Below are 43,937 nucleotides of genomic sequence, written 5' to 3' on the forward strand. Positions count from 1 at the left end.
GCGTCAAAAATTTCACTGCGTATTGTCTAAAAAATAGCCACTGCCAGTACCACATTTGAATGTTCAACAGACCCTAATATCATTAGACCATACGAATGGCACCATCAAGACGAATGACTTCACCATTTAGGTAGGCATTGTCAATAATATGGGTGACCAGTTTGGCAAATTCATTAGGATCACCCAAACGTTTAGGATAAGGCACGCCAGACTCTAATTGCTCACGCGCCTTTTCGGGAATCGAATCCATCATTGGTGTGGCAAAAATACCGGGTGCAATAGTCATCACTCGAATGCCGTGACGTGCCAGCTCACGAGCCAGTGGCAACATCATACCGACGACACCAGCTTTGGACGATGCATAACTCGCCTGCCCCATTTGCCCGTCAAAGGCCGCAATAGACGCAGTATTAATAATAATACCTTGATCTATATTCTTTTCTACGTTATTGGCATTAGCCACTCTCTTGGCAATACTAGACGCGACTAAGCGCGCTACGTTAAATGAACCGACCAGATTAATATTAACCCCGCGGCTAAAAGCCTCAAGATCTGCTGGATTGTTTTCACGATCTAGCAGCTTTTGTACGACAGCGATACCTGCGCAATTGATCGAGCCGTGGAGAGCGCCGAACGCTTCTTCTGCAACGGCAACAGCCGCTTGCACCTCCTCACCACTGGTGACATCACAACGTACAAAACGTGCGTTATCTCCCAGCTCGTTGACCAATGCTTGCCCAGCTGATTCATTCAAGTCAGCAATAATAACGTTGCCACCTTGAGCGACTAACGCACGAACCACTGCTTCACCCAATCCTGATGCACCACCTGTGACCAAAAAGCTGTTTTTTTGAATTTGCATGAATGTTCCTTAACTATTTATTATTTGATATTTTCATTGTTAATCAGCTTATGTTAAATAGCCTCATCATAAAGAATCTCTATTTTAACGAAATGCTATCTAGGGCGTGTCATCATTTAGATTGTGAGGCTTAAACTGAGGAAAATTGCAGCCAAACAAGGAAGAAATTGCCGTAAATATGAACATATTGACAAGATTTCTGACGATGTTTGGCTAAATTTAGCCATTTTAAGACCACTAAATGTATTCATGTGCTAATTGATGACGCGCCCTAATACTATATATTGCAAAACGTCCTTATCCGGCAGATAGACTGCGCAGCAAAAAGCGTTGAATCTTACCACTTGGGGTTTTTGGTAGTTCGCTCACGAACTCGACCTCACGCGGATAAGCATGAGTCGATAGACGCTTGCGTACCAAATCTTTAATTTGCTGAGCGATTTCTTCAGAGCCTTCGATGCCATCTTTTAACACCACATAAGACTTGATTGTATGTCCACGCACTTCATCTGGCACGCCAACTGCTGCTGACTCTGCAACCGCTTCATGCTCTAATACGGTATTTTCGACATCGGTAGGCCCTACACGATAACCTGCGGTGATAATGATGTCATCATCACGTCCTGAGAACCAATAGCTACCGTCATTATGACGCTCAACCACATCGCCTGTTAAGTAATAATCATCTGCAAAGGCTTGCTTCTCATTCCAGCTGTACCCTTGAAAATAAAACGCGGGTGACTGACTGACCACAACGGCTAGCTGCCCTTGCTCACCATCCGGCAGTACATTCATATCATCATCTAATACGACGAGCGTATGCCCTGGCAGTGCCATACCCATAGAGCCAACTGGACACTCATGCGCCAGTGCATGATGAGCGCAGCACGTCATGCCTGTCTCTGTTTGCCCATATTGGTCTTTCACTTGACACGTCAGATAGGTTTCTACCCAGCTGACGACTTCGGTATTGAGCGTTTCCCCTGCTGAGTTGGCACAGCGTAGAGATAACTTGGCATTGGTATCCTTATGAGCGTCTTCATCAACATTGTCGAAAATGCCACTAGATTTCATCATTCGGAAGGCGGTTGGTGAAGAGGCCAAATTGTTGATCTGATGGCGCACCATAAAATCACGTGTATTGGCAGCATCAAAGCCCGCTTCATTAAAATACGTAGTAACGCCAAGTAATAGAGGACCTGTGATTGCGTAGTATAGACCATACGCCCAACCGGGATCAGCCATGTTCCAATAATGATCGTCTTCACGTAGGTCAATGGCATAACGCATATACAAGTAAAAGGCAGGTAATGCAGCCAATGGTACACTCACGCCTTTTGACTTGCCAACCGTGCCTGAGGTAAACATCTGCAAAAATGGCGCATCGGTATCGAGCATCACGGGTTCGATTGTTTGCGACTGTGCTTCCATAGACTGGCTATAATGATCGTCACCCCATGTCTGAGCATCCTCTATACTGCCGACCAATACCATTTTGGTTTGCTCAGCCAAATCTTCAAACTTGCTGCGGTTATCTAGATTGGTAAATACAACCTTGGTGTCGGCCTTGTCCATCCGATATTTGATCGAATCATAGCCAAAAGCGGTAAATAGTGGCTGGTATACAGCCCCGATGCGCCATGTTGCCAATACGACAGTGAGCAGCTCAGGCGTACGCGGTAGCATAGTCGCTACCTTATCACCCGCTTTTACGCCATACGACTGTAGTAAGTTAGCAATTTGAGCGCTCGCTTTATCAAGCTCACCAAAGCTCATGCGCGTTATGTTGCCCGCAGTATCTTCGTGTACTAGCGCGGCATTGTCAGCTCGGCCATCACGTACATGACGACCACAGCAAGCCATATAGGCATTTAAACGATCATCTACATGCTCGCCAAAGATTTCTGACAGCAGTGTATTCATGTCGAAGTTATTATAATAATCGGTATAATTTTTTGGCGTAACTGAAGCGTCTATATCAGCGATCGTAGCGGTTTGGGAGGCGGTGTTCATAAGCTAATCCTTTAGCAATAGCAGGTAACGGGTAAAATGGTGTTTATGATTGTAAAACGGCCACATCCTATAGACCGTTTAATATGTTCGTATTTATCATGCTCTATTAGTAACGCATTTTTGCATTTATTTCAATACATAACGTATCATTTTTATTTCATGCAGATAAAAATTATCTATAACTCATTATTATTAATGAGTTATAGATAAGCAGAGAAAACTACGATAGTCATGTATGACAGCCATTCTTGAGCCATTGATTAAAACATCAGTACTGGAGTATCAGCACTTAAACATAAATTCCTAAACGCCTATATTTAAAAGGGTACACTTAAACGTCAGCGCTCAAGAATCCTAGTAAGGCTTTCTCTTCACAACTTTGATATTTTTTCGTCCGTCCACGGCGGGCTTGTTTGTAAGGCTCAAAAAACTGCCCTGCCAAAAAACGCTCAATGACAATGGGATGAATATATGAGGCACGACATACGGTCGGTGTATTACCCAGCTCTGCTGCCACGCTTTTTACCATATCAGTGACCAGCTTTTGACGCTCAGCGCTTTCTGGCGCACTGGCAAGTATGCTAGCGCCTGCTATCGTTTGTAGCTCGTCATGTAGATAGCTTGCTGCGAGCACACTTGCCATCCATGTGCGAAAATCCTTTGCACTATATAGTTTGCTCTCGCAGTCCATACCGCTAGTATGCATTCGCAAATAATCATTGATATCGGCACTGTCGACGACTTGCTTATGTCCATCGTCATCTAAGTATTTGAATATCTGATAACCCGGCAACTCAGAACATGCCTGCACAATATCTATCAAACGCTCGTCTTGCAGCTCAATATGATGCTCCTTTGCGCTTTTTCCGACAAAATCAAATGCCAGTCCAGTGTCTGTTTCGCTCACGTGTTTGCTACGTAATGTGCTTAGCCCATAGCTTTTATTTTGCTTGGCATAGCGACTATTACCGATACGAATCAAGGTGGTCTCAAGTAGCTTAACCACTGCGGCGAGCACATTGGTACGAGACAATGATTCTGCCTCTAAGTCTTTTTCGACCTGTGCTCGTAGATTGGGTAGCGCCTCTGCGAAGCCTATCATCGCATCGAATTTGGCTTGATCACGAATGTTATTCCATGACGGATGATACAAATACTGCTTACGGGATTTTTCATCTCGTCCTGTCGATTGTAGATGGCCTTTTTCATCTTGGCAGATCCAAACCTCTGACCACATTGGCGGTATCACCAACGCATCAAATCGCTGGCGCAACGCTTTATCTTTGACCGTTTCGCCCGTTGCATCACGGTAAGTAAAACCACGACCCCAACGTCTACGCGCATAACCTGGCTCATCGTCACTCACATAACGCAGGTTAGCGCGGCTGGCAAGATACTCATAATCATGGCGCACATCTCTTATCATTGTCTGCTCGCCTGCCTTAGTCATAGAGTCCTACACCTTTGAAAAGTAATTGTTTTAGCATAATTAACTGCGATTATTTTTGCTGTTTATTTGACACAGACAAAGTGTAATGCTGTGTAAAAACTGCACCATAAAATGCTTATCAATTATGATTTACTGAGTTATAATTAAACATATGTCTATCAATAAAACCGAGTAAAAACCTATGGAAAATCCTTCTATAAAAATCATGCCATTATCTAATGCAGATTACGACCTTTGGTTAGTGTTGTGGCAACGCTATCTAACATTTTATGAAACCAATTTGCCAATGAGCACGACTGATACAACATGGCGCAATTTGCTAGATAGCAATGTAGATATTTATGGATTTGGAGCATGGCAGGCTGATACGCTGGTAGGTATTACCCATGTGGTGCTGCACCCCAATACTTGGAATAGTACCGAATGTTGCTACTTGGAGGACTTGTACGTTAATGAATCTGTACGTGGGCAAGGCGTAGGACGCGCATTGATTGAACAGGTCTATGACTTTGCCAATAAAAAAGACTGCAACCGTGTCTATTGGACCACTCAAGAAGGCAACATCGCAGCGCGTAAACTCTATGACGCAATCGCCACCCAAACGGATATGGTGCAATACCGTAAAAACTTATAACCTTGATTAGGACGTGTCTTCAATTCACTCGATAGTCACCTAAATGGGCTAAAGATAACTAAATCTCTCTCAAAAAATACTCACAAAAAAACGCCAAGCATAAAATACTTGGCGTTGATTGTTCTGATAAGACTAAAACTTAGAGACTATTATTTACCATACACACATAAATAAGCGGTTTCGACTTCTACTTTAACATTGAACTTTTTATCGGCTTCAACGGTAAATTGCTCACCAGCATTAAAGGTTTGCCACTCGTCACTCTCTGGTAGCTTGACAGTTAGTGCACCGCTGACCACACTCATGGTCTCAAATTCGCTGGTGCCAAACTCATACTCACCAATGGACATGACGCCTACAGTCGCAGGCTTAGTCGATGTCTGAAAAGCAATAGAAGTTACTTTATCATCAAAATAATTATTAACGCTTGGCATAATTTTTCCTTAAGTAAATTTTGATTAATATTTTAAAACGCTCTTTATAGTCCCGCTTTTAGACTTGCTTCAATAAACTGATCAAGGTCGCCGTCTAGTACCGCACCGGTGTTAAAGGTTTCGACGCCAGTACGCAAATCTTTAATACGCGAGTCATCGAGCACATAAGAGCGGATTTGACTGCCCCAACCGACGTCGGACTTGCCATCTTCGACCGCTTGCTGGGATTCCATACGCTTTTGCATCTCTAGCTCATAGAGCTTAGCACGTAGCATTTTCATCGCGGTGGCTTTGTTACCATGTTGACTACGCTCGTTCTGACAAGTCACTACCACGCCACTTGGCTCGTGGGTAATACGCACCGCAGAATCTGTCGTGTTCACATGCTGACCACCTGCGCCCGATGAACGATAAGTATCGATACGCAAATCCGCTGGATTGATGTCAATTTCGATATTATCATCAATTTCAGGTGAGACAAAAACGGCAGCAAATGAAGTATGACGACCATTGTTACTATCAAATGGTGACTTACGTACCAAGCGATGGACGCCAATTTCGGTACGTAACCAACCAAAGGCATAGTCACCTTTAATCTCAATCGTTGCTGACTTAATACCAGCGACGCTACCTGATGATACTTCTATAACGTCAACCTTGAAGCCATGCGCTTCCGCCCAGCGCGTATACATACGCAGCAGCATCTCTGCCCAATCTTGCGCTTCGGTACCGCCACTGCCTGACTGGATATCTAGGTAGCAGTTATTCGGATCCATCTCACCGCTGAACATCCGGCGGAACTCTAAATCAGCAACGCGTTTTTCAGCATTATCCAGCTCGCTTTGCACGTCAGCAAGCAACGACTCATCTTCTGCTTCTACCGCCAGCTCTAGCATAGCGGATGCATCTTCTAATGTGGTCTCAAGCGAAACGACGACATCGATGACTCCATCAAGATGACTTTTTTCTTTATTAATTTTGGTCGCACGCTCTGGATCGTTCCAAATATCGGGGTTTTCTAATTCTAAATTGACCTCTTCTAAGCGTTCTTGCTTACCATCGAAGTCAAAGATACCTCCGCAAATCCTGCCCACGCTCTGATAAATCTTTAATTTGTTCTTGATACGGATTGATTTCCATAAATATTCCTGTTTTTTAAATAAGTGTCTAACGAATCTGCCGCTATTTTAAATGAGATTGATGCTAAATGGTTCGTTAATTCTCATTGCCTCTACGTTAACGCGCTTTAGGTTGCCTAAATTGACCAGTCTTCCACTGCCCAGCGATGCGCTAACGCATGTGCATGCAGGGCATCATCAGGTGACACACAAATCGCCACATCTGCCCATTCGAGCAACGGAATGTCGTTTTTGGAGTCTGAGTAGGCATAGGTTTTATCAAAGGTAACTCCAGCTAACTGCTGCTTATTCACCCATTTGTCTAGATGATATATCTTACCTTCTTTAAAATTGGGCTTGTCCGCTAACTTACCTGTATAGCGATTGTCTTTTATCTCGAGCGGTGTTGATAACACATTGGCAGCTTCAATACCGAAACGTTTGGCAATGGCAGAGACCACAAAATCATTGGTCGCAGAGATAATGACCACATTGTGCCCTTGCTCAACGTGCTGACACAGTACTTCCATCGCTTTTGGGCGAATATGCGGCTCGATTTCGCTTTTGATATAGTCTTCACGCAGCTCATGCAACCGTGCCAATGGCAATGTGGTCAAAAATTGCGCGACAAATTCATTGTATTCTGTGGCATCTAGCGTACCTTCGATATACTGTTCGTAAAATGCTTGGTTAGCCGTGCGATATTGCGCCTCATCTACCAGCCCATTATTGACGATATACTCACCCCATAGATAGTCGCTGTCGACATCGAGTAGTGTGTGATCTAAATCAAATAGTGCCAGTTGTTTTTGTGGCTTTGGTTGGTTTTGTGCTGGATTTTCCTGCATGGTGAGACCTTATCGTTGTTTGCTAAAAAAATACCAAGAACTGAAGAAAAAATATAAGTAGTTTAGGACACGCCCTAATAAGACCGTCAATTAAATCACGGCTCAAATCGAACCAGAACCATCTTATCCCGTTAATCCGGCATCGCTATTTCAGTCAGACCTTCCTTATAAGTCTCACAGAGTTGAGCATAGTGGTGTGCTGACATTTTTAGCATGGCGGCTTGTTCATCGGTCAGCGTCTTGACGACTTTTGCAGGCGCGCCCATCACCAGTGAATTGTCTGGAATAATCTGACCTTCAGTAATCAAAGCTTTGGCCCCAATGAGACAGTTTTTGCCAATTTTGGCATTATTAAGTATCACAGCACCAATGCCAATCAAACTGTTATCACCGATCTCGCAACCATGTAGCATGGCTAGGTGACCAACAGTGACATAATCACCAATGTTGGCTGCGATACCTAAATCAGTATGAATAACGCTGTTTTCTTGCACATTGCTATAATCACCAATATGAATGTGACCAACGTCGCCGCGTATCACCGCACCAAACCACACACTGGCTTTATGCCCTAAATATACATCACCGATCACTTGTGCTGAGTCTGCCACCCAACCGTTGAATGGCACTGCAAACTTAGGGGTTTTGTCTAAATATTGATAAATCATAACGATTCCTTGTCATCTTCATTATAGTTATAAAAATTGGGTTTATCGCTGCGCTGTCCATTGTGGCAAAGCCCACTGCTAAAATCCAGCGCTATTAATGGACGCTTGATTTCGAATTTGATAAAAGAAGAAATAATTTATGGCTACTTAGGCTATTTTCTGATTTATTGTTATTGCCTATATAATGACTATTAATCCAAGGAATCGGCTAGCCATAGCACCCTATTTTGTATATAATACGCAAAATCTGTGCCTAAGCGAGCGGACATGATGCAAGTTACCTATTCACTATCTAGTGGGTTTTGTAGTTTTCATCAATAATGTCTTCTCGCTTTTTTGTGGAAAAATTTTGTATATCGCCCTTTTATTACCTTTATATGGCAATAGTCAGATACCGTAAATAAAGGGATACGGAGCAATATTTCGACCAGCAAAACATGATGGCACTCACCAATAATAGCGGAGGCAACCCTTGAATTCATCGGCAGAAATACAAGCAATTTTGGCATTAGCAGACGGTACGATTTTTCGTGGTATCAGTATCGGCAGTCTCGGTCATCGTGTCGGTGAGGTGGTTTTTAATACAGCCATGACAGGGTATCAAGAAATCCTAACTGACCCAAGTTATGCGCGTCAGCTAGTCACCCTCACCTATCCGCACATTGGCAATACTGGTACTAATAGCGAGGACACAGAGTCTGGCAATGGTCACAAAGTTTGGGCAGATGGTCTTATTATCCGTGATGCCACCATGGTTACTTCAAATTTTCGTAACTCAGAGTCATTAAGCGACTATTTGCAGAGTCATAATACCGTCGCTATCGCTGAAATTGATACGCGTCAATTGACTCGCCTACTACGTGATAAAGGCGCTCAAAACGGCTGTATCATGACCGCCTCTAACGGCGAGACTATCAGCACAGATGACGAGCAGCAAGCCATTAAACTGGCGCAAGCGTTTGCTGGTATCGAAGGCATGGACTTGGCAAAAGAATGCTGCACTAAAGAGAACTTCGAATGGACAGCGGGTTCATGGGACTTATCAGATACCCTACTTAACCGTGATGCTGTTGGCAGCCATGATAGTGGTACAGGTGGTTTCTTTAAGCAATTAAACACGCACGTTGAGCACAAATTCAATGTGGTCGCTTATGACTTTGGCACCAAAACCAATATCCTACGTATGCTGGTTGATCGCGGCTGCCATGTAACGGTCGTACCAGCACAAACGCCTATCGCAGACGTGCTAGCAATGAATCCAGACGGTATCTTCTTATCAAACGGTCCTGGTGACCCTGCTGCTTGTGATTATGCCATCGATGCGGTGCGTCATATTATTGAACAAACTAACATTCCAACGTTTGGCATCTGCTTAGGTCATCAGCTGGTTGGACTTGCCAGCGGTGCAAACACCATCAAGATGAAAACAGGTCATCATGGCGCTAACCATCCAGTACAAGACTTGGCAACTGGCACGGTTATGATTACCAGTCAAAACCATGGTTTTGCGGTTGATGAAGACACGCTACCAGACAACGTTAAATCTACCCATCGCTCATTATTCGATGGTACCAACCAAGGGATTGAGCTGACCAACAAGCCAGTCTTTAGTTTCCAAGGTCACCCAGAAGCCAGCCCTGGTCCGCATGACTGCGCGCCATTGTTTGATAAATTTGCAGATATGATGGCAACTGCTAAAGCTTAAGCCATTACTGAAAAAAAGATAAGCAAGCTGCCTGAAGGCTTGGATCATTAATAGTGGTTCAAGCGGCAGCATATAAAACCATTATGTACACCTCCATTAAAACATCACTTAAACGAAGGTAGCCCTAATTATGCCAAAACGTACCGACATAAAAAGCATTCTTATCATTGGCGCAGGCCCTATCGTCATCGGCCAAGCATGTGAGTTTGACTACTCAGGCGCGCAGGCGTGTAAAGCACTAAAAGAAGAAGGTTACCGCGTCATCTTGGTCAACTCAAACCCTGCGACCATCATGACTGACCCTACCATGGCGGATGCCACCTATATCGAGCCGATCACGTGGCAAACGGTTGAGCAAATCATCGCCAAAGAACGTCCTGATGCTATTTTGCCAACCATGGGCGGACAGACCGCTCTAAACTGTGCACTAGAGTTGGACAAGCATGGCGTATTGACCAAGTACAACTGCGAGTTGATTGGCGCGACCAAAGACTCGATCGAGATGGCAGAAGATCGCAACTTATTTGATAAAGCCATGAAACGTATCGGCCTTGAGTGTCCACGCGCTGAAACTGCCGAAACCATGGAAGAAGCCTTTGCGACTCAAGAAAAAATGGGCTATCCGTGTATCATTCGTCCATCATTCACCATGGGTGGCTCAGGTGGTGGTATCGCTTATAACCGCGATGAGTTCATCGAGATTTGCGAGCGCGGTTTTGACTTATCACCAAACCATCAGCTACTTATCGATGAGTCACTAATCGGTTGGAAAGAATACGAGATGGAAGTGGTTCGTGACAAAAACGACAACTGCATCATCATCTGTGCGATTGAGAACTTTGATCCAATGGGTGTGCACACAGGCGACTCTATCACAGTTGCACCAGCACAAACCTTGACAGACAAAGAATACCAAATCATGCGTAATGCTTCTTTGGCAGTGCTACGTGAGATCGGTGTTGAGACAGGCGGCTCAAACGTACAGTTCGGTATCAACCCTGATACGGGCCGCATGGTCGTCATCGAGATGAACCCACGTGTATCACGCTCGTCTGCCCTAGCCTCAAAAGCCACTGGCTTCCCGATTGCAAAAATCGCGGCCAAATTAGCCGTTGGTTATACGCTAGATGAATTGCAAAACGACATTACTGGTGGCAAAACGCCAGCCAGCTTTGAGCCTGCGCTTGATTATGTCGTCACCAAAATCCCACGTTTTAACTTTGAGAAGTTCCCGCAAGCCGATAGTGTTTTATCAACGCAGATGAAGTCGGTTGGTGAAGTCATGGCGATTGGTCGTAACTTCCAAGAATCGATGCAAAAAGCGTTACGCGGTATGGAAACTGGCAATGATGGTTTTGATGAGCAAATTGACTTTGCCGCTATCAAAGACGGTAGCCTTAGTACTGACAAAGCTCGTAGCGAGATTCATAATCGCTTAACCATTCCAACGCCTGAACGCATTTATTACATTGCGGATGCTTTCCGTATCGGTATGAGCGTCGATGAGGTCTTTAACTTAACCAAAATCGACCCATGGTTCTTGGTACAAATCGAAGACATCGTGAAAACCGAAGCGCAAGTTAAAGCGTTAGGCTTTGGTGGCTTAAATGAGAAAAACCTACGCAGCTTTAAACGTAAAGGCTTGTCAGATTTGCGTCTGGCTAAATTGCTTGGTATCTCACAAAAGCAGCTACGCAAAAAGCGTTGGGATTTAAACGTCTATCCAGTCTATAAGCGCGTCGATACCTGCGCGGCAGAGTTTGCCACCAGCACCGCTTATATGTACTCAACGTACGATAGTGAATGTGAAGCCAATCCAACCAATAACAAGAAAATTATGGTCATCGGTGGCGGTCCTAACCGTATCGGTCAAGGCATCGAGTTTGACTATTGCTGTGTACACGCAGCCCTTGCCATGCGCGAAGACGGCTACGAGACCATCATGGTCAACTGTAACCCTGAAACGGTTTCAACCGATTATGACACCTCTGACCGTCTCTACTTTGAGCCAATCACATTAGAGGACGTGCTAGAAATCGTCCGTATCGAAAACCCTGATGGCGTGATCGTACAGTTTGGTGGTCAAACACCTTTGAAACTTGCTCGTGCTCTTGAAGCTGCTGGCGTCAAAATTATTGGTACGAGCCCTGATGCGATTGACCGCGCAGAAGATCGCGAACGCTTCCAACATATGATTCAGCAACTGAATCTTATTCAACCAACCAATGCCTTGGCGACGAGCTTAGAAGATGGTTTGGTCAAGGCAAAAGACGTTGGCTATCCATTGGTTGTACGCCCATCGTATGTCCTAGGTGGTCGCGCGATGGAAATCGTCTATAACGAAGATGAGCTCAGACATTACTTGCGTACTGCGGTACAAGCATCAAACGAAGCCCCTGTATTGCTCGATCGCTTTTTGGATGATGCTATCGAAGTCGATGTTGACTGTGTGAGCGACGGCACCGATGTGGTGATTGGCGGTATCATGCAGCATATCGAACAAGCGGGCGTTCACTCTGGTGACTCAGCCTGTTCATTGCCGCCTTACTCGTTATCTAAAGAGTTATGCGATGTCATGCGCGCGCAAACGGTTGCCATGGCAAAAGAGCTTGGTGTCATCGGTCTGATGAACGTACAGTTTGCGGTAAAAGGTGAAACGGTTTATATCTTAGAAGTAAACCCACGTGCTGCCCGTACCGTACCGTTTGTCTCTAAATGTATCGGTACGTCGTTAGCACAGATTGCTGCTCGCTGTATGGCTGGCACCTCATTAAAAGACCAAGGATTTACCACTGAGATTGTTCCGGCATTCTTTGCGGTCAAAGAAGCGGTATTCCCGTTTGCTAAATTCCCTGGTGTTGATCCAATCTTGAGCCCTGAGATGAAATCAACCGGTGAAGTCATGGGTGTGGGCAAAACCTTTGGCGAAGCATTCTACAAAGCGGTCATCGGTAGTAATGAGCGTTTGCCAGGCTTGCCGACTGAAGGCGAAACCAAAACCGTCTTTATCTCGGTGCGTGATAGCGACAAATCGCAAATCGCCCCTATCGCTCGTCAGCTCGCAGGCTTTGGTTTTAACATCGTCTCAACCACGGGTACGCAAAAGATATTGAGCGACGCTGGTATTGAGTGCAAGCAAATTAACAAAGTCACTGAAGGCCGCCCGCATATCGTTGACGCCTTGAAAAATGGCAAGATCGACCTTATCATCAACACGACTGAAGGTAAGCAGGCACAAGAGGATTCGTTCTCTATTCGCCGTAGCGCGCTACAAGGCAAAGTATTCTATGTCACCACCTTGGGTGCGGCAGATGCAGTTTGTAAATCTTATGCGATTGACTTGCCATTTGAAGTTTACAAACTGCAAGATTTGCATGAGCAAGCAAAGACTATTGACGTGGCTGAATAATTTCAGTAGATTAAGCATAACCGTTAGGCTTACTCAATCGCTTATTCGAGACTGATTAATCGTTTTAACATGACAACAGTGCTTAAAGACGATACCTTTGACATGGTAGAACCAAAAAGCAACATGATAGACCCAAAAGCATAGTGGCTAAACTGCGACTATGCTTTTTATTACGTAAGCTTAAGTGCGTATGGTATTGAAATTAATGACTTATAATTGACAGATAATGTATTTGTCAAACACGCTCAACATCACCCTTTTATATTTTATACCCATTGCAATGATCCCAACACCATCTCACTATTCACTAGGAGTAGGAGGTGGTGTGGTGTTATTGGTTTAAGGAAAAAACATGCAACGTTATCCCATGACTCCGCAAGGACACGCGGCTTTAGAAGCCGAATTGAAACAGTTAAAAAGCATCGACCGTCCACGCATCACCGCTTCTATTGCTGAAGCACGTGAACACGGCGATCTCAAAGAAAATGCTGAATATCACGCCGCTCGCGAGCAGCAAGGATTTTGTGAAGCCCGCATTCGTGATATCGAAGCCAAGCTTGGCGGTGCTCAAGTCATCGACCCAGCGACGTTAACGCAAGAAGGTCGTGTGGTGTTCGGTGTGACCGTGGTCATTGAAAACATGGACACCGAAGAAGAAAAGCAATACAAAATCGTTGGTGATGATGAAGCCGACTTTAAAGCGGGCAAGATTTCGGTCAACTCACCGATTGCTCGTGGTCTGATCGGTAAGTTTGAAGGCGATGAAGTGCGTATCGAAACGCCAAAAGGTGTGGTCGAGTACGAATTGATGAAAGTTATCTACGACTAGCGCGTGTCCTCATTTTAAAAATAAGGATAAAAGTCTATTGCTACCTTTATTAACCGTCACTTTTAGACAGCAGCTCTTTTTATAACGACTGAGATAACCACTGAAATAATTATTCAAATAATCACCAACTGAATAGATCCATCGACTCGCCAAAACGATACGACTCATACAATGCTGGTTACACAATGCCGCTTTTCTAGTCTATTTGTTTTAGCGCATAATTGTTTGAGTTTGCAGTGTGGCACATTTTTGCTGCACTTTTTCTGAAAATAATGATGGATTGATAGTTAATATTGGCTATCGTCAGTACTGATACCCTCGTTATTTGGCATACTTTATGGTGTCATTTAACGGGGGTTTTTTATTTAGATGTGATTTATTGTTGTCTGTAGTTGATTCAATTTAAAAGTCGTACACGGCAGCCGAGTGTCGAGGTATATTTAATGCTTCGAGCGAGGTGAACGCAGTCATACTTTTATAGTGAAGTGACTATACTTACTGTTATTTTTGAGGAGTCTATTATGACCATGAAATCTTGTACACCAACAGCAATAACCCCTACTGTATCGGCACTATTAGCAGGTATAGTACTTGCTGCATCTTCAGCGCATGCCGCACCTGAAATCGCTATTAGCTCATCTGCTGGCGGTAGCACCACTGTGGTTGAGCAATACTCTGATGGCAAAACAGCCACTATCACTGCGACACCGAACGGTATCACGATGCAGGATGGCATGCCTTATGCGGTGACTCAAGTAACGACTGTACCACGCTATGTGGTTCGCCAAGGTGTTAGTAATGGTATGAACAATACGGTCATTACTCAGGGCAGCACAACCGTCACTAGCGTACCTGTGACCAATCGAGCGACCAATACCGTCTCCAATGTCGACGTTATCACTACGCCCATCAGTACCGTGACCCAAGTATTACCTGTTGCAACTGCTACTCAATTGCCTGTTCTTAATGCACCAGCGACGACAGTTATCACCAATCAACCGTTAAGTAATCAAATAACAATGACTACTTTAGACACTTTACAGCTGACACCAACGTTTAGTACACCAGATGTCGTCAATGCAAATACCAAAGTCATGAAGATATTAAAAAATAAAGATGGTCGTGAAATGGCCGTGCCTGCCAATCATATCGCCCCCGGTGACGTCATCGAATACCACACTACTTATACCAACACCACCGCGCAGCCAGTCAATGACATCAATGCGATGGTGTCATTACCAAATGGCGTGCAGCTGGTGTCATTAAACAGCCCACTACCAACGCTTGCGACAACGGGTGGCGACAGCTATCAAACCATTCAACAAGTGGGCAATACTGTCGTTGTGCAAGAAAATTACTCTGGACTAAAATGGAACTTGGTCAACCTTAGCCCAAAAGCCGCACAGACTGTCGTTATACGTGCGAAGGTTCAGTAAATACAGTAATAGAACTTCATAAATTCTAAAATTTCATGAGGTCTTGTGAACTAGTCATCTAGTCCACAAGACCTTTTTTATGCGTGTACATTTTTCTTTAACAACCAGTCTTTTGCTATACTGCCTTAAATCAAAACAAATATCTGGTAATTATTTGCATGTATAAAATTACTCCTCTCTATTCATTGGCTTGTATCATTTGCAGCTGTATTGTAAGCGCTAAATCTTGGGCTGAAGCTACCGAACCAAAATTTGACACTAGCTTTTATATGTCGAAAATTTGTACTGCATATATGAGTAAAGACGATCATGAATATTGCGATGATGGTTATATCCTTAAAAGCGAAACCTTTGAAGACGGTCAAGTAAAAGAAACGATGCTTATGGATGGAATGGGTGGCTACGGTTGGAATCATACTTCACTTAAAAAAATCGATAAAGATACTTATCATGTTTATGTTGGCTGCGGCAATCCGTGCGGTGCTAATATGCTATTTGGTCGTGGCGGTGAGGAACAATACTTTGATTTGTATTTTGATATCGATGCAAAAAGCAGATGTACTGTTGAATATGATAATGACAAGAACCTATGGGTTGCCCGTCATTTTTTCTCCGATAAAGAAGTAGCTTTACCTTCAACTCATGGCAATAGTGAATCTGCGATTTATCCCAAGTACGATGTTGAGTTTGATAAAAAAGGACGTCTGATTGTTAAAAAAAACTTCTCAGAGGAAGTGGTTCAAACGTTGCCTAACCCCTGCTCCTCTAATTAAAAACCTCATGGATAGCACGACAACAGTTGTCGTATTAAATCTATATTTCTCTAATAATTACAGTGACTTACCTTTAGATTTGGTAAAATAATCTTTCATTACTGCATTGGTAAATAGCGCTTATGGCAACCATCAATTACGAACGACTGCAAGGTAAGCTTAATATCTTAGCGGATGCTGCTAAGTATGATGTCTCTTGCTCATCCTCCGCTGGTACACGTAAAAACCAAGGCGGTGGTCTTGGTGATGCCTCAGCAACGGGTATTTGTCACAGCTACACCGAAGATGGGCGCTGCGTCAGCCTGCTAAAAATCCTCTTAACCAATCACTGTATTTATGACTGCGCTTATTGCACTTCGCGTAAAAGCAATGACACCCCACGCGCTGCCTTTAGTGTCGAAGAGGTCGTTGATTTAACCATGCAGTTTTATCGCCGTAACTATATCGAAGGGTTGTTTCTTAGCTCAGGCATCTTTAAAAGCGGCGATTATACGATGGAGCGCTTGGTCGAGGTCGCCAAGATATTGCGTACCCGTGAGCGTTTTAACGGCTATATCCATCTAAAAACCATTCCGGGCGCGTCAAAAGAGCTGTTGTTAGAAGCAGGGCTTTATGCCGATCGCTTAAGCGTTAATATCGAAATTCCGACCAAATCGGGCTTAGCTTTACTCGCTCCAGAGAAGTCGCATGATGAATTAAAAGCACCGATGGAGACGGTCAAAGAAGAAATTATTACCATCCGCGAGAGCCGTAAAACGCATAAAAAAGCACCGAAATTTGTGCCCGCAGGTCAAACCAGTCAAATGATTGTTGGTGCGAGTAATGAAACCGATTTGCAGGTGATTCAGCTATCGAGTCATTTTTATAAGCAATATGATCTCAAGCGTGTTTACTATTCCGGCTATGTGCCGATGTTATCTGACAGTCGCTTGCCAGCGATTGGAACGCCAGTACCGATGGTGCGAGAGAATCGTCTTTATCAGGCCGACTGGCTGATGCGTTTCTATGGTTTTGGCGCGCATGAAATCGTCGAACCAGACTCGCCATTTTTGGATTTAGATTGCGATCCAAAATTGGCTTGGGCAATCCGCCATCGTGAGCATTTTCCGGTTAATATTCAAACCGCGACTTATGAGATGATTGTGCGCATCCCAGGTATTGGTACCAAAACGGCTAAAAAGATAGTGAAAGCACGCAAGTTTAATCAGTTGACGCTATATCATTTAAAAAAGATGGGCGCGGCGGTCAACCGTGCCAAATACTTTATTGCCACCACCGGTAAAAATGAACACCTCGCCCATTTAACCCGTGATAACTTCCGTCAATATGTACTGGCACAAACGCAAACTAAGTATAAAGATCAACGCAGTGGTCAGTTGGCGCTGTTTTAATAAGTACGGTTTTGATTGCCACTATTTTAAATAGGAACATAAATGTCACAACTGATGCAAAGCCCTGACTATATTGTCGGTCACTTAACGCCAAGTATTGTGCTTTATGAGCCAAGTTTTGAGGGTTGGCTCAGTGCCGTTTTTTATGTCTATGCCAATCGGTTACAAGAAGATGAATCCCTACAGTTAATTGCTCAAGATTCTTATGTGCCCTCATTGATCTCTGAAGCGAGCAGTGTTGCTACAGATGAAGACCATGCTGAACGCGTATTAACCAAGCTACATAAGCTATTGGGGCGTTCAGGTATGCGAAATATTCTGTGGGGATTTTTATCAGAAAAAGACAATATCGGTACGATATTGTTTCAGGTGATTAAATACGCCATTGACTATCCTAGCCGCCATATTATGGAAGACCTCGGTAACCTGAGTGTCTTAGAGTTAGTACAAACGGTCAAATCTGTCGGTCGTGAGAAGCATCGCATGGAAGCGTTTGTGCGTTTTGAGCATACGACCGATGATATTTATTTTGCCCGTGTTGAGCCTGACTTTAATGTGTTGCCCCTCATCGGAGAGCATTTTCGTCAGCGTTATCAAGATCAACACTGGGCTATTTACGATCTGACTCGTAACTATGGCATCTATTATGATAAAAGTAATAGTACGCCCAAACGCCCCGCTGCCCTGCAAACGATCACTGACCTTGATGACGCGGTACTGCGCAATCCTGCCAGCATCCATAGTCCTGACGAGCAGCGCTATCAAAAATTTTGGCAAGGTTACTTTACCAACGTCAATATCAAAGAGCGCAAAAATCCTAAGTTGCATAAACAGTATCTACCGCAGCGCTATTGGAAATACTTGAGTGAAAAGCAAGTACTGCCCAATGCTGAGCACCTGCACAAACGACGCTAACGGCTCTTATAGGCTTTTAATCCCAACATTTATACTTATATATTTTAAAAACCAGCTGTCTGTCATCATCTTTTTATCTTGATGGTTGAGTTTTTAGCGCTTTTAACTGACAATAGCAAATTGATATTACTAACCGGTGACCCACGCTATTATGAAAGTTATGCGCTTACTGTCGTCTTTGAAGCATGATGAATCCGAGCGCGGCATTTTTCATCTTGGGCGTGCATTGGTCAAAAATGAGCACACGTCTATCATTGTCTCAAGCGCTGATGAAGACAATGATTTGGTTAGGCGTCTCAAACGTGATGGCAATATATACCATCAGCTACACATGAATAAAAAATCTTGGCTGTCGTTGCTGCAAGTCTCATCGCTTAGACATCTGATTGAAAAGTACGAGCCTGATGTGATTCATGTACATTCGCGTACACCCGCATGGATATTACATTTGGCACTGCGCCGCGCACGAGTCAGGCGTTTACCAAAGTTGGTATCGACCATGTATGGTTTTTACCCTATTAATAAATACTCACAAGCGTTGCTCGATGTCGACACGATTATTACGGTGTCTGATAGTGTCACCAACTATCTAAAGAAGGGACTGCGCCGCGAAGATGTCGATCCTACGATCATTAAGCGCATCTACCGCGGTATCGACACCCGTCGCTATCCTTATCGGCACAATCCATCTGTCTATTGGCTACGGCACACTTTCGCTGAATATCCTGAGCTTGAGCATAAAAAGTGGCTGGTGTTTCCGACAGTGATTGGTAACGAGTACGGTCAAGAATGGCTCATCGATATATTGGGCAATCTGCAGGAGCAATTTCCTAATATTCATGCCATCATTATGGACGATGATTTTAGAGATGGTGATGTCGCGCATGAAGATTTTCGCCAACGTAGCAATACATTGGAGCTGGCTGAGCGCATTACTTATGTGGGTAGTAAGCGTAATGATATGCGGGAATGGCTATCGGCGGCCAACATCGTCATGGCGCTTGCAAATGAGCCTGAATCTATTGGTATTAATGCCCTACAAGCCATCCACTTAGGCACGCCCGTTATTGGCTGGGATCAGGCAGCATTTAGTGAAATTCTACAGCCACTCTACCCGCAAGGCTTGGTAAAAAAATACAATGCCAATGCCCTATGCAAAGCCGTTAGGAACCAGCTAGAAAGTGTAACGCGTCCAGAGATGACCAACAAATTTACCATGCGCGAGATGATCGAAGAAACGCTGGCGGTATATCAAGGTCTGTATGATGATGCACTTGCAGAAGAACAAGCGAAAGCTGATGCTATCGCAGTACGACGAATCCAAAAAAGTCTCAAAAAACCTGCTAAGCCTATTCTTAGTGTCGCCGTCAAAAACGTCGAACCCGTCAATAAAAATGCAACAGTCAAACTGAGCAAAGAAACGTCTAAAATAGTGGACACAGCAGAGATAGCCGAAGACCATCAAGAGCCATAGACGCCATGTATCATTCAATACGTGTAAAAGTGGACATGCACTTTTTGACAGTACATTTTAATTAAAAAAAGGCCACTTCAAAAATAGAAGCAGCCTTATCAAAACCAATAAAGTATATAAAATAGGTTTAATACGTCGTTGGTGTATGTGCGCTGACAATGCGGGTCACGCTATCGGTGGGATTAATAAAGGTATGCGGCTGAGTGGTATCAATCACGTAGCTGTCGCCCTGATTTAACAAATAAGTGCTTTCTTCGATACGGATAATAATCTTACCTTCGATCACCGTACCAATCTCTTCCCCTTCGTGAGCAATTTTTTCTTCGGTTGAGCTATTGGGTTGATAGGTTTCAATCAAAAATCCTAGGTTTCTTGTTGTACTGCAGTTATATACTTGTTTTAACGACACTCTGCTATTGGGTTCATTGAGCTCTAATAAATCCTTTGGCGTCACAATGACTCTAGCCCTAGGCTCCTTCCACTCGTCGCTAAAAAACGTGGTCAGATCAGAACCTAGTACTGTCAAGATAGCCTTTAGAGTATTGACCGCTGGACTGACCTTATTGCGTTCAATAGAGCTAATAGACGTGTTCGTCAATCCAGACATTTTGGCCAATTTACGTTGCGAGTAACCTTTCGCTAGACGCAGCTGGTTAATCTTTTTGCCAATGTCTTCCTTCAACGACTCATCTGCTTCAGAAGATGACGCCTTGTCAGAATCCATCAGTTCATCATCGCTATCGATATCATCTATTTCGATATCAACTATATCTTTGTCATCGATACTATTAACATCGCTCTCAATACTATCAATATCAGTGACGGCAGTTTCTGCCTTACTTTTAGTCGTGCTATTCAGTTTGTGGTTCTCTGGCATGGTGAATAAATTCCGTGAATAGAAATTTGGACAAGTTATCTTGCACATAATTTAACTCAGGATGCCATTGTACACCAATCATAAATGGATGTTGCAATAAGCTGATCGCTTCAACCAAGCCATCAGGCGCCGACGCCTCAACCAATAAACGCGCGCCTACTTTATTGATTGCTTGTTTATGTAGCGAGTTAACGTGCCATTTTTCACCAAAGGCGGCAAGCCTGCCATTTGGTTGAATAATCACGTAATGAACTGGCTGATACTGCACTTCAAGTGGCTGAGTATTGTCCTCTAAATGCGGCTCATAAAACCCATCGACTTCACGCCAGTCAGGATGCAGCGTGCCATTAAAATGAACGTTCATCTCTTGTAAACCTCGGCAAACTGCCAACAGAGGCATGTTTCTTTCATCTGCATAAGCCAACAATTTGAAACTCAGCTCATCACGGCCTAAGTCTTGTTTTGCCTCGACGTGCGTCGCGCCATAACGAGTTGGCGCGACATTGCTGTAACTGCCCGTCAATAAAATCCCGTCTACCATTGCGAGCAACGCATCAAAGTTTTCGCTATCGGCAGCTGTGTTCGGCAGCAGTATGGGATTGCCACCGTAGAAGTTTACTGCATCGATGTATTTTTGATATACCGCCTGTGCTGGCTGTCCATCAACCATCTTATGACAGGACACAATAGCAATAATAGGTCTGGAATTTTTCATATTATCTTCCTTAGTTATAATGAATAGACTTAATCCATCCATATTATTTATATCCCTTATTTAGCTAAAATTTAACATAATGACTCACAAAATGTAAACTATAAACTTCATTAATATCGATATTAGTACTAAAAATGCCTTTTTGGGTTATTTTAAGATAATTTTAAATAAAAATTGACAACTATAGTTTTCATCCATATATTGGAAGTCATTACCGATATTGCTAAACAGAGATTAACTTTTAGTTTTAATAATACTATTAAAAAAATTATCTCTAAGTGGCTAATACCATTGATAAAAAATGTCGGCTTTGGTGAAAACGCATCATATTCAGTTGACCATTTATCAAACGCTTATTTATTAAGTATTCGTTATAAATGTCACTAACAGTGCATTCAGACCTAATAGCAAAGATGTAGCAGCAACAAACCCAGCAATTCTAAAAATTCATAGGAAGAATAGACATGATGACAACCAATGGAATGGTCAAATCTGCACACAACACAGAATACGTCTATGTTGCAGCAGGTGATATCAATGGCTTGCTTCGTGGTAAGCGCATCCCTTTTGATCAAATGGAAAAAGCAGAAAACGGGGCAATCCGATTACCTCTGTCAATCTTGGGTGTCGATATATGGGGCGCGGATGTTATCGAGTCTTCCCAATGTAATGGCGATATCGATGCCATTGCCCGTCCAACTGGCCGTGCTGCCTATCCCCTTCTCAATACCAGTGCACCCTCATCGCTGCTACCCATTTGGTTATATACCGAAGACAATGAGCCTTATTACGGTGATGCCCGCCATGTTTTGGACTATATCAGCAAAAAATTCAAAGCATTGGGACTGACGCCAGTGATGGCAACCGAGCTAGAATTTTATTTGGTTGACTATACCGAGGGAGAGACACCTAAGCCCCCCATTCGCCCCAAAAGTGGATTAAGACTGAATAAAACCTCTATTTTAAGTATCAATGACTTACTGCAATTTGATGAATTCTTAGATGAAGTCTATGAGCAATGTAATAAACTCGATATTCCTGCTGATGCAGCACTGGCCGAAAATGGTTGTGGTCAATTTGAAATCAATTTATTACATGTGGACGACCCATTAAAAGCCGCTGACGATGCGATTTTATTTAAACAAGTGGTCAAAGCCGTGGCAGCTCGTCACAAGCTCACCGCTACCTTTATGGCAAAACCTTTTGGTCTACAGTCTGGTAATGGCTTTCATGTGCATTGCAGCTTATTAGACCAAGACGGCAATAATGTCTTCGATGATGGATCAGAGGAAGGCTCAGATATGTTGCGTCACGCGGTCGCTGGTCTGCTAAAGACCATGTCAGATTGCACTCTATTATTTGCCCCACATGTGAATTCTTATCGCCGCTTTACACCCGGTACGCTAGCGCCAAACAATGTGTCGTGGGGTTATGAAAACCGTACCGCAGCCGTGCGTATCCCTGGCGGTGACTCAAAAGCGCGCCGTATCGAGCACCGCGTATCCGGAGCCGATGCCAATCCTTATTTGGTCTGTAGCGCGGTACTGGCAGGCATGTTGTATGGCATCGAAAACAAGCTAGAAGCGCCTGAGCCCATTAATAGCATTACTTACGATGCAGCAGAACTTAAGACCTTGCCACTAGACTGGCTCTCGGCCATCCGTCAGTTTGAAAGCAGTGATATCATTGATTCGCTGTTCCCAAGCGAGATGATTGAGCTGTTGATCGCGGTCAAAAAGCAAGAAGCCAAACGCTTTGCTCAGCAAGTGACCAACCTTGAATACCTCACCTATTTACAGGATGTTTGATATGTCAAATAGCAGCTCGAATAGCAACCCAAGTAGCAACCCAAATAGCAAAATGGCAACGAACCAAAACCCACCTTCTAATAACACACGCAACATCCCGCATTATTCAGACAAAGGGCAATATCCTGATAGCTATTATGCGGCCAGTCGTAATCCAAAGCCTGATAGACCGACGCTAAAAAATGACATTCAAGTAGAAATATGTGTGGTGGGTGGCGGCTACAGTGGCCTATCCACTGCCCTGCATCTCATTGAAACCGACCACGAAGTCGTCGTCCTTGAAGGCGCGCAAATTGGTTGGGGCGCATCAGGTCGCAATGGTGGTCAAATTGTCAACGGTCTAAATGCTAGCCTGCAAAAGATCAAAAAATCTTATGGTCAAGAAAATGCAAACTTCGTCGGTCAGCTCGTGACTCGCGGTGGCAAAATCATTCGTCGTTTCATCAGCGATTACGATATCAGCTGCGACCTGAAAGAAAAGAATATCTTTGCAGCATTGAATAACGGTCAGCTAAAAGACTTACAAGAGACGCATGCTCTGTGGGAAAGCCATGGTATGCATGACCGAGAAATGCTAGACAAAAATGGCATTCAAGAGCATATAAAATCAGATGCTTATGTAGGCGGCGTCATCGATCACTCCGGTGGACACTTTCATCCACTAAACCTTGCATTGGGTGAAGCGGCAGCTATCGAACAAAATGGCGGCACGATTTATGAGAACACCTTGGTGGTGGATATTGAGTATGCGGACGATGCTATCAAAGTCATCACCGAGTTTGGCACCGTCACTTGTAAGCAAGCGGTGCTATGCGGCAATGCCTATCTCAATAAAGTTATCCCTAAACTGACTGACCGTGTCATGCCCGTATCGACTCAGATTATCGCCACCGAACCTTTGGGTGATTTAGCTGATCAGCTCCTCCCAACCGATGTTTGTGTCGAAGATGTTCGCTATATTCTTGATTACTATCGCCTCTCAGCAGATAAGCGCATGTTATTTGGCGGTGGTACAGTCTACGGTGGTCAAGACCCCGCCGACATCACAGCTAAAATCAGACCAAACATGACTAAGATTTTCCCAGAGTTACGTGATGTCAAAATCGACTATGCGTGGAGTGGGAACTTTGCGTTGTCTTTTTCCCGCGTACCACAAATGGGCAAACTACATGAGCGAGTATATTTCGCCCATGGTTATAGTGGTCATGGCGTGACAGGCTCGCATCTATTTGGACAAATATTAGCCGATGCCATCAATGGTAAAACCAAAGAGTTTGATGCTTTTGCACAAATTCCTTGGATTCCGTTCCCAGGTGGTCGAGCGCTGCGAGTCCCTTACTCGGTCATGGGCTCATGGTGGTATGCGCTAAAAGATACCACTGGCATGTAAACGCATGAAAGCCTTGAATGATAAACATTGAACAAAGTGTTTTTATTTTTAAAGCTGTCGTTACAGTGATCTATCATAGCAACGGATTGCTGTGATGGGGCGCGATAGAAAGTTGATTCCCTACTGTCTATCGCGCGTCAACCATAGAATAGAGCTTGTTTAAAAAAACAATGAGGTTTTACAGGGAGCGTAAATATGAACATGAAGCTCAATGATGCTGTCGAAGGACAGTATCATAATAAGCGAGTATTTCTCACCGTCATAGTAGCCGTCGTTATCTATCTGGCTTTTGCTTGGCTATCTACCAGCCGTGCCCCAGACCAATCTTGGGGTGCCTTATCTTTACTACCAACACTATTGGTATTAGTCACTGCTATTGTCTCTAGGCGACCATTTGAATCCATGATCGCAGGCTGTGTCGCTGGCCTTGTGATGCTTAACCCCTTTGACTTGGTTTCCCCCTTTGCAGACAACATGTCGATGGTGCTGGGTAATGAGACCATTATTTGGATTGTTCTCGTCTGTGGTCTGATGGGTGGTCTTATTCAACTGCTGGAGATTAGTGGGTGTCTAGATGGCTTTAGTGAATGGCTACAAAAAATTATTAAGTCGCGCCGTCAGTCATTATTGGCTACCTTTGCTTTGGGCGTCGTGGTTTTTATCGATGACTATTTGAATTGCTTAGCAGTATCTACCTCCGTCAAAAAACTCACTGACGTCTACAACGTTTCTCGTGAGAAGCTTGCTTATATCGTCGATTCAACCGCCGCACCGATGTGTATTATCGTGCCTATTTCTACTTGGGCAGTCTACTTTGCAGGTCTTTTAGAAGAAAACGGCGTGGCTGGCGATGGTGAAGGTATCGGGCTTTATATCAGCGCGATTCCTTATATGGCATATGCTTGGTTTGCACTTTTGATTGTATTCTTGGTGGCGTATGGCATTTTGGGTGACTGGGGTCCGATGAAAAAAGCCGAGGCACGTGCCAAAGCCGGTAATCCTGTTCCGGAAGCCTTTGTCGAAGAGCAACTGATCTCAAACGTCCAAGCCAAACGTAAGCTATCGTTCAAAGCCAATATCGCAAACTTTGCTTTCCCAATGATCTTACTGATTGTCTCTACGGTCTACTTCGAAGTCGATCTATTACGCGGTGCATTATTGACCTGTTTTGTGACCGTCGTTGTCTATTGGATGCAAGGCATTTTAAGTTTTGAGACCCAAGTTGAAGCCATTTTTAAAGGCTTTAAAGTCATGCTTTATCCGCTCTCAACCGTCATTGGTGGTTTTTTCTTAAAAGCCATCAATGATGAGCTTGGTATGACCTCATATGTGATTGAGGCTATCACGCCTTATATGACGATTATTATTTTCCCTGCCGTCATCTTTGCCGTCATGGCTTTCTTAACTTTTGCGACGTCGTCAAGCTGGGGTTTGTATGTCCTTGCTATGCCCATTGTCTTTCCAATATCGCTCGCTCTAGGCGTTAGCACACCTCTTATGATTGGCGCATTGTTATCTGCTTCTTCATTTGGTAGTCATGCTTGTTTCTTTAGTGATTCATCGCTACTTGCCGCGCAAGGTGCTGGCTGCTCCCCCATGCAGCACGCTTTTACCCAGTTCCCCTATGCCATGCTCGGTGCGGGATTATCCGTCGTCACCTTCTTAGGCTTGGGTTATATGATGGCTTAAGCCAACCTTAGCGCTATTATTTTAATCATTGATTAGCGGGCAGTGAGAGATGGTTCGTTAGTCAGTCAAAACAAGCCTTTTATATGGTACTCATTAATAAATACGATAAGGATTTAGATCATGCGAAATGTTACCGTTGCTACCACTCAAATGGCATGTGGTTGGGATATACAACAAAATATTGCCACTGCAACTGAGTTGGTCACTAAAGCCGCCAAAGCGGGTGCCAATATCATCTTGCTACAAGAGTTATTTGAGACGCCCTACTTCTGCCAAGTTCATGATTTTGATTATTTTAAGCTGGCAACCTCAGTTGAGGATAATGCGGCCATCAATCACTTCAAACAGTTGGCTAAAGAGCTGCAAGTGGTATTGCCGATTAGCTTTTATGAAAAATCAGGCAATACATTCTTTAATAGCATCATTGTGATTGATGCCGATGGCGAGATACTTGGCACTTATCGTAAAACGCACATACCAGATGGCATTCCTTATGCCGAAAAATTCTACTTTACCCCCGGCGACACAGGATTTAAGGTTTGGCAAACCAAGTATGCCAAAATTGGTGTCGGTATTTGCTGGGATCAATGGTTCCCTGAATGCGCCCGTAGCATGGCATTGATGGGTGCAGAAATACTGTTTTATCCGACTGCGATTGGTGATGAGCCAACATTGGACATCGACTCAAAAGGTCATTGGCAGCGCTGTATGCAAGGTCATGCTGCCGCTAACCTCATGCCAGTCGTAGCAGCCAATCGTATTGGCACTGAAACTATCAGCCAGAATGGCAACGATAGCGTCATGGCATTCTACGGTAGCTCATTTATTACCGACGGTCGTGGCGAGATTATACAAGAAGCATCTAAAGATAAAGAAGAGATACTTAGTACGACTTTTGACTTAGATCAACTGGCTATCGAACGTCAGCAATGGGGCGTTTTTCGTGATCGTCGTCCATCGATGTATGGCACGTTGCTGACTCATGGATAAGGTTTGTTAACAAGCAAGCTCACTCGCGCTATCGTCAAATAAGGTGCTCTATATGTCATTATTACCGAACCGATTAATCACTGGCTCAACACCACAACAAGACGGCTTTTACATGCCAGCAGAATTTGAGCCGATAGAAAAAATATGGATGGTATGGCCTTACCGTGCTGATAACTGGCGACAGCAAGCCATTCCTGCTCAGAAAGCTTATGCTGATGTTGCATTGGCAATTAACAGATTTTGTGAAGTTAGTGTACTGGTCAATCCTGATGATTATCAATCATGCCGTGACAGTCTACCTGCTGATATCGACGTCATATCGATGCCCAGCAATGATGCTTGGGCGCGTGATACTGTCCCAACATTTTTAGTCAATGAAGCAGGTGAGCTACGCGCTTGTGATTGGACATTTAATGCATGGGGCGGCGACTATGATGGACTATACTCGCCGTGGGATGACGATGATAAGCTGGCTGAACGCTTATGTGACCATCTAGATATCAAACGCTATCGAACGGATGACTTTGTCATGGAAGGCGGTGCATTTCATGTCGATGGTGAAGGCACTGTTCTGACTACACGCATGTGTTTGCTAAGCCCAGGGCGCAATCCACATCTGAACGAGCAGCAAATAGAGGACAAGCTAAAAGCTTATCTTAATGTGCAAAAAGTGCTGTGGATTGATGATGGTATTGATCCTGATGAGACCACTGGTCACATTGACGATATCGCTTGCTTTGCGCGCCCTGGTGAAGTGGTTTGCTTGTTTACTGACGACCCTAAGCATCCGTTTTATGAACCAACACAAAAAGCCTATGAGCAGCTCTCAAAGATGACTGATGCAAAAGGCAGACAACTAAAAGTCCATAAGCTTTGCTGTACCAAGAACTCTGTCACCTTGCCTGAACATTATGATATTGAACAATCTGATGATGCCAAGGCGCGTCATACTGGTGATGTTTGTATCGCTTCATATGCCAACTTTTTAATTTGTAATGACGCTGTCATCGTACCGCAATATGATGATATAAATGATGCACTCGCCATCGAGCAGCTTGAAAAAGTCTTTCCTCAACATCAGGTAGTGGGAGTACGAACGAAAGAGATTGTGTTTGGTGGCGGCAATATTCATTGCATTACGCAGCAGCAACCAAAATCATCAATTAAAAGCAGCAACTAAAAGTATTAACTAAAAGCAGCCGCATAAAAATATAGACCCAAATGGATTTTGAACCCAATAATATTTTAAAAAAGGACATAACTATGAGCGATTATCAAGTCAATAACCCAGCCACTGGTGAAGTAGAAGCCACTTACCCTACCGCCACTGAACAAGATATCCAAAACGCTATTGAGCAAGCAAATAATGCTTATCAAGACTGGCAAAAGACCTCGCTTAGCGAACGTAGTGCACTATTGAATAAAATAGCTGACATCTATATTGAGCGCCAAGATGAGCTAGCACGTATCGTTGCAAACGAAATGGGCAAGCCTCTCGCACAAGCAAAGGGTGAGCTCCAACTGGTTGCTCAAATTTATCGCTATTATGCAGATAACGGTGAGCAACTATTAGCACCAAATACGATTGATGTTGCAGACGGTTCAGCTTCAGTAGAAAAGCTCCCAGTTGGCGTTTTACTTGGCATCATGCCATGGAACTACCCGCATTATCAGGTAGCTCGTTTTGTGGCACCAAACGTGATGGCAGGTAACACCATTATCCTAAAACATGCGCCGCAGTGCCCTAACACCGCAGAAGTTATCGTTGATATTCTAAAAGACGCCGGCTTACCTAGTGGTGTGTATAACAATGTCTTCGCTACCAACGATCAAGCAGCGACTATTATTGAAGACACCAGAGTGCAAGGTGTTTCGTTGACAGGTTCTGAACGTGCAGGACAAGCGGTTGCAAAAGTAGCTGGTGGCGCCCTCAAAAAGGTCGTTTTAGAGCTTGGTGGCTCCGATGCCTTTATCGTTGCGGCGGATGCTGACATCGAGCAGGCCGTACAAGGTGCAATCGTAGGTCGTTTTGGTAACACTGGACAGGCTTGTAATGCTGCCAAGCGCTTAATCATCGTTGAAAGCGTGTACGACCAGTTTGTTAAAGGCTTTACCGACGCCGTACGTGGCATGACCCTAGCTGATCCACAAAATGAAGATACTTTCATTGGCCCGATGTCTTCGAAGGCGGCAGCAAACAATTTGCAAGAGCAGTTAGACAGTGCTGTCAAAGCCGGCGCAACGGTATTAGTCGAGGGTGGCATCGTTAAAGACAAGCCAGGTGCTTGGTTTGCCCCTGCGGTATTGGCAGATGTTGATGACTCAATGGATGTCTATCGTCAGGAGCTATTCGGTCCTGTCGCCGTTATCTACAAAGCGAATGACATTGCGCATGCTATCAAAATTGCCAATGACGTACCATTTGGTCTAGGTGCTTCCATTCAAACTCAGGACGCAGCATTGGCAGCAGAGATTGCTGAGCAATTAGATGTCGGTATGGTGACTATCAACGCGCCTTCTGGTAGTGAGGCCAATACCCCATTCGGCGGCGTTAAACGCTCTGGATTTGGTCGCGAGCTTGGTACCCTTGGTATCACTGAATTTTTAAACTATAAGTTGATTCGTGATAAATCGTAATCGATAGCGTTTTTCTTAGATAAACAAAAAGCCTAACATTTAATGTTAGGCTTTTTGTTGAATGATCATTGATGAAAAAATATCTTATCGAAAATCTTAGCGCTTAGGTGGGTTATCTTTTAACCACAATTGATTGACGATTTTTAATTCACGCAGCTCTTCTGCCATAATCGACTCACTAATGCCTGGATATTTCACTCTTGCATAGCCATATAATGCAATACCTAAAACAGTCCAACCAAAGAAAATCCACCACTCAATAGCGGTTAGTGCCGATGGCATACCTGGCATATACAACATCAACATACCAATGCTAAGCGCAATCGTGACCATACCGACAAGCTTACCTGCGGGTATTTTGAATGGACGTACCATATCAGGCTCGCGGTAGCGTAGAACTAAGAATGATATCGCCACACAGGTATAAGCAATAACGATACCAAAACCACCTGCATCTACGATCCACACCAGCATTTTACGACCGAACAATGGCGCTAGTGTCGCCAAACCACCAATTAATAAAATTGCATTTGATGGCGTATTATATTTTGGATGCAGCTTGCTTAAGAAGGCTGGCAACATACGTGCTTTTGACATGGCATAAAGCAGACGACTACCACCGATCAAGAAAGCATTCCAGCTTGATAAGATACCCAGTACACCGCCAATAACCAACAAGATACCTGCCCATTTTCCTTGCCACGCATTGGTCATCGCATCAGCAGTAGCGAGGGTTGAGTTTTCTGCTTGTACCAGTGGCAAAGTCGTGCCCACACTCCAAGCGATACCCACATACCACATCACCGCAACAACGATAGAGAGAATCAAAAACTTGCCAATATTAGGACGAGTCAAATCAATCTCTTCCGCTGCTTGTGGAATGACATCAAAGCCCACAAACATAAAGGGTACCATCACGATAACAGCCATGACCCCTGCGGCACCGCCAATAAAGGCTGGCGCTTGTATAGAATTTGAACTCTCAGGATTGAATAAGACGGCACCGATGAACAGTAACGTACCAACGAATAAAATGCCCAATACCGCTGTTTTTTGGAACCATGCACTGACTTCCATACCACGAATATTGAGCCAAGTCACAATGATTGAACCCAACATCCCGACGCCCACCCAAGTAGCATAGACGTCCCAACCTGCAATCGTCCAGAGATAGCCTTGGTTATAATTGGGGATAAAATACTCTACGACTGTCGGCAAGGCAACCGCCTCAAAGGCGACCACTGAGAAATACCCGAATAGAATACTCCATGAGCAAATAAAGGACACATTTACCCCAAGCGCTCGATGGGTATAAGTATGCTCACCGCCCGTAATCGGCATGGAGGCCGCCAGCTCAGCATAAGTCACACCAATCAGTATCACTGCCAAACCACCGATAAAGAACGCCAGCATTGCGCCCCAGGTACCGGCAGATAAAATCCAGCCGCCAGCTAAAACCACCCAGCCCCAGCCAACCATAGCACCAAATGCTAAGGCGATAATATCTAGCGTCCCTAACGTTTTTTTCAATTCAGACATAACTTGCTCCTTGTCTGTGTGTCATCCGTGTTAACCCTTTACGGCCACACTATGTTTTGTTTAGTGGGATAGCACCCATCATAATTATCATATATACCTTTTGATCCAAGCTGTTACGTACTACTTGTTCGATATTCAAATAGTACAAACAGCAACGGCGTCTTGACTTGCAAGGCGCCGTTGTAAAAAATGTACTCAAAGCGAGTGCCATAGGGGCAATCTTGCTGTTCTATCAACTATTGGCTCAATACTTATTGAGCCGTTAATATACCGCCAATGATATCAAGGCCTTCTTGCAATACTTCATCTTCAACCGTCAATGGCACCATCACACGAATGGCATTACCATACATACCACAAGACGCTAGTAGCAAACCTTGCTCGAATGATTTTGCTTTCAGATTGTTTGCGGCTGCGGCATCAGGCTTGCCTTCGCTATCGATCAATTCAAATGCTAGCATTGCACCTTTATGACGAATATGACCGATGCTGCTTAAGTTTAAGTCCTTTAAGAAAGCTTCGATTTTGTCGCCAATCACCACACTACGCTCAAGCAAGTTTTCTTCTTCGATGACTTCCATGACCGCAAGCGCTGCTACACACGCCAATGGATTACCAGAATAAGTACCGCCCAAGCCGCCTACTTGCGGGGCATCCATGATATCAGCACGGCCGATAACCGCAGAGATAGGATAACCACCCGCCAAGCTCTTCGCAGCAGTCATCAAATCAGGCTCAACGCCTAATTGCTCAGTGGCAAACAAAGTACCCGTACGGGCAAAACCACACTGTACTTCATCAAAAATCAAGACGATGCCATGCTCGTCACAGATATCACGCAAAGATTTGGCAAATGATGGTGTCACTTGATGGAAACCACCCTCACCTTGTACTGGCTCGATAATCATCGCCGCCACTTCACTAGGATCGATATCCGCTTGAAAAATCATCTCAAGACTATGCAATGCTTGCGCTTCGGTGACGTTCAGCTCTTCTGCTGGAAACAACGCATGAAACACAGGACCTGGCATCGGGCCAAAGTTCTTTTTGTATGGCAAGACTTTACCAGTCAAGCTCATACACATCATGGTGCGACCATGCCAACCACCAACGAAAGAGATGATGCCTGGACGACGGGTTTTAGCACGAGCAATCTTGATACAGTTTTCAACCGCTTCTGCGCCAGTGGTTAAAAAGAAAGCTTTAGTATCACCACTGATAGGGGCTTTTTCGCACAGCTTTTCAGCCAAATCAACATAGCACTCATAGTTAATCATTTGTGCAGCAGTATGGGTAAATTTGTCGAGCTGCTCATGGACACGCTGGGTGATTTTTGGATGGCTGTGACCGGTGTTCAATACTGAAATACCGCCAACGAAATCGATATAACGATTGCCTTCCACGTCCCAAACTTCTGAGTTCTTTGCTCTTTCTGCAAAGATAGGAAAGGCAACACCCAACCCTGTTGGTAAAACAGCTTTGCGGCGCTCAAGTAATGATTGATTGGTAGTCGTCATAGAAATGTCCTTTTCTTTGTTCGTAACATAAGTGCCATTTAGGGATTGGCGGTTTGTAATAATGGGCAATTTAATAAATATTCGAGGGATATCAAATGGCACTTCTCTCAAAGCACCAAAGACATCCAAATGCTATTAGCTGATATCAGAGCACCAGTATTTGGTTGTGACATAGTCTTCGATGCCGTATTTTGAACCTTCGCGGCCAAATCCAGACTGCTTGACGCCGCCAAATGGGGCAACTTCGGTAGAAATCAAACCAGTATTGTGACCGATGATGCCGTACTCCAGACCTTCGGTAACGCGCCATGAGCGTGCATAGTCGCTACTGTAGAAATAAGCGGCCAAGCCATAGATGGTATCGTTAGCAGCACGAATGACTTCTGCTTCATCCTTGAACGTAAAAATGGTCGCAATCGGTCCAAAGATTTCTTCAGAGGCGATATCCATATCACTGCTAATATCTGTAATCACCGTTGGGTTATAAGTCAGTTCTGAAGCGGCGTTGACACTACCACCAGTGACCAGTTTTGCCCCTTTATCTAGCGCATCTTTGAGCAAGGCTTGTACTTTATCTAACGCTTTTTTGTTGATAAGAGGGCCGATATCGACGCCTTCTTCTAAACCGTTACCCACCTTCAACTCAGCGACTTTTTTGACAAAGACGTCTAAAAATTTATCTTTGATGCTGTCTTGCACGTATACGCGGTTGGCGCAGACACAGGTCTGACCAGCATTACGATATTTAGAAGCGATTAAGCCGGTAGCGGCTTTTTCTAGATCGGCATCATCAAAGACGATAAATGGCGCGTTGCCACCTAACTCTAACGATAGCTTTTTGATAGTCGGTGCACATTGTGCCATCAGCGTACGGCCTACTTCTGTAGAGCCTGTGAATGACAGTTTGTGAATGCGGGCATCACCCGTTAAGATCTCACCAATGACAGAAGATTTGCCAGTGACAACCTGAATGACGCCAGCTGGAATACCCGCTTGCTCAGCCAATACGCCTAGCGCCAATGCAGAATATGGTGTCTCAGTAGCAGGTTTGACGATAATCGTACAGCCTGCTGCTAGTGCAGGAGCAACTTTGCGCGTGATCATCGCCGCTGGGAAGTTCCAAGGCGTGATAGCGGCACAAACACCGACTGGCTGCTTAAGGACGACGTGACGTAGCTGTGTGCTATTGGCAGGAATCACATCACCATAGACGCGCTTGCCTTCTTCGGCAAACCAGCGGATAAAGCTGTTGGCATAACCCACTTCGCCGCGTGACTCAGTAAGCGGCTTGCCTTGCTCAGCGGTCATGATGATGGCCAAATCTTCTTTATTGGCATCGATCAGATCAGCCCACTTTTGCAATAACTCTGCACGCTCTTTGGCTGTTTTTGCGGCCCAATCCGCTTGGACGTCATGAGCATAAGCAACGGCTTCGTTGACATCTTCTGCGGTGAGGCTTGGTACGGTACCGATGAGGTCGCCGTTAAAAGGATTGTTTACATCAAGCACAGCGTCATCACTAGCAGCATGCCAGCCGTCTTTAATGAAGCAAGATTGTTTGAGTAAATCTGGATTTGATAGGGTTAGCGTATTTTTTGGCATCGTAACACTCCATGTTGGTCGTGATTTGCACATTTATTATGAGTAAGCTATTGAACAATGTGGCAATTCAAAATGGCAACTAAAAACGATGCCATTTTAAAAAAACGGCAGCACCATCCATTGTTGAATAGCTTATTACAAGAGAATAAAATCAAAACGGTCAGTCAGTAATAATTATTGCTCATCTGTAATTTGTTCAATATACTGAACGTTAATTCTATATATGAGACATCATTATAAGAATGATGCACCACTCTTTGCAACCTTTATTAAGATTATTTTGAATATTATCTTCACTATTTCTATTTTTACTTTCTGATAGGCAACTTATGAGCACAACAGCCGTTCCAGCATTGGACAAAACTTTTCAAATCTTAGATTTAATTACGGCAAGTCAACAGCCCTTGACTGCCGCTCATATCGCCAAGCAATTAAAACTGCCGCGTAGCTCAACCCACAATATATTGCAAAGCTTATTGGGCAAACATGTCATCTATAAAGATAGTGACAGCCGCTTTCACTTAGGCTCCTATTTGATGTATTGGGCTGGCAAGTATGAGCAGCAGCAAGGTGTCATACAGTTATTTAAAGACCTCATCGTCCAACACCCTGTCTTGCTACAACATACTGTAACCTTGTCTAAATTGGACTTGGGCGAAGTTGTTTTTTTAGCCTGTCACGAAACGCCTGCCCCGCTTGGTTTTACTTTCCGTGCTGGTGTGCGCGTACCGGCAGTATTTTCAGCGACTGGTAAAGCGCTGTTGTCTACGCTCTCAATGCAAACCATCGAGTCCTTGTACGAAGGTATCTTTCCTCAGCCACTCACACCAAATGGTGTCGATAACTTTGTAAGCTTATCTGCTGAGCTAAGCGCCATTCATGACAGTCGTATTTCACTCGATGACGGGCAATTACGCGAAGGTATGTACTGTTTGGGTACTTATATTCGCAATGCTTCAGGCAATGCCGTTGCAGGTATGGCGGTTAGCTTTTTGCAGGCAGAATACGAGTCTAAGTATGCTGAGGTGAGTACCGTGCTGATTGAATTGGCTGAACAAATTGAACAGCGTTTGGGTTTTAAGGCGGAGAATTTGGCTTAGCTTTTTGAGCAAAAAATCAAAAAGCTTACTTAGTATTTAGTCGATGCCATTTAAATTGAGGATATGCCCTAAACAATCCCATCCGCTTTAAGCTTGGCTATCATCTCACTGTCGTAGCCTAAATCAGCAAGCGTGCTATCGGTATGCTCGCTCAATTGTGGTGGTGGCATACGATAGCTGACAGGTGATGCGGACAATTTAATAGGATTGCCAAGTGCGCGCACAGGACTGCCTTGCGCGGTGAAATCAACTATCATCTCACGTGCCAGTGCTTGCGGCATGGCCAAGGCTTCAGCCACGTTATGAATCGCCCCGCACGGAATGCCTGCTTGATCTAATACCTCTAACCAATAGTTGCGTGGTTGCTCAGCAAACTTATTAACCAGCTCATCACATAGAAGCTCACGATTGGCAACGCGTTGTGGATTGGTCGCAAAACGGCTGTCGGTATGCCAATTAACTTCTAATACCTCACACAACTTGGCAAACTGGCTGTCATTACCACACGCTAAGATAAAATGTGCTTCACCCTGACCAGCAAACACTTGATAAGGCACGATATTAGGATGTTGGTTGCCCAGTCTTGGTGGCACTTTACCTGAAGCCAAATGGTTCATACCCACATTAGCTAACATCGCTAGCGCACTGTCAAGCAGTGCTACATCAACGTGTTGACCAAGTCCAGTATTTTGACGTGCTAGCAGTGCTGCTTGAATGCCAATCGTCAGCTGCAAGCCTGCAAACAAATCGACGACTGCCACACCAACCTTATGCGGTTCGCCATCACTCGGACCTGTAATGCTCATTAGCCCTGACAACCCTTGGACAATATAGTCGTAACCTGGGCGTTTGGCATCTGGTCCTGTCTGCCCAAAACCCGTCAATGACGCATAAATCAGACGTGGATGGTCTTGTTTGAGACTGTCATAATCCAAGCCGTATTTTTTAAGACCACCGACTTTAAAATTCTCGACCAAAATATCACTGTCAGCGATGAGCTGTTTGATAATGGTCTGCCCTGCTGGCGTGGTGATATCTACCGTCAGTGATTTTTTATTGCGGTTAATAGTGGCGTAGTAAGCGGACGTATCATCGCTGAATGTTGGCGGTGCCCAATGGCGCGTTTCATCACCGATATGAGGACGCTCAACTTTAATGACTTCGGCACCAAGATCAGCAAGCACTTGGGTACAAGAAGGCCCCGCCAACACTCTCGATAAATCGAGCACTTTGATACCATGCAATGCGCCCTCTGGCATATTAGCCATATCAGTCATAATAATCCCTTATTGTGTCGTGTGTTCTTTGATTTTTTGATCATAAAATTGTTCTTCATCATTTAGTTGCTTAACGCTTAAATCATGAAGAACAACTGAAAAACGTACGCTACTGCTTATATATGCTTCGTAAAAAGCAAAACAATAACGTACGTCACAGAATACGGTTGTACCAAAAACTATTAGTTAAAAGCGCTTAAAAGAATGCTTGAATGCCCGTCTGCGCACGACCTAGGATAAGCGCATGGATGTCATGCGTGCCCTCATAAGTGTTGACAGCTTCCAAGTTCATCACATGACGAATGATATGGAACTCATCAGAGATACCATTACCGCCATGCATATCACGAGCGATACGAGCAATATCAAGTGCCTTGCCGCAGTTATTACGCTTAATGAGCGAAATCATCTCAGGTGCAGCGTTGTCTTCATCCATCAAACGACCAACACGTAATGCCGCTTGTAGACCTAAGGTAATTTCTGTCTGCATATTAGCCAGCTTTAGCTGTACCAGCTGCGTTGCTGCCAATGGACGACCAAACTGCTTACGATCTAGCGTGTATTGACGAGCCGCTTTCCAGCAGAATTCAGCCGCACCCATCGAACCCCAAGCGATACCATAACGGGCTTTATTCAAGCAGCCAAATGGCCCTTTTAGACCACGGATATCTGGGAAAGCATTGGCTTCAGGAACGAACACTTTGTCCATGACAATCTCGCCCGTGACTGAGGCACGTAATGAGAATTTGCCTTCAATTTTGGGTGCAGATAATCCTTTCATACCTTTGTCTAAAACAAAACCGCGAATCTCGCCTGCATCATCTTTTGCCCAAACGACAAATACATCGGCGATAGGACTGTTGGTAATCCACATTTTATTGCCCGTCAACTCGTAACCACCATCGACTGCGCGCGCACGCGTCGACATCGATGACGGATCAGAACCCGAATCTGGCTCAGTCAGACCGAAGCAACCGACATATTCGCCTGAAGCAAGCTTAGGCAAATAACGCTCTCTTTGTTCTTCGGTGCCATATGCCCAAATAGGATGCATAACCAAGCTTGACTGTACGCTCATCGCAGAGCGGTATCCGGAGTCAACTGCTTCCACTTCCTTGGCAATCAGACCATAGGCAACACTGGATAAACCAGCACAGCCGTAACCTTCGATAGTCACGCCAAGTAAGCCCATTTCACCCATTTGACGCATGATATTACGATCGAAATTCTCATTACGATTGGCCTCAACGATGCCCGGCATCAGCTCTTTTTGAAAAAACTGACGGGCACTGTCCGTGACCATGCGCTCTTCTTCAGTGAGCTGGTCGCGTAATAAAAAAGGATCTTCCCAATCAAAGCGTGGGCTAGTAGATGTTGCCATTTGGATCTCCTTGATATCAGTCATCCTGACTGACGAGTAGTGATTGATACATCGTTTGGTCTAACAAGTCATTGACTTCGTTATTCCGCTGTGCGAAACTTAGTTTCATAATTTAAAACCATTTAAGCAAAATTTAGCCACGCTGTAAACCTTTATAAAAAAAAGATGAGTATAAAATGACAACACCCTTATCGACAGCTACCCCGCTACTGAGACGAATGCATGGAATAATGAGCCAAAGCAAGGAGGATAATGACCGACAATTTGTGACGGCACTGGGTCGCGGATTGATATTGCTGGCCGCTTTTGAGCATCATGAGCGGCTCACCCATCAGCAATTGTGTCAGATGACAAATCTGCCAAAAGCGACCGTTACTCGCCTTATCCATACGTTGACCACGCTTGGGTTTTTACGTACGAATGAATACGGACAGTATCAATTGGGCAGTAGTGCTGTACGGCTAAGTGCTACCGCGTGGAGTCGCCATGACATGGTCTCGTATGCTGAGCCACTATTACGGCAATTCGCCAGCAGCAATGAAGTATCGGTGAATTTGGCAACCGAAGTCGAAGGTGAAATGCGCTATCACGCCTGCTGTCGTAGCCCTGCACGCTTATCGGTCAATTTACAAGTTGGCTCAGCCGTACCCGTCGCACGCACTGCTATCGGGCGCGCCTTCTATGCCGCAAGCTCACAGGCGAGACAGGCTGTGATCAGTAGCAATCTAAAAGAGCATTTGTCTATAGAGGATTATAACCACGCGCAAACTGCCCTAGCCAACGCGGCAGAGCATTATGTAGCGCATGGCTATACCGTGTCAGATGGGGAGTTTTCTACAGACATATTGGCAGTCGCTGTTGGGGTGTATGATGTCGCAACGGGACAGTACGCTTATTCGCTCAATGCCAGTGTGCCAAGCGCCAACTGGGAAAGCGCTGACTATGCGGCGATGATTGTGCCAAAGTTGCAGGCATTGGCTGAGCGGATTGGGAGTGGTGTTTAAACATTTGAACTATAGTCAGTGAAAAATAATATCGATACATCATGCACTGCTGACATCAATTTTTTGTAGCCGCTGTCTGCGCAGGCACAGCAAGCAAGAAAAATTGATATCGGCAGTGCCGTAGCGTGTTTAGGGTGTTTTGACTATGCGTACTAAAGCATATTCTGTCTAGCCATTAGACCCAACCCTCTTCCAAAAGCTGCTCAGTATTACTGACTTTAAACTCATCACATAAATTATAAAACGCTATTGGGTCTTCAATATTATCGAGCAACTCTCGTTTGTTGAGCGCCACAAACAGAGCCAATGCATAAGCCGCGCAATGGATGGATTTTTTGGGATTAAAGGTGATGTCAGTAAAGGCCTGATATTGCATCACTTCCTCGTGCAGCTGAGGATTTTGCTTTAGGGCATTTACATACAGCCAATCATAAAACACGGTTAACGGCTCTACACCCCACTCCATACCAAAATAATTATAGCCAGTGAGTTCTCCTGAGGTGGTTAATCGCTCGTCCTTTCTGGCTTGTCTTGGCGGTACTGTCAGCAAGTCAAGGTAAGGCCCACCGTCCTCAAAAACCATGCTGGCTTGAAAGGCATTTTCGACGCTATATTCATTGCCATCATGCGCATCAGTGATCTTTAAGCTGAACGGGCTTAGCGGAAAACTCAACTTATTGCCAGATTTGCTCGACAGCTCTAACACTTGCTTAAATCCATATTTTTTACGAATGACTTGTTGCAGGTCATTGATGGACTTTTTCTTTTGTCTAGTTGCAAATCCCACATGCCGCTCAAACCTAACCATATCCGTTTTTACCAAATTGTCACTGTTGACTTTGGGCATGAATACAGGTCTGTGTTCTACAGCGTTTTGTGCTTGTTCCATAGCGATGTGCCTTATTGATGATTTTGTATTAGGGCGTGTTTGATCTTTTGAACATGGCGCTAACCGTGAGTATTTGTAATATGTTTAACACACCATAAACTTTTGAATTGCCTCAACTATAGCCTGAATAACACTGGTTTTATGTATCAAAAAGCGCCCCCTTTAGGAGCGCTTTTATCATTAATTATACCTTATTATTAGACAACGTTATCATCTATAGAGTTCTGAATATATAACTTTGCCAGATTACCACTGTCTTGGTACAAATCATAACCAACTTGATCGGAAGTACCAGACTTAGTCATACCGGATATATTGACAGTATCAACACTATCACCTTTAATAAACAGCTGATTATTAGCATCAGTCATACTAATAACATCACTCAATCCTAGATTTAGCGTTTGAGCAGTATTATTGATCATATTAATGCTTTCAAAGTTAGTGACATTAGTCAAATCAAGATTAGCGACAATACTCGGATCGTTAATTATTAAAGTATCAACATCTTGACCGCCATCGATTAATACATCATCTCTATCAAATATCAAAATATCATTACCATCACCACCTAATAGGGTATCTGCACCGCCCAGACCGATTAAAGTATCATCTCCTATGCCACCACTCAATGTGTCAGCTTGGTTAGTACCTACTAGATAGTCATTATCAGCGTTACGAGTAATATTTAATACCTGTGTAGCAGACACGATATCGCCATCATTATCTTGTACTGAAAAGGCAATATTCTCTTGGTAGCCGTTATCTGTGGCTCTAGCTTGATACTCAAAAATACCCGTTTCAAAGTTCAGTGATACAACACCTCCAGTAAGCGTACTGATAGTTACCGTTGTTGTTGCTTGATCGTAAGTGGAACGATTATCACCTTGTACAGTTATGCTACCGTCAATAGAACTATATACGTAGGTGGTGCCATCTATCGTAATATTTAAGACATTGCCGCCATCTGCTCCATACCCATATTCAGATACAGTGTCTGATGAGAGACTTCCTCTAATCAAGTCCCTACTAACTTTAGGTTGGCGATCACTAAGCGAATCAATTAAAACATTACCCAACTCACTTATATCATTTACTTTATCGGCAAGACCATCATTATCTACTCCTTGCTGTCCATCATAAGCAATGGGTAATACAGCATCAATCGGAAAGTCCGATCCAAACGTATAGGCATACGACTTAATGCTGTTAGCTGTTAAAAAATCTGTCCAAATAATCTCTTCATTCGGTTGAATACCAAAATCGTTAGGGTCAGCTACAGAAGCATTACCCGATAGTGAATCGACCCCACCTTGTGCTGCAGACGGCTCGCCATCTGTCAAGAAGTAAGAGTAATTCTGAGCACCAACAATTTTACCAGGATTACTAAAGCCTTCCATACCGATATCGAGGGCTGCATCATAGTTGGTAACACCACCGGTACCCGGAATACTGTTAACGTATATTTTTGCATCATCGACAGTCATCCATAAATCTTGGGTTTCAGCCGTAGATGAAAATAGAGTTATCTGTACCATCGTATCACCAAACTCAGCATAACCATCAATCAACCTAATCATCGCGGCTTTAGCAACATCTAAGCGGGTACCACTATTTGGATCATTAGCATCTGCAAGTGCATTCATACTACCCGATACATCTAAGATAATAGATAAATTTGAACTGACAGTATTCAAGCTGACATCGATAGGTCCTTCAGCCAACAAAGAACGATCGTCTTCAACGGTAACCACCAGATCCGCAATTAGTGAGTCATCATTACCATCATTGACAACTACGCCGAATGTCACATCAAGCTCGTCTTCAGTATCATTGGTTGGATGATCAATAGCATGCAATAGCGTTACATCGTAAGATGCAACAAAATCAGAGCCGTTAGCTGTAATGTCATTGACTTGTATAGTCATCACATCAATTGCGGGTTCACCTGCAGCCAACACGGCCTGACCGGTTAGAGTGTCTGTAGCATCATTCCACGTCCATGTAACAGCATTACCCTGAACGGTGATACCACTTGGTCCTGTCAACTCAATGTTAAAGTCAGCAATAGACACGTTATCAACATCCGTGAATGTGATCTCACCTGTTGAAGTCGCATTGTCTGTAGTGTCGTTACTTCCTGCTGTATCGACAATACCTCCTTGAGAAATGAGACCTTCTTCCGAGACTCGGGTTGAAGCTGCCGAAACGACTGGGGCGTCGTTCACCGGCTCAACCGTGATGTCTAAGGTGGTGCTGTCAGTGTTGCCCTCAGGATCGGTTACCGTGTAGCTCACTTGTGGCACGGTGCCATTAAAGTTAGGTGCTGGATCAAAGGTGTAGCTGCCATCTGCACTTAAGGTTAAGTCACCAATCGCATCACCATTGTCGTCAGTGATGGTGGTTGCAACACCCAGCTCTAAAGCAACTTGGTCGCCACTGCCATTAACGTCTACGGTGGCTGAGGCCACGGTTAGGGTGGTGTTGCCGTCACCATCGGTGTCGTTAGTAAGGACATTGCCTGTTAAGTCAGTGTCCTCAGGCGTGCTCTCAACTTCAGGATTGGCGACCGGTACATCTTCTACTGGCTCAACCGTGATGTCTAAGGTGGTGCTGTCAGTGTTGCCCTCAGGATCGGTTACCGTGTAGCTCACTTGTGGCACGGTGCCATTAAAGTTAGGTGCTGGATCAAAGGTGTAGCTGCCATCTGCACTTAAGGTTAAGTCACCAATCGCATCACCATTGTCGTCAGTGATGGTGGTTGCAACACCCAGCTCTAAAGCAACTTGGTCGCCACTGCCATTAACGTCTACGGTGGCTGAGGCCACGGTTAGGGTGGTGTTGCCGTCGCCATCGGTGTCGTTAGTAAGCACATTGCCTGTTAAGTCAGTGTCCTCAGGCGTGCTCTCAACTTCAGGGTTCGCGACCGGTATATCTTCTACTGGCTCAACCGTGATGGTTTCTGTGGCCGTGTCTGTGCCACCATTGCCATCGGTGATGGTGTAGTCAAAGCTGGTATCACCATTAAAGTTGGCAGCAGGGTTAAAGGTAATGACATCATTGGCATCAATAGTCACCACGCCGTTTGGCACAGTGATGCTTTGTGCGCCGCCCACTAGTGTCACACCATTGATGCTGCTAATGCTTAACGTATCGCCATCTAAGTCGCTGTCACCATTTAATGGGTTGAGTACTACGCTGCCGTCTTCGACCACGGTGTAGGTGTCATTCACAGCCACTGGTGCATCGTTCACAGGCGTGACGGTGATCGTCTCTGTTGCCGTGGCCGTGCCGCCGTTGCCATCGGTGATGGTGTAGTCAAAGCTGGTGTCGCCATTAAAGTTGGTAGCAGGCATAAAGGTAATGACACCCGCCGCGTCGATGGTCACCACGCCGTTTGGCACGGTGATGCTTTGGGCGCCGCCCAGTAGTGTCACACCATTGATGCTGCTAATGCTTAACGTATCGCCATCTAAGTCACTGTCGCCATTTAATGGGTTGAGTACTACGCTGCCGTCTTCGACCACGGTGTAGGTGTCATTCACAGCCACTGGTGCATCGTT

33 protein-coding genes are annotated in these 43,937 nt (G+C 44.5%); 17 read left to right on the top strand and 16 right to left on the bottom strand.

Going from position 1 to position 43,937, the window contains the following annotated elements:
- Window positions 1-82 precede the first annotated feature (82 nt).
- The 3 genes from JMY08_RS11540 to JMY08_RS11550 all read right to left on the bottom strand — a co-directional run bounded on the left by JMY08_RS11540 (window position 83) and on the right by JMY08_RS11550 (window position 4,325).
- On the bottom strand, window positions 83-862 hold the full coding sequence (locus JMY08_RS11540; RefSeq protein WP_201593453.1) for an SDR family NAD(P)-dependent oxidoreductase: 780 nt from the start codon (window positions 860-862) through the stop codon (window positions 83-85).
- Window positions 863-1,159: 297 nt separating this feature from the next.
- A complete protein-coding gene (locus tag JMY08_RS11545) occupies window positions 1,160-2,875 on the bottom strand; it encodes an AMP-binding protein (protein WP_201593455.1) in 1,716 nt (571 codons plus the stop codon).
- A 331-nt stretch (window positions 2,876-3,206) separates the two neighbouring features.
- Window positions 3,207-4,325: a DNA topoisomerase IB gene (locus tag JMY08_RS11550; RefSeq protein WP_201593456.1), complete on the bottom strand. Its 1,119-nt coding sequence runs from the start codon at window positions 4,323-4,325 to the stop codon at window positions 3,207-3,209.
- A 181-nt stretch (window positions 4,326-4,506) separates the two neighbouring features.
- On the opposite strand from JMY08_RS11550, the gene JMY08_RS11555 reads away from it, so the two are divergent.
- Window positions 4,507-4,959, top strand: a complete 453-nt coding sequence (locus JMY08_RS11555) for a GNAT family N-acetyltransferase (RefSeq protein ID WP_201593457.1) — start codon at window positions 4,507-4,509, stop codon at window positions 4,957-4,959.
- A gap of 149 nt (window positions 4,960-5,108) precedes the next feature.
- Here JMY08_RS11555 and JMY08_RS11560 read toward each other — a convergent pair whose 3' ends face one another.
- The 4 genes from JMY08_RS11560 to JMY08_RS11575 form a co-directional block, all read right to left on the bottom strand.
- Window positions 5,109-5,393, bottom strand: a complete 285-nt coding sequence (locus JMY08_RS11560; protein ID WP_201593458.1) for a pyrimidine/purine nucleoside phosphorylase — start codon at window positions 5,391-5,393, stop codon at window positions 5,109-5,111.
- A 44-nt stretch (window positions 5,394-5,437) separates the two neighbouring features.
- A protein-coding gene (prfB, locus tag JMY08_RS11565) for a peptide chain release factor 2 (protein WP_141629700.1) occupies window positions 5,438-6,533 on the bottom strand; the annotation gives its coding sequence in 2 pieces (ribosomal slippage) (window positions 5,438-6,460 and window positions 6,462-6,533; 1,095 coding nt in all).
- Window positions 6,534-6,648: 115 nt separating this feature from the next.
- A complete protein-coding gene (locus JMY08_RS11570; protein ID WP_201593459.1) occupies window positions 6,649-7,359 on the bottom strand; it encodes an HAD family hydrolase in 711 nt (236 codons plus the stop codon).
- Window positions 7,360-7,490: 131 nt separating this feature from the next.
- On the bottom strand, window positions 7,491-8,027 hold the full coding sequence (locus JMY08_RS11575; RefSeq protein ID WP_201593460.1) for a gamma carbonic anhydrase family protein: 537 nt from the start codon (window positions 8,025-8,027) through the stop codon (window positions 7,491-7,493).
- 472 nt (window positions 8,028-8,499) lie between these two features.
- On the opposite strand from JMY08_RS11575, the gene carA reads away from it, so the two are divergent.
- The 8 genes from carA (at window position 8,500) to JMY08_RS11615 (ending at window position 19,959) form a co-directional block, all read left to right on the top strand.
- Window positions 8,500-9,732 carry a glutamine-hydrolyzing carbamoyl-phosphate synthase small subunit gene (gene carA, locus JMY08_RS11580; RefSeq protein ID WP_201593461.1) on the top strand — a complete coding sequence of 411 codons (1,233 nt, stop codon included), beginning with the start codon at window positions 8,500-8,502 and terminating at the stop codon, window positions 9,730-9,732.
- Window positions 9,733-9,862: 130 nt separating this feature from the next.
- Window positions 9,863-13,141, top strand: coding sequence for a carbamoyl-phosphate synthase large subunit (carB, locus tag JMY08_RS11585; protein ID WP_201593462.1), 3,279 nt, complete (start codon window positions 9,863-9,865; stop codon window positions 13,139-13,141).
- 352 nt (window positions 13,142-13,493) lie between these two features.
- A complete protein-coding gene (gene greA, locus JMY08_RS11590; RefSeq protein WP_189581294.1) occupies window positions 13,494-13,970 on the top strand; it encodes a transcription elongation factor GreA in 477 nt (158 codons plus the stop codon).
- 521 nt (window positions 13,971-14,491) lie between these two features.
- Window positions 14,492-15,406, top strand: coding sequence for a hypothetical protein (locus JMY08_RS11595; RefSeq protein WP_201593463.1), 915 nt, complete (start codon window positions 14,492-14,494; stop codon window positions 15,404-15,406).
- Between the two features lie 293 nt (window positions 15,407-15,699).
- On the top strand, window positions 15,700-16,179 hold the full coding sequence (locus JMY08_RS11600; RefSeq protein WP_201593465.1) for a hypothetical protein: 480 nt from the start codon (window positions 15,700-15,702) through the stop codon (window positions 16,177-16,179).
- Between the two features lie 122 nt (window positions 16,180-16,301).
- Complete coding sequence (locus JMY08_RS11605) at window positions 16,302-17,570, top strand: putative DNA modification/repair radical SAM protein (protein ID WP_194618825.1); 1,269 nt, start codon at window positions 16,302-16,304, stop codon at window positions 17,568-17,570.
- 42 nt (window positions 17,571-17,612) lie between these two features.
- On the top strand, window positions 17,613-18,485 hold the full coding sequence (locus JMY08_RS11610; protein ID WP_201593467.1) for a TIGR03915 family putative DNA repair protein: 873 nt from the start codon (window positions 17,613-17,615) through the stop codon (window positions 18,483-18,485).
- A gap of 151 nt (window positions 18,486-18,636) precedes the next feature.
- The gene (locus JMY08_RS11615) at window positions 18,637-19,959 is read left to right on the top strand and encodes a glycosyltransferase (RefSeq protein WP_201593469.1); all 1,323 of its coding nucleotides are present in this window, start codon (window positions 18,637-18,639) and stop codon (window positions 19,957-19,959) included.
- A 127-nt stretch (window positions 19,960-20,086) separates the two neighbouring features.
- Here JMY08_RS11615 and JMY08_RS11620 read toward each other — a convergent pair whose 3' ends face one another.
- Window positions 20,087-20,836 (bottom strand): cupin domain-containing protein, encoded by a 750-nt coding sequence (locus tag JMY08_RS11620; protein ID WP_201593471.1) that lies wholly within the window; start codon window positions 20,834-20,836, stop codon window positions 20,087-20,089.
- Entirely contained in the window at window positions 20,811-21,551 is a 741-nt protein-coding gene (locus JMY08_RS11625) for a gamma-glutamyl-gamma-aminobutyrate hydrolase family protein (protein WP_189581279.1), read from the bottom strand. Before JMY08_RS11625 ends, JMY08_RS11620 begins: the two co-directional genes overlap by 26 nt.
- A 464-nt stretch (window positions 21,552-22,015) precedes the next feature.
- Between JMY08_RS11625 and JMY08_RS11630 the strand changes: the two genes are divergently transcribed.
- The 6 genes from JMY08_RS11630 to JMY08_RS11655 all read left to right on the top strand — a co-directional run bounded on the left by JMY08_RS11630 (window position 22,016) and on the right by JMY08_RS11655 (window position 30,065).
- Complete coding sequence (locus JMY08_RS11630) at window positions 22,016-23,359, top strand: glutamine synthetase family protein (RefSeq protein WP_201593472.1); 1,344 nt, start codon at window positions 22,016-22,018, stop codon at window positions 23,357-23,359.
- 1 nt (window position 23,360) lies between these two features.
- Window positions 23,361-24,749 (top strand): NAD(P)/FAD-dependent oxidoreductase, encoded by a 1,389-nt coding sequence (locus JMY08_RS11635; RefSeq protein WP_201593473.1) that lies wholly within the window; start codon window positions 23,361-23,363, stop codon window positions 24,747-24,749.
- Between the two features lie 195 nt (window positions 24,750-24,944).
- Entirely contained in the window at window positions 24,945-26,438 is a 1,494-nt protein-coding gene (locus tag JMY08_RS11640) for a Na+/H+ antiporter NhaC family protein (RefSeq protein ID WP_010198659.1), read from the top strand.
- Window positions 26,439-26,555: 117 nt separating this feature from the next.
- The gene (aguB, locus tag JMY08_RS11645) at window positions 26,556-27,428 is read left to right on the top strand and encodes an N-carbamoylputrescine amidase (RefSeq protein WP_201593484.1); all 873 of its coding nucleotides are present in this window, start codon (window positions 26,556-26,558) and stop codon (window positions 27,426-27,428) included.
- A 52-nt stretch (window positions 27,429-27,480) separates the two neighbouring features.
- Window positions 27,481-28,608: an agmatine deiminase gene (gene aguA / locus JMY08_RS11650; RefSeq protein WP_201593474.1), complete on the top strand. Its 1,128-nt coding sequence runs from the start codon at window positions 27,481-27,483 to the stop codon at window positions 28,606-28,608.
- An 83-nt stretch (window positions 28,609-28,691) separates the two neighbouring features.
- The gene (locus JMY08_RS11655; RefSeq protein ID WP_149492828.1) at window positions 28,692-30,065 is read left to right on the top strand and encodes an NAD-dependent succinate-semialdehyde dehydrogenase; all 1,374 of its coding nucleotides are present in this window, start codon (window positions 28,692-28,694) and stop codon (window positions 30,063-30,065) included.
- A gap of 96 nt (window positions 30,066-30,161) precedes the next feature.
- Here the strand turns inward: JMY08_RS11655 and JMY08_RS11660 are convergent, their stop codons facing one another.
- From JMY08_RS11660 to JMY08_RS11670, 3 genes are all read right to left on the bottom strand, one after another.
- Window positions 30,162-31,604 carry an APC family permease gene (locus tag JMY08_RS11660; RefSeq protein ID WP_010198643.1) on the bottom strand — a complete coding sequence of 481 codons (1,443 nt, stop codon included), beginning with the start codon at window positions 31,602-31,604 and terminating at the stop codon, window positions 30,162-30,164.
- Window positions 31,605-31,855: 251 nt separating this feature from the next.
- Complete coding sequence (gabT, locus tag JMY08_RS11665; protein ID WP_201593475.1) at window positions 31,856-33,121, bottom strand: 4-aminobutyrate--2-oxoglutarate transaminase; 1,266 nt, start codon at window positions 33,119-33,121, stop codon at window positions 31,856-31,858.
- A gap of 135 nt (window positions 33,122-33,256) precedes the next feature.
- Window positions 33,257-34,723, bottom strand: a complete 1,467-nt coding sequence (locus JMY08_RS11670; protein ID WP_201593476.1) for an NAD-dependent succinate-semialdehyde dehydrogenase — start codon at window positions 34,721-34,723, stop codon at window positions 33,257-33,259.
- 329 nt (window positions 34,724-35,052) lie between these two features.
- Between JMY08_RS11670 and JMY08_RS11675 the strand changes: the two genes are divergently transcribed.
- Entirely contained in the window at window positions 35,053-35,823 is a 771-nt protein-coding gene (locus JMY08_RS11675; RefSeq protein ID WP_201593477.1) for an IclR family transcriptional regulator, read from the top strand.
- A gap of 68 nt (window positions 35,824-35,891) precedes the next feature.
- On the opposite strand, the gene JMY08_RS11680 is transcribed toward JMY08_RS11675, so the two are convergent.
- Both JMY08_RS11680 and JMY08_RS11685 read right to left on the bottom strand, forming a co-directional pair.
- Complete coding sequence (locus JMY08_RS11680; protein ID WP_201593478.1) at window positions 35,892-37,100, bottom strand: CaiB/BaiF CoA transferase family protein; 1,209 nt, start codon at window positions 37,098-37,100, stop codon at window positions 35,892-35,894.
- 196 nt (window positions 37,101-37,296) lie between these two features.
- On the bottom strand, window positions 37,297-38,481 hold the full coding sequence (locus tag JMY08_RS11685; protein ID WP_010198628.1) for an acyl-CoA dehydrogenase: 1,185 nt from the start codon (window positions 38,479-38,481) through the stop codon (window positions 37,297-37,299).
- Between the two features lie 230 nt (window positions 38,482-38,711).
- Between JMY08_RS11685 and JMY08_RS11690 the strand changes: the two genes are divergently transcribed.
- The gene (locus JMY08_RS11690; RefSeq protein ID WP_227679671.1) at window positions 38,712-39,485 is read left to right on the top strand and encodes an IclR family transcriptional regulator; all 774 of its coding nucleotides are present in this window, start codon (window positions 38,712-38,714) and stop codon (window positions 39,483-39,485) included.
- 175 nt (window positions 39,486-39,660) lie between these two features.
- On the opposite strand, the gene JMY08_RS11695 is transcribed toward JMY08_RS11690, so the two are convergent.
- Together JMY08_RS11695 and JMY08_RS11700 are read right to left on the bottom strand one after the other, a co-directional pair.
- Window positions 39,661-40,374, bottom strand: coding sequence for a DUF6977 family protein (locus tag JMY08_RS11695; protein WP_201593479.1), 714 nt, complete (start codon window positions 40,372-40,374; stop codon window positions 39,661-39,663).
- 197 nt (window positions 40,375-40,571) lie between these two features.
- A partial coding sequence (locus JMY08_RS11700) for an Ig-like domain-containing protein (RefSeq protein WP_201593482.1) occupies window positions 40,572-43,937 on the bottom strand: 3,366 nt, incomplete at its 5' end.

It is taken from the genome of Psychrobacter sp. Pi2-51, assembly GCF_904846665.1.
GTDB classification, from domain to species: Bacteria; Pseudomonadota; Gammaproteobacteria; order Pseudomonadales; family Moraxellaceae; genus Psychrobacter; species Psychrobacter glaciei.

What these genes read in the sequence shown, in the direction of transcription:
- JMY08_RS11540 (WP_201593453.1), bottom strand. Translation starts at nt 862, where the DNA reads ATGCAAATTCAAAAAAACAGCTTTTTGGTCACAGGTGGTGCATCAGGA.
- JMY08_RS11545 (WP_201593455.1), bottom strand. Translation starts at nt 2,875, where the DNA reads ATGAACACCGCCTCCCAAACCGCTACGATCGCTGATATAGACGCTTCA.
- JMY08_RS11550 (WP_201593456.1), bottom strand. Translation starts at nt 4,325, where the DNA reads ATGACTAAGGCAGGCGAGCAGACAATGATAAGAGATGTGCGCCATGAT.
- JMY08_RS11555 (WP_201593457.1), top strand. Translation starts at nt 4,507, where the DNA reads ATGGAAAATCCTTCTATAAAAATCATGCCATTATCTAATGCAGATTAC.
- JMY08_RS11560 (WP_201593458.1), bottom strand. Translation starts at nt 5,393, where the DNA reads ATGCCAAGCGTTAATAATTATTTTGATGATAAAGTAACTTCTATTGCT.
- JMY08_RS11570 (WP_201593459.1), bottom strand. Translation starts at nt 7,359, where the DNA reads ATGCAGGAAAATCCAGCACAAAACCAACCAAAGCCACAAAAACAACTG.
- JMY08_RS11575 (WP_201593460.1), bottom strand. Translation starts at nt 8,027, where the DNA reads ATGATTTATCAATATTTAGACAAAACCCCTAAGTTTGCAGTGCCATTC.
- carB (WP_201593462.1), top strand. Translation starts at nt 9,863, where the DNA reads ATGCCAAAACGTACCGACATAAAAAGCATTCTTATCATTGGCGCAGGC.
- greA (WP_189581294.1), top strand. Translation starts at nt 13,494, where the DNA reads ATGCAACGTTATCCCATGACTCCGCAAGGACACGCGGCTTTAGAAGCC.
- JMY08_RS11595 (WP_201593463.1), top strand. Translation starts at nt 14,492, where the DNA reads ATGACCATGAAATCTTGTACACCAACAGCAATAACCCCTACTGTATCG.
- JMY08_RS11600 (WP_201593465.1), top strand. Translation starts at nt 15,700, where the DNA reads ATGAGTAAAGACGATCATGAATATTGCGATGATGGTTATATCCTTAAA.
- JMY08_RS11605 (WP_194618825.1), top strand. Translation starts at nt 16,302, where the DNA reads ATGGCAACCATCAATTACGAACGACTGCAAGGTAAGCTTAATATCTTA.
- JMY08_RS11610 (WP_201593467.1), top strand. Translation starts at nt 17,613, where the DNA reads ATGTCACAACTGATGCAAAGCCCTGACTATATTGTCGGTCACTTAACG.
- JMY08_RS11615 (WP_201593469.1), top strand. Translation starts at nt 18,637, where the DNA reads ATGAAAGTTATGCGCTTACTGTCGTCTTTGAAGCATGATGAATCCGAG.
- JMY08_RS11620 (WP_201593471.1), bottom strand. Translation starts at nt 20,836, where the DNA reads ATGCCAGAGAACCACAAACTGAATAGCACGACTAAAAGTAAGGCAGAA.
- JMY08_RS11625 (WP_189581279.1), bottom strand. Translation starts at nt 21,551, where the DNA reads ATGAAAAATTCCAGACCTATTATTGCTATTGTGTCCTGTCATAAGATG.
- JMY08_RS11630 (WP_201593472.1), top strand. Translation starts at nt 22,016, where the DNA reads ATGATGACAACCAATGGAATGGTCAAATCTGCACACAACACAGAATAC.
- JMY08_RS11635 (WP_201593473.1), top strand. Translation starts at nt 23,361, where the DNA reads ATGTCAAATAGCAGCTCGAATAGCAACCCAAGTAGCAACCCAAATAGC.
- JMY08_RS11640 (WP_010198659.1), top strand. Translation starts at nt 24,945, where the DNA reads ATGAACATGAAGCTCAATGATGCTGTCGAAGGACAGTATCATAATAAG.
- aguA (WP_201593474.1), top strand. Translation starts at nt 27,481, where the DNA reads ATGTCATTATTACCGAACCGATTAATCACTGGCTCAACACCACAACAA.
- JMY08_RS11655 (WP_149492828.1), top strand. Translation starts at nt 28,692, where the DNA reads ATGAGCGATTATCAAGTCAATAACCCAGCCACTGGTGAAGTAGAAGCC.
- JMY08_RS11660 (WP_010198643.1), bottom strand. Translation starts at nt 31,604, where the DNA reads ATGTCTGAATTGAAAAAAACGTTAGGGACGCTAGATATTATCGCCTTA.
- gabT (WP_201593475.1), bottom strand. Translation starts at nt 33,121, where the DNA reads ATGACGACTACCAATCAATCATTACTTGAGCGCCGCAAAGCTGTTTTA.
- JMY08_RS11670 (WP_201593476.1), bottom strand. Translation starts at nt 34,723, where the DNA reads ATGCCAAAAAATACGCTAACCCTATCAAATCCAGATTTACTCAAACAA.
- JMY08_RS11675 (WP_201593477.1), top strand. Translation starts at nt 35,053, where the DNA reads ATGAGCACAACAGCCGTTCCAGCATTGGACAAAACTTTTCAAATCTTA.
- JMY08_RS11680 (WP_201593478.1), bottom strand. Translation starts at nt 37,100, where the DNA reads ATGACTGATATGGCTAATATGCCAGAGGGCGCATTGCATGGTATCAAA.
- JMY08_RS11685 (WP_010198628.1), bottom strand. Translation starts at nt 38,481, where the DNA reads ATGGCAACATCTACTAGCCCACGCTTTGATTGGGAAGATCCTTTTTTA.
- JMY08_RS11690 (WP_227679671.1), top strand. Translation starts at nt 38,712, where the DNA reads ATGAGCCAAAGCAAGGAGGATAATGACCGACAATTTGTGACGGCACTG.
- JMY08_RS11695 (WP_201593479.1), bottom strand. Translation starts at nt 40,374, where the DNA reads ATGGAACAAGCACAAAACGCTGTAGAACACAGACCTGTATTCATGCCC.